Source organism: Kitasatospora xanthocidica (assembly GCF_014656195.1).
GTDB classification, from domain to species: Bacteria; Actinomycetota; Actinomycetes; order Streptomycetales; family Streptomycetaceae; genus Kitasatospora; species Kitasatospora xanthocidica.
In genome coordinates, this window is sequence record NZ_BNBY01000001.1 from 230,687 (window position 1) to 285,561 (window position 54,875).

Here is a 54,875-nt window from a genome sequence, read left to right on the forward strand (position 1 = left end):
GATCCGGGCGCCGCCGCCGAGGATGACCGCGACCAGGGCGATCTGCTGGCCCAGGTTGATGACGGGCACCATCAGGGCCTCCATCGCGGAGGCGCGGGTCGCGAATCCGGCGACCCGCTCGGCCCGGGTGGCGAGTTCGGCCGAGACGACGCGCTCGGCGCGGTAGGCCTTGATCACCGTGAGCGCCTGGATCGCGGCGACGAAGTGCTCGGTGAGCGAGCCGACCTCGTTCTGGATCGCGATGTACCGGCGCCTCAGCGAGACGACGACCCCGCCGACCACGGCCAGCGCGGCGAGGAACGCCCCGAGCGTGATGAGCAGCAGGACCCAGTCCAGGATGCCCATGATCACCATGGTTCCGACCAGGGTGACCAGCGACATCGGCAGTTGGATCGGCCCGATGTCGACGATGCTCTTGATCGCCGAGGCGTCCACGGTGAGCCGCGCCGCGAGGTTCCCGGTGCCCTCCTTGCGGGCGGTCGCCAGGTTCAGGCCGATGGAGTGGCGCATGCTCCGCACCCGCAGCCGGCCGACCAGCTGGTGGCCCATCCGGGAGAGCAGGTAGGTGGCGAGGGCGTTGGCGGCGGCGGACCCGAGGCCGACCACCGCCATCACCGTGGTCCACCGGGCCAGGCCCTCGCTCGCCTGGATCGCCTCCAGCAGCTTGCCCACCGTCCAGGGCAGGGCCAGTGTCGCCGCCGTGGAGGCCAGGGCCAGGGCCAGGACGCCCGCGACCTGAAGGCGCTTGCCCCGGAAGATCTCCCGCAGGATGTGCAGCCGCTCGGACGGCGCGTCCGCGGTACTGCCCGCCGTACTCATCATCGTGCTCCCCTCGAGCTCATCGGCACTCCCTTCGAGCCCATCGGCGCTCGCTAGAGCCCATCGGTGCTCCCCTCGAGCCCATCGGCGCTCGCTAGAGCGAGAACTCGATCAACGACCTGACCGGGGTCACCGGTCCTTCCCAGCCGACCCGCAGCCCCGCCCGCTCCGCGAGCCGCTTCAGGTCCGCCACGCTCCGCACCGGGGTCGGCATCATGGCGCGCAGCCACAGCTCCATCCGGGGCCCCTCCGGGCCCCGCATCACCACGTCCAGGCTGACGTCGGCGAGCAGCACCTTTCCGGACGGGCCGGCGGCCTCGGCGCAGCGGCGCAGGATCGCGACCGCGTCCTCGTCGTTCCAGTCGCCCAGGATCGCCGACAGCAGGTAGACGTCCCGGCCCTTCGGCAGCGGGTCGAAGAAGCTGCCCGGTGCGGCGTCGCTGCGCTCGGCGAGGCCGGCGGCGGCGAGGTTGCGCTCCGCGACGCGCGCGGTGCTCGGCAGGTCGACCAGGGTGCCGCGCAGGTGCGGGTGGCGCCGCAGCAGGCTGATCAGGATCGTGCCGGTGTTGCCGCCGACGTCGACCACGCTGCGCACGCCCGACCAGTCGTAGCCGTCGAGGATGAGCTGGGCGTCGAACACCAGCTGCCCGGAGGAGGCGCGGGCGATGGCCTCCGCGGCGGAGCCGCCCTCGTTGACGCTCTCCCAGTAGCCGCGGCCGAACAGGCCCACGTGGGCGGGCTCCCCGGTGCGCACGGTGTGGACGAGGTCCACCAGCGCCAGGTCCGACCGGCCGGTGACACCGTCCGACCGCAGCAACTCGCGGACGGAGAACGGGTGGTCCTCCCGCAGCGGACCGGCCGCCTCGGTCAGCGCGTAGCGGCCGTCCGCGTCGCGGTCCAGCAGCTCCAGGGTGACCAGGTAGCGCAGCAGGGCGTCGAGCGCGTCGGCGCGGGCGCCGGTCAGCCGGGCCAGCGCCTCGGTGGAGTCCGCCCCCGCGGCGATGTGGTCGGCGACACCGAGGGTCGCCGCCGCCCGGATCGCGGACGGTCGCAGCAGGTCGGCAAGCTCCACGAGCCGCTCGGCGCGAGTCGTGTCCTCCATGGCAAGTGCCCCCAGGTGGTTGGTGGTGCTCGTGCGGTACGGGGCCCGGGTGGGGCCGTCGGCCGGCAGCCGACGACCCGCACCCGGGTCCTCACCGGGGCGGTCGGGAACCCGTCACCCCGGAAGGGGCGGGTCAGCAGCCGCCGTTGATGGTCCGGGCGGAGAAGATGCTGGCCATCCAGGAGGCACCGGCGCTCGCGCAGAAGAGCGTCGTCGCCGGGGCGTCGGCGGCCGCCTCGAACTGCAGCTCCTCGGTGTCGGCGTAGGCCTCGTAGCCCGCGACGAGCTCCATGATCGCGGTGGACTTCATGTGTTCACCTCCTCTCGTTCGTCGGTCGGTCGGGGGATGACGCCTCGATACGGGTCGTCAGCAGGTGATCTCGTAGGTCGCACCGCTGGCGGCGCTGATCGAGGCACCCGCCCAGCTGGCACAGCGGGCCGAGCTGGCGCGGGACGCGATGGAGACACAGACCCAGGTGGTGGCGGGGGCGCCTGCGGCGGCGCTGACGGTCAGCTCCTCCGCCTCGGTGTAGGCGCTGTAGCCGGCGACGAGGTCGGTGATGACCGCGCTCTTGTTCTCCATGATTGACCCTCCATCGGATCCGAGTTGAAACCAGAGGACGCGGGCACGCCCCCTGGAACCCACCTCGGCACCGATGGCTCGGGGTGCCCGGGGTGCCCGGGGTGCCCGGGGTGGTCGAGGTCTCCGCCGGGGCTTCGGCCGGCACGCGCATCCGGTGCCGGCCGAAGCCCTGCTCGTCCGTCCGTCCGTCCCGGAGCCTGGCCTAGCGGCTCCGGGCCGTCGGCCCACCGGGGCGGATCAGCAGCCGCCCTTGAAGGTCTTCGCGGAGACGGCGCTGGCCAGCCAGGAGGCGCCCGCGCTCGCGCAGAAGATCGTCGTCGCCGGAGCGTCGGCGGCCGCGTCCACCTGCAGCTCCTCGGTGGCGGCGTAGGCCTCGTAACCCGCGACGAGCTCCATGATCGCGGTGGTCTTCATGTGTTCACCTCCTCTCGTTCCTCGACCGGTCGGGGGATGACGCCTCGGTACGGACCGTCAGCAGGTGATCTCGTAGGTCGCACCGCTGGCGGCGCTGATCGAGGCACCCGCCCAGCTGGCGCACTTGGCCGAGCTGACGCGGGACACGGAGACGGAAACACAGACCCAGGTGGTGGCCGGGGCGCCGGCGGCGGCGCTGACGGTCAGCTCCTCCGCCTCGGTGTAGGCGCTGTAGCCGGCAACCAGGTCGGTGATAACCGCGCTCTTGTTCTCCATGACTGACCCTCCGTCGAATCTGAGCTGAAACCAGGGGACGCGGACACGCCCCCTGGAACCCACCTCAGCTCCGGGTCGGCTCAGCCCTGGACCGGCTCGGCCGCACGGGGGCCGGAGACGTCGAGGGAGTCCAGGTTGCGGTAGGGGTCCGCCGGGTCGACGTTGGCGGCGACCAGGTGGCCGTGCAGCACCCGGACGAAGGTGTCGGGCGCGTCCGCGGTGTCCACCAGGGCCTTGGCGAGCACGCTGGCCCGGTGCTGGCCGAAGCTCAGCCCGTCCATCCCCGGCGCGGGATCGCGCGGCTCCCAGGCCGTGGACACGCCGGGGCGGATCCGCCGGGTGAACACCGAGGTGTCCGACCCGAGGCCGGGCAACTCCCCCACGGCCTCGGCGAGTCCGTGGACGGCCTCGCGGTCCTGCTGGTCCAGGTAGACCACCAGGGCGTCCCGGCGCGGGTACAGCAGCTTGGAGGAGACGATCTTCGAGCGGTACGTCACCCGGTTCGCCTCCAGGTGGGTCAGCGCGGCGTGCCAGACCGGGCGTGCCGCCTGCCAGGACTCGACGTGGACGTAGACCCGCAGCACCTCCCGCGAGCGGTGCGGACGCGTTCCCTCGACCATGAAGAACCCGGGGGACAGCGCCGGCCGCAGCGAGGTGTTGCGCACGCCCACCACCGCACCGCCCACCACCGCACCGGCCGCCACCGCACCGCCCGCCACCGCACCGGCCGCCACCGCACCGGCCGCCGGTTCGCCCTCGACGAGGACCCGTTCGGCCGGAACCCGGACGGTCACCCCGCCGAACTCGACCCGGTGGGTGTCCTCCCCGACCTCCCGCAGCACTCCGCGCAGCGTGGTCTCCCGGTGCGGTACGGCCTTGGCGAGCTCCGCCTCGAACTCCGGGTCCCGGAGCCGGAACGGGAGCGAGCCGCCCTCCACGTCGAGTCCCGCGTGCAGCTCGTGGTAGAGCGCGTCCGACAGGAGCCGGCGCAGTTCCCTGGGGGTCTCGGCCTCCAGTTGCCGCTTCCCCACGGTGGCGCCGGTGCGGTCCGGCAGCACGCTGACGCGCTCGGCGGCCGCGAGCAGCGCGGGGGAGACAGGGGTGTCGCTCATGGCGTGTCCTCGAATCCGAGCAGGGCGGCGAAGCGGTGCGGGGTGATCAGGGCGCCGCGGCCGACCCCGGCGGCGGCCCGCTCGATGCCGGACAGCCGCTGGCTCTGCGCCGCGCCGGCGATCAGCCGGTCCAGCAGGTGCCAGCCGGCGAAGGCGGTGGCGCGCACGGCGAACCCGGGGTCGGGCTCGGTACGGGTCCGGTATCCGCGCCAGAAGTGGTGCACCAGCGGCAGCAGCCGCTCCATCTTCTCCGCGCCGCGGGCCAGGATCTGTTCGTGGGTCAACTCGGTGTCCGGGAAAGGGACGTCGCCGTCCCCCCGGTTGGTGACGATGTCCAGGACCGAGCGGTACAGCCATTCCCCGGCGAACGCTCCCACGTCCCGGGCCGGGTCCGCGAGGCGGAACTCCTCCCAGTCCGCGATGACCGGGACGTCGCCGTCCTTGATCAGCAGCTGGTCCACCCGGAAGTCGGTGTGCGAGGGGACGCGCGGCGCGTCCTTCTCCCAGCGCCGCAGGTTCTCCAGCGCCGACCGCAGCGCCTCGTCCCGCTGCATGAGCCGCCACGCCTCCAGTTCGGCGAAGCTCAGCTCGTTGAACATGGCCAGCGGCAGCCCGCGCAGCAGCGCCGGCTCCGGCATGACGGGCTCGGTGGTGTCCACGTCGCCCACAGGGACGGCGGAGTGCAGGACACCGATCTTCTGCCCCACCACGAAGGCCAGTTCGCCGTCGAAGTCCTCGTCGACCATCAGCTCGGCGCCGGTCCTGGCCTCGACGTGCTCGAAGACCACCAGCCCGGCCGCCCGGTCGGAGCCGAGCAGCACCGGCACGTGCGCCGCCAGCTCGTCCACGGCCTCGACGAAGTCCTCGAAGGACTGGATGCGCGCCATCCGCTCCCGCACGTCGGCTTCCCCGCCGACCAGCCGCTTGACGAAGACCCGCCGGCCGCTCGCGGTGTCCCCGGACCAGGCGTGGTTGCGGCCGACCGGAGCGGTGACGGAATCACGGACGAAAGCGCCGACGCCGAGCTTCTCCAGCAGGGCGTCCACCTCCGGGAAAGCGTCCAGATCGGCCGGCCGGAATGCCGGACGGGAATTCCCGTCCGCCTTTTCCGGCGCCCCGGCCGGGTGCTCCTCGGCGGGCTTCGCTCCGGAACCTGCCAGCGTGGTTCCCGGCACGGCCACCTCCATTCCTCGCTGCCCAGTCGGAACTCGTGTCCCTCGAACTGAGGAAATCCTCGCGCTTCCGGCGGGACCGCCGGAAGCCGCCGATCGTCGGTAGCCGCCAGCCGACCGGCTGCCGTTGCGCCGGATCCGCAGCCGATCGGCTGCCCGGCGGGAGCGGGGCGCCGGGCCCGGGCATCGGACACGGAAAAGCGGGCTCCGGATGGCGGAGGCCACCCGGAACCCGCCACGGGGTTTCGGAAACGAGTTTTCGGGACCGTGCCCGAGAAATACGCTCTCAGGAATTCAACGGGAACCCGAAGGGAATCGACGGGGGAATCGGCCGGGTCAGGCGGCCCTGGTCGGCAGCGGGGCGCGGCCGGTCCGCTGGGCCCGGTGGGCGATCACCGCCGCCTGGACGCGGTTGGCCACGCCGAGCTTGGCGAAGATGTCGCTGACGCAGTCCTTCACCGTCCCCGTGCCGATCACCAGCCGGCGCCCGATGTCGGCGTTGGACAGGCCCTCGGCCACCATGGCGAGCACCTCCTCCTCCCGCACGCTCAGCAGGGCGGTCAGCCGTCTGGCCGCCAGCGTGGCGTCGGTGTGCCGGACGTCGTCCGCCACCTCCGACAGCAGCCGGGAGGCGGCCATGGTGGACAGCACGGTGCTGCCGACCGCCAGGGCCCGCACCGAGGCCAGCAGCTGGTCCGGACCGGTGTCCCGGAGCAGGAAGCCCGCGGCCCCCATGCGCAGCGCCCTGAGCACCCCCTCGTCCATGACGGGCGGGGCCAGCACGGCGACCCGGGGGGATCCGGGCAGGTCCAGCAGGTCCTTCAGGACGCCGAAGCCGTCGGCGCCGCTCACCTGCATGTCCAGCAGGACGACGTCCGGCCGGCAGCGCCGGGCCTCGGCGACCGCTTCGGCACCGCCCGCGACCCGGGCCCTGAGGTCCTCGGCGGACTCGATGATCATCTGCAGGCCGGCGCGCAGCAGGGGCTGGTCGTCGACGATGAGGGTGAGGGTCACGATCGGTTCCTGCCTGCTCGGATGCTCATCGCCACCTGTGCCAGGAAGACCCCGGCGATGACGGTCAGGGAAACCCAGACGGCGTGGTCGGTGATCGTCTCGGCGAGGTCGACGGCGGGCTGTCCGATCGTGTAGCCGAGCGTGGTGAAGAGCCCTGCCCAGGCGGCCACGCCGATCAGGGCGAGCAGGAGGAAGAGCGGGAGGCCCATCCCGACCCAGCCGGCCGAGGCGAACGCGAGCGTGGCCGGGATCAGGGGCAGCGGGGAGAGCACGACGGCTCCGGCGATGATCCGCCGGCTCGCGGGCGTCTCCCGCGCCAGGATGCTGCGGGAGCGCCGGACGGCGCCCTCGGGCGGGGTCCCCGCGAGGAGCCGCACCACGTTCCCGCCCCACAGCCGCCCGGCGAGCCAGAACACCCAGACGAACTTCAGCTTCCCGATGACGCCCGCGATCAGCACGGTCACGATCGAGGCCTCGCCGACGCGGGCGAACGCCCCCGCGACGGTCATCGAACTCGGCGTGCCGGTCAGCGCCGCGAGCAGCACCGGATCCGTGCCGATCAGCCAGGGTTTGAGCGGCCACATCGCGAACGAGTAGGCGAACACCAGCCACACCGCGTACCAGCAGAAAAGGTCCCTCGACGTGGGGGCGCCGCCCCAGGGCAGCCACGGTTTGTCGAGCGGCCGTTTCCGGCTTTTCGGTTCGGTTTCGGACGTGGTGGTCAAGAGGGACCTCCAGTGCGTTCTGTAGGTACCCGGAAGCCGCCCCCGGAAAATATCGGCGGACCTCCGCGGGCAGGGAAGACCCCGGAATCAGAGCCGTGCATCTCGTGAAACGACCGCGGCCATATCCGGCCGCTCTGCGGACTATGCGGAATTCACACGCACGAACCGGTCGGGGAGCAGGGAATCCGCCTGCGGAGGCCGCGGACCGGGATCGACACCGGTCGGCCGGGCAGGCCTCAGAAGTCCACCGTCAACAACAAAAAACCTGCGCATGAAGACCCCCCGTCCTGCGCAAATTCCCGATTGGGCCAGGACCGCCGATGCCGGGCATCGGCGCGATGATCGTCTCATAGCCGAAGCGGGGCTTCAACCTTTACCAGCACATTACAGACCCGCCGATCGACTGGAGTTCGCAGCCGATCGGCGGGGCTTTTGCCGCCCTCCGGCGGGGGTCGCGCGAGAGCCCGCCGGGGCCCCGCACCGCCCGGGTACGGGCCGCACGGCACCCGGGGCGCAAGGCGCGCGACACCCGGGGACGCCCGGCCGCCGCCGAACTACTTGCCAAGGCAGACAGTAGTATGCCTATGGTTTCCACCATGGAAAGCACTTCGCGCAACTCCGGCCCGTCCGACCCCCGTTCCGTCCGTGCCGCCCTGGACTCCGTCGCCGACGCCCGCTCCCGGGCGGCCGACCGGGTCCGCACCCCGTGGTGGTACCACGCCGGGCTGGGCGCGGCGCTCGCCGCCTGGTTCGTCTCGATGAGCCTGCGGGCCGCCACCTGGAGCGGCGCGGTGTTCGTCCTCGTGGTGCTGGGCCTCGGGTGGGCGCTCCGGCAGTCGACCGGGGTCTCCTTCGCCGCCCTCACCGCCACCCCCGCGACCCGCAGGCTGTACGCCGGCTACCTGCTCGCCCTGGTCGTGTTGGCCGCGGCCGGGATGACCCTGGAGTGGGGAGCGGACGTCCGGTGGGCCATCGCCGGGGCCGGCCTCGTGATCGGGGCGCTCACCGTCGTGGTGGGGTACCGCGCCGACGCCGCGGCCCGCCGGGACATCCGGGCGGGGCGATGACCGGGCCGGTCTTCGACGAGCTGATCCACGCGCCGAACCGACTGCAGATCTGCACCATGCTCGCCGCCGTCGACGCGATGGAGTTCTCGGTGGTCCGTCAGTCCCTCGACGTCAGCGACTCGGTGCTGAGCAAGCACGTCAAGGCCCTGCAGGCCGCCGAGTACGTCAGCGTCACCAAGGTCCGGGGCGCGTCCTACCCCCGCACCTGGCTCGCGCTGACCCCCCGCGGCCGCAAGGCCTTCGACGGCCACATCGCCGAACTCCGCCGCCTCCTGGACCTCGCCGAGGGCAGGCAGTAACCCCGGCCTCGCGCCGCACAGCCGAAGCCGCAGCCGTCGAGCCCCCGGCGGCAGGCCCCCGTCCGCCCGGATCCTCAGCCGGTACCGGTGTTGTCGACCCAGAAGAGGAGGGCCCCCAGCACCGCGCCCGGAGCACCGGCGCCGAAGGCCAGCACCATGGCCTGGCCCACCGCGACATCGGTGGGGTCGACGCCGTGGGACCAGGCCACCCGGGCACCGAGGCCCGGAATCGAGCGGCCCGGGGAGTACGAGCGCAGGCCGCCGCGCGCCTCCGCGATCAGCACCCCGTTGCGCCGCAGTTCCGCCCGGCGCAGCGAGACCGGGCGCAGCTCGTACGTGCGGTCGCCCAGGAGGGCGGTCCGGGTGCGCGCCTTCCGCCGGGGGTCCCAGCCGCTCGCGCGCTCCTTCGCGGGCACGTGGTGCCCGTTGAGGGTCATGGCGCCGTGCTCGCGGCCCGGAACCACCGTGACGACCGGGATCCCCGCCCCGTGGAGGCGGGCGACCACCGACGGCCAGCGGTCGTAGTCGATCTGTATCGGCCCGAAAGGGCTTTCGGCCGTCTGGTGTTGCGACAGTCGCACCTTGCGGCGCTGGGTGGGCGAAGACATCCCCGTTCGGCTCCTGGACATCGAGAGTCGGCCCGGCCTCGTCATCGTGGACCGGGAAAGGCTGATGAGCCTACCGATCAAGCCCGGTCGCGGTCCCGATCCCGGATGATGGAGGAACAAGCCAACACGAGGGGCGGCGCAGTGACTGACAGCGGATCCAACGGGCCGGGGTCGGACCTCCGGCCGTCCGGCGCGGCGCCGGGGAGCGTCGCGGCCGACCCGCGTCCCGGTACCGGGGCCACAGCCGGGGAGCCTGTTGACGCCGGGACTCCGGACGGGAGCCGGGGACGGCGGCGGTCCCGGACCCTGCGGCGGACGGCCGTGGTCGTCCTCGTCCTCGTGGTCCTGTGCCTCCCGCCGTGGTGGACGCTCTTCGCCTCCGGCACCGACCGGCCGCTCCCGGTCTTCCTGGCCGGCACGGCCGTCTGCGCCGCCTGGCTGGTCTCCTTCCCCTTCCTGATGTTCGCGGGCCACGGGCCGCGGCAGTCCGACCGGGCCGCCCGCGTCGCGGACACCAGCCTCGGGGTGGTCTGGGTGCTGTTCACCTGGTCGGTGGCGGGCGGCCTGGTGGACCTCGTCCTGGGCGGGCTCGACGTCGGCGGCACCGACCGGGCCAGGACCGTGGCCGTGGCCGTGGCGGCCGTCTCGGCCGGGCTGCTGGGCTGGGGGCACCACGAGGCGATGCGCGTACCCCGGGTGAAGCGGCTGGACGTCCACCTCCCGCGCCTCGGCGACGGCCTGGACGGGACCCGGGTCGTGCTCCTGGCCGACACCCACTACGGACCGATCGACCGGGCGGCCTGGTCGGCCCGGGTCACCGAGGCGGTCAACGCGCTCGACGCCGACATCGTGGTCCACGCCGGCGACATCGCCGACGGCAGCCCCGGCCGGCGCCGGGAGCAGTCCGCACCGCTCGGGGCGATCCGGTCCCGGCTGGCCAGGGTCTACGTCACCGGGAACCACGAGTACGGCAGCGAGGCCCAGGGCTGGCTGGACCGCATGGCGGAGCTGGGCTGGGAGCCGCTGCACAACCGCCACGTCGTGGTGGAGCGCGGCGGGGACGCCCTCGTGGTCGCCGGCGTGGACGACGTGACCGCGGAGTCCTCCGGCCTGGCCGGACACCGCGCGAACCTGTCCGACGCCCTGGCCGGGGCGGACCCGGACCGACCGGTCCTGCTCGTCGCCCACCAGCCCAAGTTCGTCCCCCGGGCCGCTGCCGCCGGCATCGACCTCCAGGTCTCCGGGCACACCCACGGCGGCCAGATCTGGCCGTTCAACTTCCTCGTCCGGATCGACCAGCCGGTGGTCCACGGCCTGAGCCGGCACGGCGAACGGACCCTGCTCTACACCAGCCGGGGCGCCGGCTTCTGGGGCCCGCCCTTCCGGGTCTTCGCCCCGAGCGAGATCACCCTGCTCACCCTGCGCTCGGGCACCGCCCCGGCCGCCGGGTAGCGCGACGGGGGCGGCCGCCGGAGGCGCTTCCCGGGCGGAGGCGCTTCCGGCCGGGCGGAGGGGCTTCCCGGCCGGGCGGAGGCGTCCGATTCGTTCAAGACCCGGTGGGTGCGGGCTGCCTAGCGTGGTGGCCATGAACAGCACACCAGCACCGCGGTTCGCCTTCGTCGGGCTCGCCGTCTCCGATGTGGCCGCCTCCGTCGCGTTCTACCGGCGGCTCGGCCTCGCGTTCCCCGAGGGGGCCGAGCAGGAGCCGCACGTCGAGGCCGAGTTGCCCGGCGGGCTGCTCCTGGTGCTCGACGCCGAGTCCACCATCCGTTCGTTCCACCCGTCCTGGCGGCCGCCGACCGGGGGCGGGCGCACCTCGCTGGCGTTCCGGTGCGAGGGCCCCGCGCAGGTGGACGCCCTGTACGAGGAGCTGACCGGCGCCGGGTACCACGGGGAGTTGAAGCCCTGGGACGCCTTCTGGGGCCAGCGGTACGCCGTCGTCCACGACCCGGACGGCAACGGGGTGGACCTGCTCGCGCCGCTGCCCTGAACAGCTGCCGACGGGCCCTAGCGGCTCAGCAGGGAGGTCACCGGCAGCCCCGCCAACTCCCTTACGTCGCGGGCCAGATGGGCCTGGTCGGCGTAGCCCGTCCGGGCCGCCGTCTCGGCGAGCGGGACGCCGGAGCGGGCCAGCGCCAGGGCGCGCTGCATGCGCAGGATGCGGGCGAGCGTCTTGGGCCCGTAGCCGAAGGCGGTGAGCGAGCGGCGGTGCAGTTGCCGCTCGCCGAGGCCGACCGCCTCGGCCGTCGCCGCGACGCTCCGGCCGGCGGCGAGCGCGGCGACCACCGCCCGCAGCAGCGGGTCCTCGGGCCGCGCCTCGGCCGCCAGGCGCAGCGCCAGGTCCTCCAGGGCGGCGGCCGGGTCGGGCGCGGCGTCGATCCGTTCGGTGAGGCGCCGCACCTCGGCGCCGGGCCTGAGGTCGGCCAGGTCGGTCCGGCGGTCGCGCAGCTCGTGCGCGGGGACGCCGAGCAGCGCGGGTGCGGCACCGGGGCGGAACCGCACCCCGGCCCACGGGCCCCGCAGTCCTGGGCCGGGGCGGAAGGCCCGGGTGTCGGGGCCGGCGACGAGCAGCCGGCCCTCGGTCCACAGCAGGTCCATGCAGCCGTCGGGCAGCACCAGCCCGGCGGGCCCGGCCTCGCCGTCGCCCGTGCCCGCGCCGGTACGCGCGACGGCGCCCTTCGTCCACACGACCGCACCGGGCAGCCGGGACGCGCGCTCCACGTACTCGGAGGCCATGGGGCGAAGGCTACGCGCCCGCACCGGGGAACGCCCGGGGTGCCCGGGGACGCCGGCGGCCCCGGCCGCACGAGGCGACCGGGGCCGTACGTCTCGGGACCGCCGTACGGCCGGACGGCGGTTCAGCCCGCCGTCTCCAGCGACCCCGCCGACCCCGCCGACCCCGCCGACCCCGCCGACTCCCCGGCGTCCGCGGCCTTCGCCGAGCCGTCGCCGTCGCCGTCGCCGCCGCCGCCGCGCATCAGCACCAGGGTGAGCCCCGCGGCCGCCACGACCGCGATGCCGCCCACCGTGAAGGTCGTGGAGGTGGCGGTGTTGAACGCCTCGCGGGCGGCCGCGACCAGCCCGCCGTCCCCCGTGGAGCCCGCGACGGCGAGCGCGCCGGTGATGTCGTGGCGCGCGGCGGCCGGGGCGCCGTCGGGCATCGCGCCGGTGTAGGTACCGGACAGCACGGTGCCGAGGACGGCCACGCCGAGCGCGGCGCCGGACTGCTGGATGGTGTCGTTGAGCGCGGAGCCGACGCCCGCGTGCTCGCCGGGGATCGCGCCCATCAGCGCGTTGGCGGCGGCCGGCATGCCGAGGCCGGAACCGACGCCGAGGACCAGCATGGCCAGGGCGACCTTGGTGAAGCCGTCACCGACCGAGAGGGTGGCCAGCAGCCCGAACCCGCCCGCGATGACCAGCATGCCGACGGCGGTCAGCACCCGTGCCGGGACCTTCTTGCCGAGCGCGGCGCCCACCCCGTTGAAGAGCAGCGAGGCGACGGCGAGCGGGATGAAGGCCAGCCCGGTGTCGGTGGGCGAGAACTCCAGCACGAACTGCAGGTGCTGGGTGAGCACCAGCATCAGTCCGCCGGTGGCGAAGGTCAGCAGGACGAGCGAGAAGCTGGCCCCGGTGAACACCCGGTTGCGGAACAGCTTGAGCGGGACCATCGGCGCGTCGGTGCGGACCTGCCGTACGGCGAACCCGGTGAGCGCCGCCACCGCGAGGGCCATCGCGCCGAGGGTGCCGGCGCTGGTGAAGCCGTCGCGGGGCAGCACGATGATCGACCACACCAGCGCCGCCATACCGACCATCGACAGCGCCATGCCCGGCAGGTCGGGCCGGCGCCACGGGCCCTTGGACTCCGGCATCAGCAGCACCGCCGCGAGGATCGCGACCGCCGCGACCGGCACGTTGAGCAGGAAGACGGCACCCCACCAGAAGTGCGCGATCAGCGCGCCACCGAGCACCGGCCCGCCGACCAGTCCGATCATGGCCACCGCGGTCCAGGCGGCGATCGCCTTCGGCCGCTCCTCGTCGTCGAAGACGGTGATCAGGATGGAGAGCGTGCTCGGCATGACCAGCGCGCCGCCGACGCCCATCAGGACGCGCCCGGCGATCAGTTGACCCGGGCTGTCGGCGAAGGCCGCGACCAGCGAGGCGGCGCCGAACAGCACCAGTCCGACGATCATCACCTTCCGCCGCCCGAAGCGGTCGGAGAGGCTGCCCGAGGTGAGCAGCAGCCCGGCGAAGACCAGGATGTACGAGTCGATGATCCACTGGATGTCCTGCGCCCCGGCCCCGAGGTCCTCCGCGATCGGCGGGATGGACACCGTGAGCACCATGTTGTCGACCACCAGCACCAGGCTGCTGAGGCAGAGCACGACCAGGATCAGCCAGCGTCGCGGATTCCGTTCCACCGCGTTCCCCCTTGGGATGTCCAGGATGCCCCGGACGTCGAGATCGGTGCACGGCCGTGGCCGCGCGAGCATTCGTCCGCCCCCGGCGGGAGCCGTGCGGGAGGTCGTCCGCCGCGGCGGGAGCCGTGCGGGAAGTCGGTGCGGGCACACCGCCCTCCGTCCCCACGGGTACGGTGTGCGCCGCGCCGAACACTGTACGGCGACCGCACAGTGTTCGCAACGCCGTACAGTGTGCGGTCCGACTTATGCTGAACCCGACGACGCCCGGACGGACAACGGCCGGCCACGACCCGCCGGCCCCGGCGGTGGGCGATCACAAGAGACGAAGGAGGGCCGGATGACGGCCAAGTCGGAGGACGGTACGTCGGGCATCCCCTCGCTGTGGACCCGCCCGCAGCGACCGCGCCGGGACCAGCCGGCCCTCAGCCGCGAGCAGATCGTGACCGAGGCCCTCGCACTCCTGGACAGCGACGGCATCGACGCGCTGAGCATGCGCAAGCTCGGCGCCCGCCTCAACGCCGGCGCCACCTCGCTGTACACCCACGTCACCAACAAGGAGGAACTGCTCGCGCTCGCCGTCGACCAGGTCTTCTCCGAACTCCCGCTGCCGGAGGCGACCGGCACCACGGGCGACCCCGAGGTCTGGCGCGCGGCCATCGAGGAGTGCGCCGAGGGCGTGCGCGCGCTCATCCTGCGCCACCCGTGGATGGTCTCGGTGCTCGGCGACGTCGGGATGGTCTACTTCGGCCCCAGCTGGATGCGGCTGTCCGAGGCCTTCCTGACCCTGCTGGAGACCTCCGGACTCGACCTGGCGACCGCCAACGAGGCGATGGGCGTCGTCATGGGCTACACCATCGGGGCGGCCACCGTGGAGGCCGCCTGGCTGAGCGCGCTCGCCAAGCGCGGCCGGCAGGAGCAGGAGTGGATGGACCAGCTCCTGCCCTCCGTCGTCGAGGCCACCAAGGGCCACCCCCGGCTGCACCGGCTGTACACCACCCAGGTGGGCCGGGAGGTCGAACCCGACCGGAACTCCCACTTCCTCAGCGGCGTCCGGGTGATCCTGGACGGCATCGAGGCCTCCTGGGCCGCCCGGACCTCGGACCGCACCGGCTGAGCAGCCCAGAGGGCCCTTACATCCTGGACTCCCGCCGGATCAGCGCTCGTTGAAGGCCTGCACCTCCGCGTACCCCGGCACCGGCCCGACCGGCTCACCCGCGGCCACGGCGGCCGCCGTGGCCACCGCCGCCGCCAGCGCCGAGCGGTACAGCAGCGAGCCGAGGCTGACCCGGGCCACACCGAGCGCGGCCAGCTCGGCGAGGCCCGGGCCGGCCGGCGTCCAGAGGATGTTGAGCGGCACGGAGACGGCGGCGACCACCCGGGCGATGGCCGCCGGTTCGGCCAGACCGGGCACGAACACGCCATCCGCGCCCGCCCGCTGGTAGGCCGCCAGCCGGCGGTGGGTCTCCGGCTCGGGGTCGTCCAGCCCGCACCAGCAGGTGTCGGTACGGGCGTTCACGAACAGCTCCGGCACGGCCGCCTTCACCGCCGCGACCTTCGCCGCGTGGACCTCCACCGGCGCCAACGTGCCGTCCGCCCGGCCGTCCTCCAGGTTGATGCCGACCGCCCCCGCCTTCGCCAACTCCACCGCCAGCTCGGCGACTTCGTCCGGGTCGTCGCTGAAGCCGGACTCGGCGTCGACGCTGAGCAGGAAGTCGCCGCGCCCGAGCCGCCGCGCCAGCCGTACGGTCTCCGCCCGGGTGGCCGCCGCGCCGTCGGGCAGCCCGGCGGCGGCCGCCACGCCCAGACTGGTGGTGCCGATCGCGGCGTGGCCCGCGGCCGCGAGGGCCACGGCCGAGGCGTGGTCCCAGGCGTTGGGGAGCAGCAGCGGCCGGCCGGGGCGGTGGTGCAGGGCGGCGAAGGGGGTCATGGCGGGGCCTGCGGGGTTCATGGGCGACTCTCCGGGATTCTCACGCTCGTACGGGGGTTCATGCAGGGGTTCATGCGGGTGGGGGCAGGTTCATGCGGGGCCCAGGTCCCCGACGGAGTCCGCGTAGTACCCGGACCCCGCGACGTGACCGACGATCCGCCGGAAGCTCCAGCCCGTACCCGGCGAGTCGTCCAGGACCGCGTCCGGCAGTGCGGCCACCCGGCGGGACCAGATCGCGGCCAGCCGGGTGAGCCGGCTGCGGGCCTCGTCCAGGTCGGCGGCGGTGAACGGGGCCAGGTCCGCCGGGGTGGTGGCGCCGGAGGCGTGCCAGTGGTCGGGCTCGGTCGGCTCGCCGGCCAGCCGGGCGTCCAACTCTGCCAGGTGGTCGAGGAGATGGTCGGCGACCCGGCGAACCGCCTTGTGCGGCGTGTAGGTTCGACCGTCCGCGTTGACGATCGGCCGGCCGTCCCAGGCCGTCCAGGTGGCGGCCAGGGTGAGCACATGGTCGACCGTCTCCGGTACCAGCGCGGCGAGTTCGTCCTTTCCGAGACCGCACGCGAGCGGGACGTCATCGGATCCACCGTCGCCGTCCACGTCGTCGCCCTTGTCGTCGACCGCCGCCGGATCGGAGGCCCCGAGCAGGATGCCCTCCGCGATGGCCAGGGCGTGCGAGCGGCCCGGGCAGATCCGGGGCCGGGCGCCGAAGGTGAGCGCCACACCGTCCGGCGCCTCCGTCTGGGCGGCCGCGACGTCCAGCACCACCTGCGCCCCGGCCGGTACGGCGACCCCGCCGACCTCGGTCGCCCGGGCGGCGAGACGGCGCATCACCGGCACCGGCGGGTCCTCGCGCAGCGCGCCGGCCAGTCCGTCCCGGTGCCGGCGGGCGCGGTCGACCAGTGCGGCGGTCGCGTCGCAGGCCTGGACGAGCAGACCGATCCGGTTGGCCGCCTCCTCCTCGTCCATCTCCCCGTACGGCTCCTCGCCCGGCTGCTCACCGATCGCCCGCCCCGCCCCGGCGGACATCGCGGGCAGCAGCCGGGCCACCGCCGCGTCCGCCTCCGGGTCGTCCGGCGCGTCCGCGAAGTACGCGCGGGCGACCGTCGCGACGTCCCGGGCCACGGCCTCCGGGTCGGCCAGGCCGAGCGCCGACGCGAGTACCCGGACCACCCGCAGCCGGACGTCGGGGTCGAACCCGGCCGCGGCGGCCACCCGCAGTGCGGCCGGGTCCAGGCCCGACAGGTCGGCCAGCACCAGCGCCCGGCGCCGGGCGTGCGGTTCGCCGGAGCTGAACCGGGCGACGGCGGCCCGCAGCCGGGCCACCCCGGCGGGCGCGCCCGGGGCGACGGGCGCCGCGGGCAGCGGGACCAGCGCCGGGTCGGCCAGGGCCGCGGTGACGTCGTCGTAGCGGGAGAAGGTCATGGAGAAGGTCGTGGAGAAGGTCGTGGTGTCGGGGCCGGAGATCACCGTCGGTTGGCTCATGCCGTCATCGTGGACCCGGTTCGTTTCGGCCCCCGCCGAACTGTGCCGGAGCGACCATGGAGCCATGCCCTCGCGACCGCGTCCCGCCCGTCCGCTGCTTCCCTCCCCCGCCGCCTCGGCCGTCCCCACCCCGACCGCCCCCGCCTCGGCCGTCCCCACCCGGCCGGTCCGGCACTCCGACCACGGCGGTACGGCGCTCGCCGCCCTCGCCGCCCTGATCGCCGACCCCACCCGCGCCGCCTTCTGCTCCGCCCTGCTCGACGGCCGCGCCTGGACGTCCGGCGAGCTGGCCCGGCACGCGCGCGTCGCGCCGTCCACGGCGAGCGAGCACCTGTCCCGGCTGATCGCGGGCGGGCTGCTGGCCGAGGAGCGGCAGGGCCGGCACCGCTACGTCCGGCTGGCCTCGCCAGCCGTGGCCACCCTGCTGGAGGACCTGACCTCCTTCGCGGAGGCCGGCGGCAGCGGCGCGGCCGCACCCCGCTCCCTGGCCGAGGCCGGCCGGTTGAGCGCCGAGGCCCGCGCCCGGACCTGCTACGACCACCTGGCCGGTCGCCTCGGTGTGGCCGTCGCCGACGCGCTGCTCGCCCGCGGCCTGGTCGCCGACGAGTCCGGGCTCGCCGTCACCGAGCGCGGCCGGGACTGGCTGGCCGCGCAGGCGATCGAGCTCCCGCCGCGCGCGGGCCGCCGCGGCGGCCGCCCGGTGGTGCGCGGCTGCCTGGACTGGACGGAACGCCGCAGCCACCTCGGCGGGGCGCTGGGCGCGGCGCTCTGCCGGACCGCCCTGGACCGCGTCTGGGTGGAGCCGATCGGCTCCGGCCGGGCCCTGCGGGTCACCCCGGACGGCGGCCGGGCGCTGCGCGAACTCCTCGGCGTGGAAGCACCCTGAGCAACGCCTGGGCAGCGCTTGGGCAGCGCCCCGAGCCGGCTCCGCCCGCCCTCACCCCATCGACTTCGCCCCGTCCAACGACTCCCGGATGATGTCCGCGTGCCCGGCGTGCTGCGAGGTCTCGGCGATCATGTGCAGCAGCACCCGCCGGACCGACCAGGTCGCACCCGGCTCGAACCACGGCGCCGGCGGCAGCGCGTGGGCGAGGTCGAGGTCGGGCAGGGTCCGGACCAGCTCGTCCGTCCCGCGCGCCACCCGCTCGTACTCGGCCAGCAGCCCGGCGAGGGTCTCGCCCTCCACCATCCGGAACTGGGCCGCCCACGCCGCGGCGCCACCGTCCCCACCGCCGTCCCCGTCCCCGTCCGGGTCCCCGTCCCCGCCGCGCATCGCCTCCGCGCCGCCGGTCATGAACCGCGCCCAGCGCGCCTCGACCGCCGCCACGTGCTTGATCAGGCCGCCCAGGCACAGCTCGCTGACCGTGGTCCGCTCGGCCGCCTGCGCGTCGGTGAGGTCGCGGACGGTGCGCCGCAGCAGCCCGCGGTGCGTGTCGAGGGTCTGGACGAGATCATCGCGCTCGCTCATCGGACGCCTCCCGCCCGGCCTGCGCCCTCCGGCCTGGCCGCCACCGGACGACCACCGTGCTCCGCCGCCATCAGACGTCCACCGTGCCCGGCTGCTCGCCGACCGTCCGGCCCAGGTCGATCAGCCCGAAGGCCGCGCCCTGCGGGTCGCCGACCGCCGCGAACCGTCCGAACGGGCTGTCCATCGGCCCGAAGTACACCTTGCCGCCGCGCGCCGTCAGCCGCTCGATCGCGGCGTCGGTGTCGTCCACGGCGAAGTAGACGCTGATGTACGAGGGCGCCTCGGGCGGCAGGAAGTCGCCCTCCGCCCCCATCCGGCCCAGCACCGGCCGGTCGGCGACCTGGAACATCCGGTAGTCGAACTCCTCGGAGTCCATCTTCTTCACGCCGTACGGGAAGACCGCGGGGAAGAAGGCGTCGGCCTTCGCCGGCTCGCGGGTCACCAGTTCGGCCCAGCTGTACGCGCCGGGTTCGCCCTGCTTCTCGAAGCCCTCGTGGCGCTCGGCCTGCCAGACGCCGAACACGACGCCGCCCGGGTCCTTGGCGATCACCATCGTGCCGAAGTCACCGACCCGCATCGGCCCCATGACCACCTCACCGCCGTTGGCGCGGATCCGCGCGGCGGTGGCGGCGGCGTCCGGCGAGGCGAGGTACAGGCACCAGGCGGACTGGGCCTCCGTACCGGGCATCGGCGGGACGACCGCGGCGACCGCCTTGCCGCCGGAGTACGCCTGCGTGTAGTCGCCGAACTCCGACGAACTCTCGCCGAAGGTCCAGCCCAGCACATCAGCGTAGAAGGCCTTCGCGCCCTCCAGGTCGGTGAACATCGCGTCGGCCCAACAGGGCGTGCCCTCAGGTAGCGCAGCCATCTCTCTGCCCTCGTGTGCGGCGAAGTGCGCGCACCGGGCGGCGCACGCCGGCCCCCGACTCGTCAGCCTAACCACGACGCGGCGCACCCGCGCGGGATGGCCCGCGCGGGTGCGCCGGAGGTCCGGCCCCGTACCGCTCGGCTCAGCGCGTCGTCGGCGCCGCCCCGCTCAGCGGCGGCCGCAGCGAGGCCGTGCCCAGGCCGGTCGGCCCGAGCGGCACCGCGAAAGCCCCGGAAGCCCCGGCGGCCCCGGAAGCCCCGGAGGTGCTCGGCACCGACACCCCGGCCGCCCGCCGGGCCGCCGTCGCCGCCACCAGGTTCCGCTCGGCCCCGAAGTGCCGCTCCAGGTCCGCCTCGCCGTACCGGCGGCAGTCCTCGTGCCAGTTCAGGATGCCGGCGAGCCAGTTCTCCAGCTCCTTCACGTACCCGTCGAGCATCTCCCGCGCCGCCTGGTCCAGCCCGAAGTCCTGGTACATGACCGGGAATTCGTTCCGCGCCACGTGCTGGAACTGGGCCAGCCGCGAGTGCATCAGGTCGTCGACGATCCGGACCGCCGACGGGTAGTCGCAGTTGAAGAAGGACTGCACCACCAGGACGACGTTGTGCAGCTCGCCCTCGTACTCGACCTCCTTCTGGTACGAGAAGAGGTCGTTCATCATGCACGCGTAGTCCATCGCCGAGTTCTCCAGCGCGCGCATCGAGCCGTGGTCGTACACCGCCTCCGGCACGGTCTTCCCGTGGCCGATCCGGCACAGGCTGGTGGTGAGCTCGGAGCCGAAGGTGGAGCGGCGCATCTCCAGGTAGTCCACCGGGTCCGGGATCCGGTGCTGGATCGCGTTGCTCAGCTCCCAGATCCAGGCCGCCAGCATGACCTCGACCGCCGTACGGAACCGTTCCCGGCTCTCGACGTCCATCGGGGCGGCGGTGCGCCCCCAGATGTCGGCGAGGCCGCGCTCCAGCGCGTTCGCGGGCTCGGGGCCGGGGCCGCCGTCCACCGGCATGAAGAGCGACAGCCGCGCGGTGGCGGCCTTCGCCCCGGCCAGGTCGCGGGTGCGCCCGAAGACCGCCGGGTAGTAGTCGTCCGCCCAGGTGCCCCAGGCCAACCAGGCCGAGCCGATGTCGAGTTGCTCGGCGGTGGCGTCCGGGTGGAGGCCGGCCGCGCAGAGCGGGAGGTCGTAGTCGCGCATCGACTCGGCGTCCCAGACGCCGGATCCGGGGACGGCCGGATCCGCCTCCAGCATGCCCATCCGCTCGGCCCACTCGACCACCCGCTCCCGGGCGCCGTCCAGGTGCGGGCTCAGCGAGAGGGTGAACGGCAGCTCGAACTCCGGGAGCAGGGACGGCCCGACCGGCTGGAACGGCACGTGCCGGTACGAGCGCGCCCGCCGCTCGGCCGGCCGGACCCCGCCCTTCGCCGCACCGACCGCAGCCCCGACCGCGGCACCGACCGCCGCCGGGGCCGCCACCCCGGCCGCACCGACGGCCCCGCTGCGCAGGATGTCCAGCGCCGAGGTGCCGATCCCGCCGATCGCGTACTGGTCCCACCAGTTCCCGGCCCCCGGCGACCCCGGCAGCCCGGGCAGCCCCGGCAGCGCACCGCCCGCCCCGGGCGCCACCTCACCACCCGAACTCCCGGACTCCCCGGCGCCGTTCATGTACCGGCTGGAGCGCATGTGCCACTCGTGCCCGCCCGCCTGCCAGTCCTGCAGGCCCTTGACGTAGGCCATGACCCGGGCTCGGCCCTCCGCGTCCAGCCCGGTCTCCGCGAACAGCACCGGCAGTTCGGTGAACACGGTGTTCTCGAACTGCTGGAGCCGCGAGGTGAGCAGGTCGTTGACCGCCTCGGCGGCCTCCTGGGTGCCGCACTCCAGGAACCGCTCCAGCACCAGGATGCCGTTGCTCAGCTCGCCCTCGTCCTCGACCTCCCGCTGGTACGAGAAGATGTCGTTGCGCAGGTGCACGCCGTCGGAGAAGGCGTCCATCAGCACCCGCAGCGCGCGCGATCCCGACACCTCCTTCGGCACCTCGGCCCCGGCGGCGTACTCGACCAGCTGGGCGGACCACGGCGCGCCGCCGACCTTGCGGCGCATCTCGATGTACTCGACCGGGTTGGCCACCCGGCCCGCGTCGATGTTGGCGAGTTCCCAGAGCGACTCGTTCAGCAGGTTGCGGGTGCTCTCGGCGAACCGGATCCGCCAGTCCTCGCCCATCACCGGCACGGTGCGCCGCCAGAGGTCGGCCAGCCCGGCCTCGACCGGGTTCTCCGGCTCGGGCATCGGCGTGGCCGGGTCGGCCGGCATGAACAGCGGCAGCCGGTCCAGGTGCGCCTTGCCCGCCTCCCGGTCGTTGGTGCGCTTGAACATGTCGAGGAAGTGGTCGTCGAAGAAGAACACCCAGACGTACCAGTCGGTGACCAGCGCCAGCGCCTCGGCGGAGGCGTCCGGGTGCGTGTAGGCGCACAGCAGGCCGTAGTCGTGGGCCTCCAGATCCGCCTGGTCCCAGACGCCTGAGCCCTCCAGCATGCCCATCTCCCGGGCCCAGCCGGTGGAATGGGCCCGGGCCCCGTCCAGATGGGGATTGAGTCGCGCCGGGTGCGGCACGTAGAAGGACGGCAGTTCGAACGGCTGGGTCACGGCGGGCGAGCCTTTCTGGACGCGTCGATTGGACCAAGGATGGCCCGCCACCCGGACCCCGTACCAACACATCCAAAACAGTCATATGAAATGACCCATCCACCCGAAATCCCGCTCGAACTCTGCTAAGAACCCGCCCGAAGCCCGGCGCCGCAGGGGGTGGACCGGATTCGGTCCACCCCCTGCGGTGCCGGGTCCCGAGGGCCATCCCCCCTCAGGCCATCAGGCCATCAGGCCCAGGACCAGCGAGGCGGCCGCCGGGGCGGCGTAGACGAGCGGGAAGGGGACGTGGGCGTAGGCGCCGGCGCGGAGGACGGTGAGGACGGCGCCGAGGAAGTAGAGGACCACGCCGACGGCGGCCGCGTAGCCGATGGCCGGGACGGCGAGGCCGACCAGGAGGCCGAGGGCGCCGGCCGCCTTGGCGACGCCGAGCCAGGTCCACCAGGCGCGCGGGACGCCGTAGTCGGCGAGGGGCTTCACGACGTACTCGGCGCCGGCGAAGACCGAGTAGGCCGAGAAGCCGACCATGAGGGCGCCGAGGACGGTGACGACGATGTGGGCGACGTTCATTGAAGTGCTCCTCTTTCGAAGGCTGTTCGGTTCGACACCCCTCTGACCCGGCGCCCTCGACGGATGTGACAGGCGCGGGCAAAAAATATTCCGCACCGCCACCCGGGTGCCCCCAACAACCGCTCCGCCAACGAACAAAGCAGGCATGGCAAGGCTTGGAACACCAAGACTTCCCACGATACGGGCGTGTTGACCGCCTCCGCCCACCCCGCGTCCACCAGACTGGGCGCCGACCCGACGTCAACTCCGAGGAGGGCAAGCCCATGAACGTCACCGTTCGGCTCGCACAGCAGCCCGAGGCAGACGAACTGCTCGGACGGAGTGCGCTCGCCGCGCTCGTCGGCATGCTGCTGGACCAACAGGTGCCGATGGAGTGGGCGTTCACCGGCCCGCTGACCATCGCCCAGCGCCTCGGCCGGGAAGACCTGGACGCCCACGAGATCGCCACCTACAACCCGGAGGAGTTCGTCGCGCTCCTCTCCGCGAAGCCGGCCGTCCACCGCTATCCCGCCGCGATGGCCAAACGGGTGCAGCAGCTGTGCCAGTTCCTCGTCGCGCAGTACGACGGCGAGGCCGCCGCGCTGTGGAAGAACGTCCGCACCGGCAAGGAGCTGCTGAGCCGCCTCAACGCCCTGCCCGGCTTCGGCAAGCAGAAGTCGCAGATCTTCCTCGCCCTGCTCGGCAAGCAGTACGGCGTCCGGCCCGAGGGCTGGCGCGAGGCCGCCGGCGCGTACGGCGAGGAGGGCGCGCACCGTTCGGTCGCCGACATCACCGGCCCCGAATCCCTCACCCTGGTACGGGAGTTCAAGCAGGAGGTGAAGCGCGCCGCGAAGGAGGCCAAGGCCGCGGCCAAGCCCCGCACCACCACCCGTACGATCACCGCGGCCCCGAGCGGCGTGCGCTGAAAACCGGTTGCCCCGCTCCGGCCCACCGGGCGACGCTCCCGGCATGACCGGAACCACCACCCCGACCCCGCCGAGCGTGTCCGCCCTCTTCGCCCCCGACGGGCGCCTGATCACCGTGCCCCGCAAGGCAGCCCGCCGGGAGCAGCTGCTGGCCCACCTCGCCGGAACCCTCTTCGAGCCCGGCCGCGGCTACACCGAGGCCGAGGTCAACGCCGTGCTGCGCACCGTGCACGACGACGCCCCCGCCCTGCGCCGCTACCTGGTCGAGGCCGGCCACCTCGCCCGCCCCCGGGACGGCAGCAGCTACCGGCTGGCCCCGGAGCGCCGGTAGGCGTAGCGGCCGCGGATCCGCCGGACGAAGTACCGCCCGTGGCTCTCCGCGGCCAGCAGCTCCCGGTGCACCCGGGCCGGCACGTCCGCGTACTCGTACACCCGGCCGCCGGTGAACTCCAGCTCCAGGAGCCGCGCCACCGGGTCGTAGCCGACCGAGCGCAGCACCGAGGAGTCCACCGCCGTACGGTCCATCGCCCTCCAGTGTGCGACGAGGGCCCCGGTCGCGCAGTGCGACCGGGGCCCTCGTGCCGACAGCGTCCCGTCAGACCAGGGCGGCTTCCCGCTCCACCGCGGTCTCCTCCACGGCACCGGCCGTCTTGCGGCGCCTCGGCAGCGCGAACATCAGCAGGAACACCGCGAGCAGCACCCCGGCGACCCACCACAGCGCGTGCGTGAAGGCCCCGCCGAACGCCGTCCCGACCGCCTCCGGCGCGACCACGTCGTCCATCGCCCCGAAGAAGGCCACCGACACCAGCCCGAGCCCGAGCGCGTTGCCCACCTGCTGCACGGTGTTGATCAGCCCGGAGGCCGAGCCGGCGTGCTCGCGCGGCACCTCCGCCAGCACCGCGTCCGTGATCGGCGCGACGATCAGCCCCATGCCGAGGCCCATCACCACCAGCGGCAGCGCCATCTGCCAGGGCGTGATCGACGTCCCGTACCGGTCCGCCTCCCAGATGTAGGTGAGCACGCCCGCCGCCATCACCAGCGCGCCCGACTGCAGCACCTTGCGCCCGAACCGCGGCACCAGCTTCTGCACCGACATCCCGGCCGCCACGGAGACGGCGATGGAGAACGGGATGCCGGTCGCGCCGGCCTTGAGCGGGCTCCAGCCCAGGCCGATCTGCATGTAGAGCGTCCAGACCAGGAAGAAGATGCCGAGCGCCACGCCGAAGGCCAGCTGCACGCAGATACCCGCGGCGAAGGACTTCACCCGGAACAGCGCCAGCTCCACCAGCGGCGAGCCGTCCCGGCGCGTCTTGACCTTCTCGTACACGACGAACAGGGCGAACACCGGCAGGCTGCCGGCCATCGACAGGTACCCCCAGAGCGGCCAGCCGGCCTCCCGCCCGTGCGTCAGCGGGTAGATCAGCATCAGCAGGCCCAGGCTGGCGAGCAGCACGCCCACCAGGTCGAGCTTGAGGGCCTGGTCGGCCTTGGACTCGTCGATGAAGCGGCGTCCGAGCAGCAGGCCGGCGATGCCGACCGGCAGGTTGATCAGGAAGATCGGCCGCCAGGCCAGCCCGAAGAGGTCCCACTCGGTGAGCAGCGCACCGATCATCGGACCGGAGACGGCGCCCAGGCCGACCACCGCGCCGAACATGCCGAACACCTTGCCGCGCTCCTCCGCCGGGAAGGTCGCGTGGATGATCGACAGCACCTGCGGCACCATCAGCGCCGCCGTCCCGCCCTGCAGCAGCCGGGTCGCGACCAGCATCTCCGGCCCGGTGGCCAGTCCGCAGAGCGCGGAGGCCGCGGTGAAGCCGCCGATCCCGATCAGGAACAGCCGCTTGCGGCCGTGGATGTCGCCCAGCCGCCCGCCGGTGATCAGCCCGATCGCGAAGGCCAGCGCGTACCCGCCGGTGACCCACTGCACGGCGCTGAACGAGGCGCCGGTGTCCGCCTGGATGCTGGGGATGGCGATGTTGACGATGGTGACGTCCACCAGGTCCATGAAGGAGGCCACCATCACGATCGCCAGCGCGATCCACCTCCGCCGGTCGGCTGTCGCCGCACTCATTCCGTACTCCTCGACTCGACTTCTCGCTCTGACCGCTTCTTCTCGACGTCCACGACACTAACGGCCATGTAGGTCAGGTCCTGTCCCAGTTGATCCGGCATCCTGGGGTGCATGAGCGATACGCCGGCCCGGCTGCTGAACCTGCTGTCCCTGCTCCAGACCCCGCGCGAGTGGCCCGGCAGCGAGCTCGCCGAGCGGCTCGGCGTCAGCCCCCGCACCATCCGGCGCGACATCGACCGGCTGCGCGAACTCGGCTACCCGGTGCAGGCCACCATGGGCGCGGTCGGCGGCTACCGGCTGGTCGCGGGCACGGCGATGCCGCCGCTGCTGCTGGACGACGAGGAGGCGGTGGCCATCGCGGTCGGCCTGCGGGCGGGCGCCGGGCACGCGGTGGTCGGCATCGAGGAGGCCTCGGTACGGGCCCTCGGCAAGCTGCTCCAGGTGCTGCCGGCCCGGCTGCGGCACCGGGTCGGGACGCTCAACAACGCGACCGTGCCGCTGCTCTCCGGCGACGGCCCGACCGTCGACCCGGACGACCTCACGCTGATCGCCGGCGCCGTCACCAACCACGAACGCCTGCGCTTCGCCTACCGCGCCTACGACGGCACCGGCACCAAGCGGCTGGTCGAGCCCGAACGGCTGGTCTCGGTCGGCCGCCGCTGGTACCTGGTCGGCTACGACCTGGACCGCGCGGACTGGCGGCTGTTCCGGGTCGACCGGCTGAGCGAGCCCTTCGCCACCGGCGCCCGCTTCACCCCGCGCCCGCTGCCCGCCGAGGACGCCGCCGCGTACGTGGCGGGCAAACTGCACCGCCCGTCCCCGAGCGGCACCGTGGTCGCCACCGTGCACGCCCCGGCCGAACTGGTCCGGCAGCGCTTCAGGCCCGGCGACTCCGAGATCGAGCCGATCGACGGGCACAGCTGCCGGCTGCGCTCCCGCTCCGACTCCCTGGAGTGGACGGCGATGCGGCTGCTGTCACTGGACCGCCCCTTCGAGGTGCACGAGCCGCCGCAGCTGCGCGAACACCTGCGCAAGCTGGCGACCCGCGCCGCCCACGCGGCGGGAGGGGCGGGTTAGGCCTCGACCCGGTACCAGCCGTTGCCGCAGCGGAACCAGAGCACGCCGTCCCGGCCGTGGGCGCGTCCCGGTTCGACCGGGCCGGGCAGTCGCAGCTTCTGCGTGCCGGTCCGCTTCCACTCCTTGCCGACCAACAGGTGCCGGGTCAGCTCGCCGCCGCCGGAGAGGAAGACGCCTTCGCGGCCGCGGACCGCGAACCCGGCCGGCTGCCGGACCGGGCAGGGCACCGTCGTGGACGAGCCGTCGACCGGGTCGATCCGGGTGAGGTAGCTGCCCGAGGGGCTCGGGTACCAGGCCAGCCAGGCGTACCGGCCCTCGGTGGCGCCGGCCAGGCCCTCCAGCGGGTAGCCCGGCAGCCGGTCCTGGGGACGGTCCCGGGGGCTCCACACCGACCGGCCCGTGCCGTCGACGGCCCGCAGCCCGGGGACCGCCATCGGGTGGTCGCCGTAGATGCCCTCGTCCCCATACGCCATCCAGATCCGGCCGTCCCGGTCGCTCACCAGCACGCCGATGTCGTCGCCGAGCAGGAGCTCCCGGCCCGGCGTCCCGTCGGCGCCGTGGACGACACCGTTGGGCAGCCACTCCTCGCCGTCCTGGTCGGCCCGCGCCTCGGCCAGCAGGATCCGGTGGCCCGGCAGCAGCGCCAGGTGGTCCGGCGAGCCCTCGACGCCGGTGAGCGGCACCCGCCACTCGCCGTGCCGGCCGTGCACCACCACCTCGCCGTCGAACGGCGGCTTGACGGACGGCCAGGCCCCGGGCGGCGCCGCGTACCGCTCCGGCACCAGCAGGACGGCGAGCTCACCGTCCGGTCCGACCGTCCAGGTCAGGGCCCGGCGACCGGCCAAGCGGTCCTCCTCGGGCAGCCGCCAGACCTCGACCGGACGATCGGGGGCCGACACCGGCCTCAGACCCCGAACTCGGCGGTCAGCAGCGCCCGGCCGAGGGTGTGGAAGGTGAGGTGGAAGCCGATCTGGGCGGCCGGGGTGTCGGCGGTGACGTCCAGCTTCTCCACGTCCAGGGCGTGCACGGCGAAGACGTAGCGGTGCGGGGCACCGGGCGGCGGGGCGGCACCGTCGTACTTGTTCGCCGGGAAGTCGTTGCGGCCGTGGAAGGAGGCCTCGCCCGGCAGGCCGTCGTCCGAGGAACCGGCGCCGCGCGGCAGTTCGACGGTGTCGGCGGGCAGGCCGAGGGCGAGCCAGTGCCACCAGCCGGAGCCCGTGGGGGCGTCCGGGTCGTAGCAGGTGACGGCGATGCTCCGGGTGCCCTCCGGCAGACCCGACCAGGCCAGCTGCGGCGAGAGGTTGCCGCCGGCGTGGATGAACTCCCGGTCCAGGGTGCCGCCTTCGGTGATGTCCTGGCTGCTCAGCGGGAACGACGGCACCTGCGGCAGGAACTCGTAGGGCAGCGGCGGGCGCTTGCTCATGGGGTGGTCACCTCTCGCGATCGGAATGACACCGTCACTGTAATGGGGTGCACCTCCGATCCGGCGGCCCCTACAGTCGGGGCATGGCCTCGAACGACCGCAGCCACGCGGCGACCACGCTCGACCCCGTCCGGATGATCGCCGACGCCCGCCGGGCGCTCTTCACCATGGTCGGTGTGCTGGCGGCGATCTGGCTGATCCAGCTCGTGAACTGGATGGACGACTACGACCTCGGCCGGCGGTTCGGCGTCATCCCGCAGGATCCGAGCCGGCTGCCGAACATCGTCACCGCGCCGTTCCTGCACTGGAACTGGGCCCACCTGGAAGCCAACTCGGGCCCGCTGTTCGTCTTCGGCTTCCTGGCGGCCTACCGCGGCGTGAAGAAGTTCCTCGGCCTCACCCTGCTGGTCGCGCTGACCAGCGAGCTGACCGCCTGGGTCTTCGACCCCCCGCACTCGGTCGGCGCCGGGGCCAGCGGCGTGGTGTTCGGCTACTTCGGCTACGTGGTGCTGCGCGGGCTCTTCGACCGCAACCTGGTCGACACCCTGATCGGCGTCGTCCTCGGCGCCTCCTTCGCCTACATGGTGACCAGCGCCCTGCCCGGCGTCGCCCCGGGCATCAGCTGGTCCGCCCACCTCGGCGGTCTGGTCGGCGGCCTGGCCGGCGCCTGGATCTTCCGCGACCGCGCCCCGCGCCCGGCCGCCGCGCCCGGTGCCACGCCCGGCAGCACGTCCGGCGCCGCGTCCGGATCCGCCTCCAAGGCCGTCACCAAGCCGGCCGCCACCACCGACCCCGGCAGCCCCAACGCCGCACTGCTCAAGGAACTCGACGACCTGGGCCTCTGACCCGGCCGGCCCGACCACCCGCCCGGCCCAACCAGGTCTAGACCAGATCCACCCCCGCGGCTAGCGTGAAGGGCGCACCCGCCCCCACCTCCGGAGCCGCACCGTGGAGTCGTCCGTCCTCGCCTTCGCCACCGACCTGCTCGACGAGGGCGCCGACACCTTCTTCGGCAACCTCGCCGACCGGGCCGGGGTCGGCGGCGTCACCCTCGCCTCGGTCTACCACGGGGCCCGCGACGTCTTCCCGCACAACCCCCGCCGGGTGATCCGCTACCTGGAGCCGGGCGCGGCGTACTTCCGCCCCGACCCGGCCGCCTGGCGGGGCCTCCGGCTGGCCCCCGCTCCGTCCACCGCCATCGGCGAGCGCGACCCCTTCGCCGAGGCCGCCGCCGAGGCCGGCCGCCGCGGCCTGAAGCTGCACGCCTGGACGGTCTTCTGCCACAACGACCGGCTCGGCTTCGCCCACCCCGACTGTGCCCCGGCCAACGCCTTCGGCGACCGCCACCTCACCGAGCTCTGCCCGGCGAACCCGGAGGTCCGCGCGTACGCGCTGACCCTGGTCGCCGAGCTGTCCCGGTACGGCGTGGACGCGGTCCGCGCCGAGTCGCTGCACTTCCACGGGCTGCGCCACGGCTACCACCACGAGCGCTACTTCGAGGAGCTGGGCCCGACCGCCGAGGCTCTGCTCGGAGTCTGCTTCTGCCCGCACTGCCGCGCCGCCGCCACCGCGGCCGGCGTCCCGGCGGAGGAGGTGGCCGGGGCGGTCCGCGCCGAGCTGCGCCTTCGGCTGGCCGACGAGTCCGCCGCCGCCGAGCCCGCCGACCTCAGCGCCCTGGCCGACGGCGCCTTCGCCGCGTACGTGGACGCCTCCGCCGCCACCGTCACCGCGCTGGCCGCCGACCTGTCCCAGCAGGCCCGCCGGCACGGCATGCGGCTGAGCTTCATGGACGGCGGCGGCCCGGGCAAGGGCTGGCTCGCCGGGATCGACCTGCCCGCCCTCGCGAAGGCCGCCGACGGGATCGAGACGCTCGGCTACGCCAGGACGCCGGAGGCCGTCCGGGAGAAGATCGCCGCCTTCGCCCTGCACGGCGTCCGCCCGCGGGACCTGGCGGTGATCCTGCGCCCGATGGCCGCCGACTGCGACGGCCCGGAGAACCTCGCCGCCAAGATCGCCGTTCTGCGTGAACTCGGCGTCCCCGAGGTCGAGTTCTACCATTACGGCCTGATGCGCCTGTCCTCCCTCGACCGGATCGGCGCCGCCCTGTCCGGCTGAGGCACCCGCCCCGGCCGGGGCCTCACCGCCGCCGCTTGGACGTCCCGAACAGGCTGCGCGAGATCTCCTGCCCGAGCTGCCGCCCGGCCGAGCGCGCGAAGGACTTCACCGTCGGATTGCTCAGCAGCGACCCGAGCAGCCCGCCCACCCCCTCCTTCCGCTCCTCCCGCGACCCCCGCCGCTCCGAGGACGACTCCGGCGCCGGCTCCTGGCCCGGCTGATCGGCGCACTGATCGGCGGCCCCCGTCGGCGCCGCCTCCGGCCGGGGCGCCCGCGCCGCCAGCTTCTCGTACGCCGACTCCCGGTCGACCGCGTCCCGGTAGCGCGCCGTCAGCGGCGAGGCGTCCACGGCCGCCTGCAGCGCCCCGGCCTCGATCGGCCCCATCAGCGACTGCGGCGCCCGCAGCCTGGTCGCCGCGACGGGCGTCGGCGCGCCCTTCTCGGACAGCACCGTCACCACCGCCTCGCCGGTGCCGAGCGAGGTCAGCACCTCGCCGAGGTCGTAGGAGGAGCGCGGGAAGGTCGAGACGGTGGCCTTGAGCGCCTTGGCGTCGTCCGGGGTGAAGGCGCGCAGCGCGTGCTGCACCCGGTTGCCCAGCTGCGCCAGCACGTCGGACGGGACGTCCCGCGGGGTCTGGGTCACGAAGAAGATGCCGATGCCCTTGGACCGGATCAGCCGCACGGTCTGGGTGATCGCCTCCAGGAAGGCCTTGGAGGCGCCCTTGAACAGCAGGTGCGCCTCGTCGAAGAAGAACACCAGCTTGGGCCGGTCGAGGTCGCCGACCTCGGGCAGCTCCTGGTAGAGGTCGGCGAGCAGCCACATCAGGAAGGTGGAGAACAGCCGCGGCCGGTCCTGCACCGCGGGCAGTTCCAGCACCGAAACCACGCCCCGGCCCTCCGGCGTGGTCCGCAGCAGCTCGGCGGTGTCGAACTCGGGCTCGCCGAAGAACGCCCCGGCGCCCTCGTTCTCCAGCACCGTGAGCGCGCGCAGGATCACCCCGGCGGTGGCCGCCGAGAGGCCGCCGATGAGCTTCAGCTCCTCCTTGCCCTCGGGCGAGGCGAGGAAGGCGATCACCGCGGTCAGGTCCTTGAGGTCGTAGAGCTCCAGGCCCTTGCTGTCGGCGTAGTGGAAGACCAGGCTGAGCGAGGACTCCTGGGTCTCGTTCAGGTCGAGCACCTTGGCCAGCAGCAGCGGGCCGAAGCTGGTGACGGTGGCCCGGACCGGGATGCCCGCGCCGAGCCCGCCGAGCGAGTAGAACTCGGCGGGGCAGCCCTGCGCCGTCCACTGCTGCCCGACCTCGGCGGCCCGGGCGCTGGTGCGCTCGCTCGGCGTGCCGGGCGCGGAGACGCCGGAGACGTCCCCCTTGACGTCGGCCAGGAACACCGGCACGCCCTGTCCGGAGAGCTGCTCGGCGATCAGCTGGAGGGTCTTGGTCTTGCCGGTGCCGGTGGCCCCGGCGACCAGCCCGTGCCGGTTGAGCACGCCCAGCGGGATGCGCACCGGTGCGTCCGGGTAGGCGGTGCCGTCCAGCAGCACCGCGCCGAGGTCGAGGGCGGGCCCGGTGAAGGCGTACCCGTCGGCGATCTCCCGGACGGCCTGCGGGGTGGGGACGGAGGACATTCGGTGCACACTCCTGGGCGGATCGGAACGCGTCGACACGCGTCGGCATCGGGACCGACCGGGACCGGAACCCGGTCACCACTGGGCGATGTTCGCGACATTTCCCATCAAACAACCGCATTCGTCCATCCGCAGTTCACACCGGCGCGCGTGGCGGCGCCGCGGCTGCTGCGCCATTCGCCGCCCAAACGGTAGGCTTTCCGTGTGATCTTCAAGCGCATCGGCAATGGGCGGCCGTACCCGGATCACGGCCGGACGAGCACCCGACAGTGGGCTGACGTCGCCCCGCGTCCGGTGCGGCTCGACCAGCTGGTGACCACCAAGGGCCAACTCGACCTCGAAACCCTGCTGGCCGAGGACTCGACCTTCTACGGGGACCTCTTCGCCCACGTGGTGAAGTGGCACGGCGACCTCTACCTGGAGGACGGGCTGCACCGGGCCGTACGGGCCGCGCTGCAGCAGCGCCAGGTGCTGCACGCCCGTGTCCTCGAAATGGAGTGACGGGCCGCCGGCACCGGGTTCGTCGCACCGACCACAGGCTTCCGGACCGCCCCCTCGCCACCCGGCGGAGGGCGGTCCGCGCGTACCCCGGTACCCCCTTTCGGGTACCGGGGTACTCCAGATGATGATCGTTTAGTACCTTCACCGCTGTACGGCACTACGCTGCTGACTACGGCCGCGACCAGGGGATCCGCCCGCACCGGGGGATGCCCCTACCCGGCCGACCCGTCATCCCGACCCCGCCCCGGTACGAGGGGGAGACAAACCATGAGCATGTTGACTCCCCAAGGCCTCAAGGGGAAGCAGTACCGCGTCACCGGCAACTCCTACCCGAGGCTGGGCCGCCCCCCGAAGAAGAGCCGCAAGGTGATCGCCGCCCTCGTCGGCCTGCTGACCCTGGCCCTGATCGCCCTCGGCGGCGTGCAGCTGTACGACATCTTCACGGGCCGGAACAAGGGCTCCTCCGCCCAGGCCTGCGCGACCCCGTCCGGCAAGCCGCTGGCCGCCCCGACACCGGGCGCCACCCCGGGCGCGCCGGGAGCCCCCGCCGCCTCCGGCGCGCCCGCCGCCGCCCAGGGCGACCCGCACGCCGTCCCGCAGCCCGCCACGGTCACCGTGAACATCTACAACGCCACCACCAAGGCCGGCCTGGCCGGGCGGACGGCCGAGGAGTTCAAGAAGCGCGGCTTCACCATCGGCAAGGTCGGCAACGCCCCGGCCGAGCTGGACAAGAAGGTGCCCGGCACCGCCCAGGTGATCGCCGGCCCGACCGGCGCCGGGGCCGGCACCCTGGTCGGCTCGCAGATCGCCGGGGCCACCGTCACCGCCGACGCCCGCACCGACACCAGCGTGGACTTCGTGATCGGCGACAGCTACAACGCCCTGCTGGACGAGACCCAGGCGGCCGCCGCCCTCGCCCTGGCCACCAAGCCCTCCCCCACCCCGACCGCCACCGGCAGCTGCTGACGCCCGGTACGGAACGGACACGGAACCAACGACGAGGGCCCTCCGGCGCGCTGCCGGAGGGCCCTCGTCGTTCTCTGCGGCCGGGACTCAGCCCGCGGTGCCGTACAGCCGGTCGCCCGCGTCGCCGAGGCCCGGGACGATGTAGCCGTTCTCGTTGAGCCGCTCGTCCAGGGCGGCGGTGACCACGGTGACCGGCAGGTCCGCCAGCTCCCGCTTCATCACCTCGACGCCCTCGGGGGCGGCCAGCAGCACCACGGCGGTGACGTCGGTGGCGCCGCGCTCGATCAGCATCTTGATCGCGGCGACCAGGGTGCCGCCGGTGGCCAGCATCGGGTCGAGCACGTAGACCTGGCGGCCGGAGAGGTCGTCCGGCATCCGGGTCGCGTAGGTGGAGGCCTCCAGGGTCTCCTCGTTGCGGACCATGCCGAGGAAGCCCACCTCGGCGGTCGGCAGCAGCCGGGTCATGCCGTCCAGCATGCCGAGACCGGCCCGCAGGATCGGCACCACCAGCGGGCGCGGGTAGCTGAGCCGGGTACCGAGCGTGACCGCCACGGGCGTGGTGATCTCCACCTCGTCGGTGCGGACGTCCCGGGTGGCCTCGTAGGCGAGGAGGGTCACCAGCTCGTCGGTCAGGCGACGGAAGGTCGGCGAGTCGGTGCGCTCGTCGCGCAGGGTGGAGAGCTTGTGGGCCACCAGGGGGTGGTCGACGACGTGGAGACGCATGTACCGAGGTTAGCCCGGGTCTGGACGCCTGTACGACACGCCGGGCCCGATCCGGCCGCCGGACCGGGTGACTTCCCGGTGACACGCCGTGACCTGGGGTGAATGTCCGGACGGATGCGTCTCCTGTGGTATCAACCGGGCCGTTCTGGGAATGTCACGTCTTATGACGAGCAACCCGAAGGCCGGGGGCGGCTCGGCGGACGAGCCCGTCGTCGGCGCGGGCCCGCCGGGCGACCCTCCGGAGTCCGAGGCGGAGCGCCGCAGGCGGCGGGCCGTCTTCCTGCGCGAGCTCACCGAGGCACGCGAACTGCGGGAGCGGGTCCAGCCCCGGCGGACCAAGGAACGGCGGATGCGCGAGGCGATGCGGATGCGAACCTTCCGGATCTGACGGGCCTCCGACGGGCTTCCGACCGGCCTCCGCCGGAGGCTCCGGCGGGACCTCCGACAGGGCCTCCGCCGTGGGCCCCGGCGGCCCCGGCGGGCGTTCGGAGCAAATTTCGACCGGCTTCGGACCGTCCCGTCCCGGCTCCGCCCTCCGCCGCCCGGCCCTTCCGACACGACCTGCAAAGACGCGCTGCAGAACACCCCCCGCGCGGGCCGGCTTTCTGTCACGATTCCGATGGGACGGTCCGAACGGCGGACCGCCTCTGGCGCGGGGGCGGCCAGATTTCCGCGTTGCCCGAGCGCGCCGACGCCGAGACCGATCATCTTGGGAGTGTCCCTGGTGGCGTACTTCGCTGCAGTGCTTGCTCGCACCGAGGACGGGTGGGATGTGAGCGAGACGGAACTCGACAACGTCGAAACCCTGGCCGATCTGGCCGATCTGGCCCGCGGCTCGTCGCAGGACGACGACAGCGTCCTGATCTTCATCGAACAGGAGGACTCCTGGTTCGCCATCGTCCGCGTGGACGGCGAGGACGACCCCAGGATCTTCGTGTCGGACGGCGCCGCCGCCGCCCGCAGCTCCTACGGCTCCGTCCTCACCGACGAGCTGGTCGACCAGGCCGGCGAGAGCGAGTTCGGCGACCTGGACCACCTGCTGGACGAAGAGGCGCAGGCCCAGGACCAGGAGGACGAGGACGCCGAGCCGCACGGCGGCGTCCCGGTCGGCCCGCTCGGCGACTCCCACCTGCTCACCGAGTTCGGCCTGGCCTCCGACGCGCTGCTCGGGCTGAGCGGCGAGGGCGCGGTGCCGGGCGACGCCCTGGAGGAGATCGCCGAGGCCCTGGGCTGCGGCGAGGTCCTGGAGGCCGTCCGGTAGTCGCCGGATGCCCGACACTGGATGCCATGCAGCCCGCATCCACCGCGCAGACCGTCCCGTACGTCCCCCCGCTGCCCGCCCCCGTCCGCCCCGACCCGGTCCGCGACCGCTGGGCGGCGCCGATGCGCCTCGCCATGGCCGAGGCCGCCCTGGCGCCGGCCACCGGGGACGTCCCGGTCGGGGCGCTCGTCCTGGGCCCTGACGGCGAGGTGATCGGGCGCGGCCACAACGAGCGCGAGGCGGTCGGCGACCCGACCGCGCACGCCGAGGTGGTCGCGATCCGGCAGGCGGCCGAGGCGGTCGGGGAATGGCGGCTGAGCGGCTGCACGCTGGTCGTCACCCTGGAGCCGTGCACGATGTGCGCCGGCGCCATCGTGCTCTCCAGGATCGACCGGGTGGTCTACGGCGCCCTCGACGAGAAGGCCGGCGCGGCCGGATCGCTCTTCGACGTGATGCGCGACCGCCGGCTCAACCATCGCCCCGAGGTGATCTGGGGCGTCCTCGCCGAGGAGTGCGGCGAGCAGTTGCGGGCCTTCTTCGACACCCACCGCTGACCCCTCGCCGGGCTCCCGCCGATACGGATTTCGTGACCGCGCCACCCGTCCGGTAGAGTTCCCCTCGGTAGCGTGTCCGAGCGGCCAAAGGAGCACGCCTCGAAAGCGTGTGTGGGGGCAACTCCACCGTGGGTTCGAATCCCACCGCTACCGCCAGAAAGCCCGAGGGCCCGTCCGATCCGGACGGGCCCTCGGCGTTTCCGCGCGACTACGGACGCGGAAAGGGCTCCGTACGCCGGGCCGATGACCACCGGTGCCCGGCCCGTACGGAGCCTGGAGGGGGGAGCGGCTCGGGGGACTGACCGCTCCCCCGGCGGAGTCCCACAACCGGCACCGCGTCGGGGGGAAGCCGCGGCGACCGGTCCCACAGCGGGGAGCTCCGGATCCATGTACCGGGGATTCCTGCCAGATCCTCGGTACGTCGTCCATCCTGCCGCCCGGCCCTCGACCGGGCACCCGGAGAAAGGCCCCACTCGCGGGGACCTTCGTCCCCCCGGCCGAACGCGTCGCACACTTGATAGCCCGTCCGGGTGGATAAGCTGCCCCCTGCAGGCCGCTCGGGGACCGGGATGACGGCGGCCCACGGCTGGGAGGTCACCGATGGCGCAGGCGAAGAAGATCGGCATGGTCCTCCTGCTCGTCTTCGTGCTCTACTCGATCATCACGTCGCCGGCCCGCTCCGCCCAGCTCGTCCAGCTGGGCTTCGAGGGGATCTCGAACGCGGCCAAGGCGGTCGGCACCTTCATGACCGGGCTGATCAAGTAGCCGGCCGGGCCGCCCGCGCCCGGGTGGCGGACGGCCGTCCACCCGCCCGGCCGCACCGGCTACGGTGGGCGGGACCCTCCACCCCCGTCCGCGAGGAGCGGCAATCGTGATCCGGCACCTGGTCCTGTTCAAGCTCAACGAAGGCGTCAGCAAGGACGACGAGCGCGCGCTCGCCGGCGCCAAGGCGTTCGCCGAGCTCGGTTCGGTCATCCCCGAGCTGCGCGAGTGGGAGTGCGGCTGGAACACCACCGAGCGGGACATCGCGTACGACTACGCGATCAACAGCCTGGTCGAGGACCGCGAGGCCCTGCAGGCCTACCTGACCCACCCGGCCCATCAGGCCGCGGCGGGCCAGTGGCGCGAGTTCGCCACCTGGGTGATCGCCGACGTCGAGGTCTGACCCGCCGTCCGACCCCCATCCCGTCCAGGGGCCGCGCGCGGCCCTTCCCCCGGACGGCCCGCGGCGCCCCGTCCGAATCCCGGACGGGGCGCCGTGCTCCGTCCCGGAACGATCCCCGCCGCGCCCCGCCGTCGGACCCGGTGAAGGCCGGGCACCCCACCAACACACCTCCACCGGGTGCTTGCCCGACCAGCGCCCGCCTTGTGATGCTATGACCGGTTTTGCCGGACATCGCGAGGTGGTGAATCAGCCGCGACACCCGATCCGCAGGGCCCGCCGTTGTCAACTTTGGGAGGGGTGACGTGTCCGTGGACGAAGTGCTGGCTGCGATCATCAGCCCGGCCGGCGAACTCCGCCCGGACGGGCTGCGCGGCCCCGGTGGCAGGCCCGTCGTGGACGTCCGGACGCTGACCCGGGTGCTGTTCGAGCGGCTCGCCGAGCTGCCCGCCGACGCCCCCGAACGGGAACGGGTCCGGGCCGCCCTGATCGAGGTGAACATCCCACTGGTCCGCTACGCGGCCACCCGCTTCCGCAGCCGCAGCGAGCCGATGGAGGACGTCGTCCAGGTCGGCACCATCGGCCTGATCAACGCGATCGACCGCTTCGACCCCACCCGCGGCGTCCAGTTCCCCACCTACGCGCTGCCGACCATCCTGGGCGAGATCAAGCGCTACTTCCGGGACAACGTCCGCACCATGCACGTCCCGCGACGGCTCCAGGAGCTGTGGGTCCAGGTCAGCGGCGCCATGGAGGAGCTGACGGTGCTGCACGGGCGGGCGCCCAAGGTGCCCGAGATCGCCGCCAGCCTGCGGATCCCCGAGGAGGACGTCCGGGCCTGCCTGGACGCCGGGCGGGCCTACAACGCGGCCTCCCTGGAGGCCGCGCAGGAGCACGAGGGCGGGCTCGCCCTGCTCGACCGGCTCGGCTACGAGGACTCCGCGCTGGCCGAGGTCGAGCACCGCGACATGGTCCGCCACCTGCTGGTCCAGCTCCCCGAGCGGGAGCGCCGGATCGTGATGCTGCGGTTCTTCGCCAACCTCACCCAGTCCCAGATCAGCACCGAGCTGGGGATGTCCCAGATGCACGTCTCGCGGCTGCTGTCCCGGATCCTGACCCGGCTTCGGACCGGCAACTCATGGGAAGAGTGAGATTGCAGCGCGTTACCCCCACGTGACATCTTGCGACGTTCGGGTTTGCCGTGCACCGTGTTCCGGTATGGAGGGGGAGGGCCCCGCCGGGAACCTCGGCGCGACGGTCCCCGTTCAACTGTCAGTCACGAGGGGGTGGGTGCATGTCCGGAGAGCTGGGCACTGCGGAGATCCACGCTGGTCAGGCCCGCGGCACGGCCGTCGCCGAGGCCCTGGTCCCGCGGCAGCGGGTCGAGTCGGTCGAACCGCCCGGCCCCGAGGCGGCACCCGGGACGCCCCCCGACACCGCGTCCGGGCCGACCGGGCCGGCCACCTCCGGGCCGTCCGCCTCCGGGCCGTCCGGGTCGTCCGCCTCCGGACTGGACACCCGGACGCTCTCCCGCTCGCTGTTCCTGCGGCTGGCCGCCCTGGAGCCCGGCAGCGAGGAGCACACCTACGTCCGCGACACCCTGATCGAGCTCAACCTGCCGCTGGTCCGGTACGCCTCCGCGCGCTTCCGCAGCCGCAACGAGCCGATGGAGGACATCGTCCAGGTCGGCACCATCGGCCTGATCAAGGCGATCGACCGCTTCGACCCCGAGCGGGGGGTGGAGTTCCCCACCTTCGCGATGCCCACCGTGGTCGGCGAGATCAAGCGCTTCTTCCGGGACACCAGCTGGTCGGTCCGGGTGCCCCGGCGGCTCCAGGAGCTGCGGCTGGCCCTCACCAAGGCCGGTGACGAGCTGTCCCAGCGTCTCGACCGCTCCCCCACCGTCGCCGAGCTGGCCACCTGCCTGGGCGTCAGCGAGGAGGACGTGGTCGAGGGCCTCGCGGTCGGCAACGCGTACACCGCCAGCTCGCTCGACTCCGGCTCCGGCGAGGAGGACAGCGACGGGCCGCTGGCCGACCGGCTCGGCTACGAGGACCTCGCGCTGGAGGGCGTCGAGTACCGGGAGTCGCTCAAGCCGCTGCTGGCCAAGCTGCCGCCCCGCGAGCGCCGGATCATCATGCTGCGGTTCTTCGGCAACCTCACCCAGTCGCAGATCGGCGAGGAGATCGGGATCTCGCAGATGCACGTCTCCCGGCTGCTCACCCGGACGCTCACCCAGCTCCGCGAGGGCCTGATCAGCGAGGGCTGAGCCGCCACCGCACCGGCCACTACCGCGTCAGTCACCCCACCGGCCGCCACCGCGTCAGTCGCCGCACCGGCCGCCACCGGCCGGTGCGGCCGCCCGCGCCGGGTCCGCGGCCGGCGGGGCGTCAGCTGCCGTCCAGCAGGTTGGCGCGCAGTCCGGCCAGCACGTCGTCGTCCAGCCCCAGGCCGTCCCGCCAGAACGGGCCGAAGCCGCCCCAGCCGACCTCGACCTCGGCGAAGGCCGCGTCCAGGTAGTCCGGGTCCGCCCGGAAGACCGGCAGCAGCAGCTCGGGCTCGCTCATCAGGCCGCGGGCGGCGAGGTCGGCCAGCACCCGGTCGACGACCGGGGCGGAGCGCTCGTTGGTGAGCAGGTAGTCGGCGAGGACGGTCTCGCGGTCCACTCCGAGGGCGGTCAGCAGGAGCGCGGCCGCCCAGCCGGTGCGGTCCTTGCCGGCCGTGCAGTGGAACAGCAGCGGCGGCCCCTCCGGGGCGGCCAGCAGCCGCAGCAGGCCGGCGAAGCGCTCGCGCGCCGACGGGTCCGTCACGAACCAGCGGTAGAGGCCGGTCATCATGGCGGCGGCCCGGCCCTCGCCGAGCAGGGCGCGCTGCCGCTGCGCGCTGCGGTCGGACAGGGTGTCCCTGATCATCAGGTAGATGTCGAAGTCCGTTGCCAGCAGCGGGAGGTGATGCCAGGCGACGCCCTCGGGCAGCCGGTCGGGGCCGGTGTCCCTGACCTCGTCCGCACTGCGCAGGTCCACCACCCGGCGCAGGCCCAACTCGCCCAGCGGACCGAGGTCTTCGGCGGTGACGTGGTTCAGGCCGTCGCTGCGCAGGGCCACTCCGGGCCGCAACAACCGTCCGTCGGCGGCCCGGTAACCGCCGAGATCGCGGGCATTGACCGCGCCGCGCAGACCGAGACTCCGCCCGACCCGCTCGGCCCCGACCGACTCCGCCCCACCCGGTTCCGGCGCCCTATTTCGTACGCCCCCGATTCTCCCGGACTCCGTCTGCTGATCGGCCACGTGGGCGCCTCCATTGCATATTCGGACTGTCACATGGCACAGCGGTGCCCGATATTGCATGAACCTGCCCAATGGACCGGCGAGATGTGCGAGAGTGTCACGCGCAACGACGACAGTGTAGGTGTCCCACCCGCCCCGCTGGGCCCCACCGTCGGTAACCATCTGTAGCGCTCAGCGTCCGGTTTTTCATTTTCAATTCATTATTTGCGCCGCCGGTACAGTTCCGGTCACAATCAGCGCCTTCATGGCATCGCCATGAACGTTGGTAACAGGTTCGCTGCACTCTCGCCCAATTGGTCCCTCGCACCGCCGACGCTCGACCAGGATGGGCCCCGGGCAGCCTGCTGCCCGCGAGAACAGCTACACGGGCAGGCGAGCGCCGAGCAGCGCGGCGCCTGGCCCAAGGGGAGGATCAACCATGGGTCGAGCGACCCGAAGAGTCGCCGCGTGCGCGGCGGCAGTCCTGCTGGCCAGCGGCCTGCAGACCACCCTTGCCTTTGGCGACACCACGCCGCCCAGGATCGACCTCACCATCCTGGTCGTCGACGACGGCGGTCCCTCGGTCGCGGCCATCACCGCCGAACTGAAGAGCCAGGGCACGCCGTACAAGGTCGTCAGCCTCAATGACCCCAACCGGCCTGTGATCAACTCGGCTTTCCTGAGCGACACGGTCAACGGTCAGCCCCGGGGGAAGTTCCAGGGCATCGTGCTGCCCAACGAAAACCCCTTCCCCAACAGCGCCGCCGAGATGACGGCCATCGCGAGCTACGAAGCCGCTTTCAACGTCCGCCAGATCGACGCGTACACGTGGGCCAGTCCCGCGGTGGGTCTGAACTACGCCCAGAATCCCGGTTTCGTCGGCACCCTCGACGGATTCCAGGGCGCCACCACCGCGGCCGGAACTTCGGGCCCGTTCGGGTACCTCAAGGGCAGCGTCCCCTTCGAGGACAACGACCACAGCGTCAGCGAGAGCTACGGCTACCTGGCGACGCCGCTCGCCACCCTCCCGGCCGGCGCCTCCTTCGTCCCGCTGGTCGACGCCCCGATACCCAGCACGACCTCCCGCGGGTCCCTGGTCGGCGAGTACACCCACGACGGCCGCAAGGAGCTGGTCGTCACCTTCGTCTACAACCAGTACCAGCAGCAGTACCGCCTGCTGGCCCGCGGCATGGTCGACTGGATCACCCAGGGCGTCCACCTCGGCTACGACCGCAACTACTTCGCGGCCCACGTGGACGACGTCTTCCTGGCCGACGACCGCTGGGACACCACCCTCAAGTGCACCCCCGGCGACGTCACCTGCCCGCCCGGCACCCCGGACACCGCCAACCCGATCCGGATGACCCAGGCCGACGCCCAGTACGCCAAGCAGTGGCAGGCCGCCAACAACTTCACCATGGACATGGTGTTCAACGGTGGCGGCAGCGAGGACTGGAAGGCCGACCACGCGACCACCGCGGACCCCACGGCGAGCCAGATGATCGCCGACCAGAACAGCTTCCGCTGGGTCAACCACACCTACACCCACCCGTACCTGGGCTGCGTCCAGGACGTCTCGGTGGTGCCGTGGGTCTGCTCCAAGAACGCCGCCGGCGGCACCGTCTGGGTCGACCAGAACACCATCTCCACCCAGATCAAGAACAACTTCGACTGGGCCAAGGCCAACGGCCTGACCGTCGACCCGCAGGTCCTGGTCACCGGCGAGCACTCCGGTCTGCTCACCGCCCCCCAGGAGACCAGCGACAACCCGTACCTGGCCCCGGCGCTGGCCGCCAACGGCATCAAGTACACCGGCAGCGACGCCTCCCGCGAGCCCGCCCAGCGCGCCGTCGGGTCGTCCACGCTGACCGTGCCGCGGTACCCGATGAACGTCTTCTACAACGCCGGCACGGCGAAGGAGGAGACCGACGAGTACAACTGGATCTACACCAGCAAGGCCAACGGCGGCAGCGGCGTCTGCGAGAACAACGCCAACTCGACCTGCCTGCCCGCGCCGCTGGACGTCAACACCGGCTACCAGTCGTACATCGTGCCGCTGGAGGCCCGGATCGACCTCGGCCACGTGCTGAGCAACGACCCGCGCCCGCACTTCATCCACCAGTCGAACCTGTCCGAGGACAAGATCCTCTACCCGGTGCTGGAGAAGATCCTCGGCACCTACCGGTCGCTGCACGCCGACAACACCCCGATCGTGAACCTCGGCGAGCGCGAGATCGGCCAGGAGTTCCAGAAGCGCGCGGCCTGGAACGCGGCCGTCGCCGCCGGTCAGGTCACCGCCTACCGGGTCGGCAACACCGTGACGGTCAGCGCGCCGGCCGGCGTTCAGGTCCAGGCCACCATGCCGACCGGAACTTCTCAGAAGCTGGTCATCGGATCGACCGCGTTCGGTTCGTCCTACGCCGGTACGCTCTCCGGCTGGGTGGCTCCGGGCGCCCTGCAGAGCGGCATCACCCTGCAGCTGCCGTCCGCGCCGGCCGCCCCGGCCGCCGTCGCGCCGAGCGTGGCGGCCAAGTCCGTCCCGGCCCCCGCGCCGGCCGACAAGAAGGTCGTCCCGCAGGGCGTCGCGACCCCGGTCCCGGTGGGCCCGAGCGACACCACCCGCAAGCCGGCCCCGTCGCTGGTGCCCGGGAGCGGTACCCCGGTGCCCGGCAAGGGCGTGACCGCTGATAACAACGGACACGGCGGCAAGGGACAGAACGGCCACGGCGACAAGGCCGCGGCGAAGACCGGCAAGGCCTCCGGGGGGACGGCCGCGCCGATCGGCACCACCGGACGGTAACCCGTACCACCCGCCGGCGGGGTCGGACCGGGCGACCGGCCCGGCCCCGCCACGGCTCCCGTTCCGGCCACCCAGGCCGGAACCGACGCAAGAACAGGAGGGGGGACAGGAGATGCGCGTCACCCTGCTCACCGAGGGGACGTACCCGCACCAGCACGGCGGCGTGAGCGTCTGGTGCGACCAGCTCGTTCAAGGCATGCCGGACGTCGACTTCGACGTCATCGCCGTCACCGGGACCGGCCACGAAGCACTGGCCTGGGAACTGCCCGCCAACGTCAAGTCGGTCACGACCGCTCCGCTGTGGGGCCCGGCCGCCGAGGCCGCCCCGCCCCGCGGCAAGGAGATGCGGCGCTTCCTCAACGCGTACGAGCGCTTCCTGCACTCCATCCTCGATCCCGTCTACACCACGCACTTCGGCACCGAGCTGTACGGCTTCGCCGACCTCGCCCGGCGCGGGCTGCTCAGCCCGGCGCTGCGCAGCGAGCGCGCGCTCCGCACCCTCCAGCACGTCTGGACCCGGGACTACCTGCCCACCGCCGTCTCCCGGCCGACCCTGCACGACGCCCTGAACGCGACCGACCTGCTGGAGCACGCCCTGCGGCCGCTCTCGGTCGAGCCGCCGAAGGACGGCGTCGCACACGCGGCCAGCGGCGGCCTCGCCACCCTGCCCGGGCTGATCGCCGCCCAGCAGTACGGCGTACCGTTTCTGCTCACCGAGCACGGCATCTACCTGCGCGAGCGCTACCTCGGCTACCGCACCGGCCCGTACCGCTGGCCGGTCAAGGCGCTGCTGCTCGGCTTCTACCGGATGCTCGCCGAGGAGAGCTACCGGGTGGCCGCGCTGGTCACCCCCGGCAACCGGTACAACCGGCGCTGGGAGGAGCGCGGCGGCACGCCGTCCGCGCACATCCGCACCGTCTACAACGGGGTGGACCCGGCGGCCTTCCCGCCGGCCGGCCCCGAGCCCGAGACCCCGACCCTCAGCTGGGCCGGCCGGGTCGACCCGATCAAGGACCTGGAGACACTGATCCGGGCCTTCGCCATCGTCCGGCGCGAGATCCCCGAGGCGCGGCTGCGGCTCTTCGGGGGCACGCCCAAGGGCGGCGAGGCGTACCGGGACGGCTGCATAGCCCTGGCCGCCGAGCTCGGCATAGCCGACTCGGTGGCCTTCGAGGGCCGCGTCGCCGACATCACCGACGCGTACGCGGCGGGCAACGTGGTCATGCTCTCCAGCATCAGCGAGGGCTTCCCGTTCACCCTGATCGAGGCGATGTCCTGCGGCCGCGCGACCGTCTCCACCGACGTCGGCGGCGTGCGCGAGGCCGTCGGCGACACCGGCCTGGTAGTCCCCCCGCGCGAGCCCGAGCCGATGGCGGCCGCCGCGATCGAGCTGCTGCGCGACGCCGAACGGCGCGCCCGGCTCGGCGAGGGCGCCCGGCTTCGGGTGATCGAGCAGTTCACCCTCCGCCAGAACATCGACGGGTTCCGCGGCATCTACACCGAACTCCTGGGCACCTCCCGCTGGATGCCCGGCGGCATGGTCTCCGTCACCGACCAGGCCCCCAGCCCCGACTGGGACCAGCAGCTCGCCACCGCCCGGCCCGAGCCGAGCGAGGTTGGAGCATGAGCGGTCCCCTGCGCCTGGTCGAGGACGAGGCCGGCGCCGAGCGGACGGTGCAGCTGCGCACGCTGCCGCTCAAGCGCCGCCGTCCCGCCCTGCCGGAGCCCGCACCCGGGCCCGGCCCCGAGGAGCAGCTCGACCTCTCCGCGGACCCGCTGGACGAGCTCGCCGAGCGGCTGCGGGACGTCTGCGCCGACGCCGTCCACCCGTACGAGATCGCGGCCTTCCTGGAGTCCGACGGCCTCTCGGACGAGCAGGCCGCGCTGCTGTACGGCCGCCCCGACGCGTTCACCGTCGCCGAGGAGCTGTTCGAGAAGGTCGAGCGCCGCTACCCCGGCCAGAGCTCCGAGTTCGCCAACCCCTGGCGGGCCGACCCCTGGCGCTGCGTCGTGCGCGGCCTGGTGTTCGCCCTGCCCGGGCTCGGCTACCTGCTCGGCGCCAACCTGTTCGCGACCACCCGGATGCGCTTCGGCCTGCCCTCGGGGATGCTCGCGCTGTCGATCGCCACGCTGGTCAGCTGGGGCTTCAACCAGGCCCTGGCGCACCGCTCGTACCGCTGGCTGGGCCGGCTGCGCCGCCGGGAGGCCGCGCTCTGCCTGGCCGTCGGCGCACCGCTCGGCGCGCTGATCGCGGGCGCCGCCGCGTACGTGGTGGGCGGGCCGCTCGGGGCGCTGTGCTTCGCCGCCGGGCAGTCCTGCTACCTGGGCGCGGCCACTGTGCTGCTGGTGCTGGGGCGGGAGAAGTTCCTGCTGGTGGCGCTGGCGCCGGCCTCGGTCGGCGCGGGTGTGGTGCTGGCGGCGGACGTCCCGCAGGTGGTCCGTACGGTGGTGCTGCTCGCCTCGCTGCTGCTGGCGGTCGGGCTGGCCGTCCGGGAGCTGCTGGTGTGCGTGCGCGGCGTCGAGCGGGAGCCGGTGGAGGTGAAGCTGCCGCTGCGCCAGGAGGTCCCGCACCTGCTGTTCGGCCTGGCCTGCGGCGCGCTCACGCTGATCGCCGGTCTGGGTACGACCATCCACCAGGCCGTGCAGACCGGTGGCCACGCCGCCCAGGGGGCGTCGACGACCCCGACCGGCCCGGCCATGATCGCGCTGACGCTCAGTCTCGGCCTCGCCGAGTGGCTGCTCTTCCGCTACCGGGCGATGGCGGTGGCCGCGCTCCGCACCAGCCACACCACCGGCCAGTTCACCCGTCGCACCGGCGGGATCCTGCTCGGCTGCCTGTTCATCTACCTCACCACCGTGGCCGCGCTGGACGCCGCCGCGACCGTGCTGTGGCCGGGCGCCCCCACCCTGGGCGTCCCGCAGCTCGGCGCGATGCTGCTCCTGGGCGGCTCGCTCTGGCTGGCGCTGCTGCTGAACGCCTTCGGGTTCAGCTGGAGCACCGCCCTCATCTGTCTGGCCGCCGCGGGTGCCGAGAGCGCCGGGCTGCTGACCGGTGCGGACCCGATCGTCCTGCAGCTGATCGGCTGCGGGGCGGCCGCCGCCGTCCTCACCGCCATCGCCGGGCCCGCGCTCGGCCGTACCACCCAGCACCGCTGAACCACCCGGAACCGCCTGTGAGCCACCTCCTGAACCACTTCTGATCCAGATCTGATCCACATCGAGATCCCGCACGCCGCCCGCGCGTGCACCGCCGTACCCGTTCCACCCGGAACGCCAACCAACCGGCGGCGGCCGACCACCACAGAGCGTCCGGCCGCACCGGCAGATCGAGAAAGCGAACCCCGCATGAGCAGCGTCGCGGTTACCGGAGCCGAGGGCTTCATCGGCTCCCACCTCGTCGAGACCCTGGTCGCCGACGGGCACCACGTCCGCGCGATGGTCCAGTACAACTCCTTCTCCTCCTTCGGGTGGCTGGAGACCCTGTCCGAGGAGGTGCTGGACTCGGTCGAGATCGTCCTCGGCGACGTCCGGGACCCGGGCTCCGTCAACGGCCTGGTCAAGGGCACCGAGGCGGTGTACCACCTGGCCGCCCTGATCGCGATCCCGTACTCCTACCGCGCGCCCCACTCGTACGTGGACACCAACGTCACCGGCACCCTGAACGTGCTGGAGGCGGTGCGCCACCTGGAGATCCCGCGCATGGTGCACACCTCCACCAGCGAGACCTACGGCACCGCGCAGACCGTGCCGATCACCGAGGACCACCCGATCAACACCCAGTCCCCGTACGCCGCCTCCAAGGCCGGCGGGGACCGGCTGGCCGACAGCTACCACGCCAGCTTCGAGACCCCGGTCGTCACCCTGCGCCCGTTCAACACCTTCGGCCCGCGCCAGTCGATGCGCGCCGTCATCCCGACCGTGATCGCCCAGGTCGCGGCGGGCCAGACCGAGATCACCCTCGGCGACCTGCGGCCGACCCGTGACTTCACGTTCGTCAAGGACACCGCCAACGCCTTCCGCACGGTGGGCACCGCGCCCGCCGAGACGGTGGTCGGCCGCACCTTCAACGCCGGCACCGGCGGCGAGATCTCGGTCGGCGACCTGGTCACCCTGGTCGGCAAGCTGATGGGCGTCGACCTGCTGGTGAAGGAGGACGAGCAGCGCATCCGTCCGACCAACTCCGAGGTCATGCGCCTGGTCGCGGACGCGACCCGGCTGCGCGAGGCCACCGGCTGGGCGCCGCTGTTCAGCCTGGAGCAGGGCCTGGAGCAGACGATCGAGTTCTTCCGCGACCCGGCCAACCTGGCTCGCTACAAGACCGACATCTACAACGTCTGACCGCCTTCGCGATCATGCCCGTCCTGGTAACCAAGGTTCGTGTCCTGCACATCCTTTCCGTGGGGGAAACACCATGCATGCAGTGATCCTGGCCGGCGGCAAGGGCGTCCGTCTCCGCCCGTACACCACCGCGCTTCCCAAGCCGCTCGTCCCGATCGGCGACCAGCACGCGATCCTGGAGATCGTGATGCGCCAGCTCGCCGCGGCGGGCTTCAAGACCGTCACCCTGGCCATCGGCCACCTCGGCCACATCATCCGCGCCTACGTCGGCAACGGCTCCCAGTGGGGCCTGCGGGTCGGCTACGCCGTCGAGGACAGCCCGCTCGGCACCATGGGCCCCCTGCTCACCATGCAGGACCGCCTGCCCGAGCACTTCCTGGTGATGAACGGCGACATCCTGACCGACCTGGACTTCGCCGGGGTGCTCAAGCACCACGAGTCGTCCGGTGCCCCGCTGACCATCGCCACCTACGCCCGCCAGGTCAAGATCGACTTCGGCGTGCTGACCACCGACTCCGGCAGCATCACCGGCTTCCAGGAGAAGCCCAGCATCGACTACCGCGTCTCGATGGGCGTGTACGGCGTCTCGCGCTCGGCGCTCGCCAAGTACACCCCCGGCCTGCCGCTGGGCTTCGACGAGCTGGTGCTGGACCTGCTGGCGGCCAAGACCCCGCCGGCCGCGTACGAGTTCGGCGGCTACTGGCTCGACATCGGCCGCCCGGACGACTACGACCGGGCGAACGCCGAGTTCTCGACCATCCGCCCGGTCCTGATGCCCTTCGAGCAGACCGGTGTCACACCGGGCGTCGCCGAGCTGCCGGTCCCGGCCGCCCGCACCGCCCCGGACGACGACGACACGGTCGGCGAGCCCGTCACCGCGGGCGCCGAGAGCGACGGACGGGCCGCGTGAGAATCCTGCTGCTCGGCGGCGACGGCTTCCTGGGCCGTCACGCCGCCGCCGTCCTGCGGTCACTGCCCGGCGCCACCGTGCTGACCGCGGGCCGGCGGCCCGCCCACGACCTCCGGCTGGACCTGGCCACCGCCCAGGCCCACCCGCTCGGCGAGGAGATCGCCGCGCTGGCTCCCGACGCCGTGGTCAACTTCGCCGGCGCGGTGGCCGGCAGCCGGGTCACGCTCGCCGAGGTGAACGCGCGTGGTCCGGCGGTGCTCTGCGAGGCGCTGCGGCTCGGCGCCCCGAAGGCCCGCCTGGTGCACATCGGTTCGGCCGGCGAGTACGGCGTCTGCGCGCAGGGCAGTTCGCTGTCCGAGGACGCCGACGCCCGCCCGGTCGGCGTGTACGGCGCGACCAAGCTGGCCGGCTCCCTCGCGGTGGCCGAGTCGGACCTGGACGCAGTGGTCCTGCGGGTGTTCAACCCGGTCGGCCCGGGCGCCCCGGCGGGCTCGCTGCCCGGCCGGCTGGCCGCCGAGCTGCGCCGGGTGGCGCCCGAGGGCGCCGACGGAGTGATCACGGTCGGGGACCTCTCCGCCTACCGCGACTTCGTCGACGCCCGGGACGTCGCCGAGGCGGTCGGTCTGGCCGTCACGGCCGACCGCCCGCTGCCCCGGGTGCTGAACCTCGCCTCCGGGCAGGCCAGGCAGGTCCGGGCGATCGCCGACGGACTGGTCGCGGCGGCCGGCTTCACCGGCCGGATCGACGAGAGCGGGGCGGGCTCCGAGCGCTCGGCCGCGGTCTCCTGGCAGCAGGCCGACGTGTCGGCCGCCGCCCGGGAGCTCGGCTGGCACCCGGCGACCGGCCTCGCCGACACCCTGCGTGACCTGTGGCTCAGCACCCCCGAGCCCACGCCCGCCCCGGTGGTCGCATGACCGCCGGGCACCCCGACGGCCGCCTGCTGGTGCCGCTGTACGTCCACCCCGCGGTGGACCCGGCGGCCTGGCGGGCGGTCGCCGCCGCCGACCCCGACCGGATCGCCGCCGTGGTGCTCAACCTCGCCGACGGTCCGGGCGAGGTCCCGGACCACGTCTTCGCCGAGGCCGCCGACGAACTCCGGTCCGCCGGGCTGCCGTTGGTCGGGTACGCCGACACCGACTACGGCCGCAGGCCGCACGCGGCCGTGGTCGCGGACATCCTGACGTACCGTCAGCGTCATGGCATCACCGGCGTCTACCTCGACCAAGTGACCACTCACCCGGGCGCGTTGGCGCACTACCGGCGGCTGGCCACGGCCGCCCGCGCGGCCGGCTGCGGCACCGTGATCTTCGGTCACGGCGAGCACCCGGACCCGGGCTACGCCGAGGTCGGCCTGGCCGACCTGCTGGTCACCTTCGAGGGCGACTGGGACACCTACCGCGCGATGACGCAACCGCTGTGGACCGCCCGGCACGCGGCCTCCCGCTTCTGCCACCTGGTCTACGACGTCCCGGCCGAGCACGCCCAGGACGCCGCCGCCCTGATCGCCGCCCGCCGGGCCGGTGTGGGCTGCGCCGTCCCCGGCGCCGGCGACAACCCCTGGCGCACCCTGCCGTACGGCCTGACCGCCGCTGAACTCACCTGACCCGATCCGGAGTCCGACTACCGTGAACCGCCGCAACCGGCACCTGCCGGCCGCCCTGGCCCTGGCCACCGCCACCGCCCTGCTGCTCACCTCCTGCAGCAGCTCCGGTTCGGAGGACGACGACGACTCGGCCGACGGCTCCCCGGGCGCGCCGCCCGCGGCCACCGCCCCGGGCACGCCGGGCACCACCGCCCCGGGCACCCCCGAGGGCACGCCCACCCCCGGCACGCCCAGCGACCCCGGCACGAGCACGGCCCCGGGCACCACCCCGCCCGGCACCACTCCCCCGGGCACTACCCCGCCCGGCAGCACCGCCCCGCCCCCGGCCGGCGCCCGCTGGCAGCCCGCCCCGGGCCTGGCCTGGCAGTGGCAGCTCGGCGGCGGCACCGTGGACCAGTCGGTGGACGTCCCGGTCTACGACATCGACGGCTTCGAGAACGACGCCTCGGTGGTGGCCGCGCTGCACGCCAAGGGCCGCAAGGTGATCTGCTACATCAACGCCGGCTCCTGGGAGAACTTCCGCCCCGACTCCGCCGCCTTCACCAAGGCGCTGCAGGGCTCGGACACCGGCTGGAAGGGCGAGAAGTGGTTCGACATCCGCAAGCTCGACCAGCTGAAGCCGCTGATGGCCGCCCGCTTCGACATGTGCAAGAGCAAGGGCTTCGACGCCATCGAGCCGGACACCATCGAGGCCTACAACCAGAACAGCGGCTTCCCGCTGACCCCGGACGACCAGATCAAGTACAACCGGATGCTGGCCCAGCTCGCGCACGAGCGCGGCCTGGCCATCGGCCTGAAGAACGATCTGGACCAGATCCCCGCGCTGCTGCCGGACTTCGACTTCGCGGTCAACGAGGAGTGCTCGCAGTTCAACGAGTGCGACCGGGTCGCACCCTTCGTCAAGGCGGGCAAGGCGGTCTTCCATGTCGAGTACAAGCTCGACACGGACCAGTTCTGCGCCAAGGCCAAGTCGCTGGGCTTCAGTTCGATGCAGAAGAAGCTCGAACTGAACGCCTGGCGCAAGCCCTGCTGAGAGGCGCACGCCTGCCGACAGGCGTGCTCCTGCCGGGACGCGCCGCTCCCGTCGCGCGGGTGACCCGGACGAGGGCCACCCGCGCGAGGGTCACTTGACCGCCAGCCAGATGACGGCACCCAGCACGACCAGCGTGACGACCGCGACCAGCGCGATCACGCCGGTACGGCTGCTGCCGCCACCGCTGCTGCGGCCGTAGGTGGAAACGTTGCCCGGCTCCTGGCGAGCCGGGGTCTCGTCGACGAACGCCCGGAACATCTGGGTGCTGCCGGCGGGGTCGTAGTCGTTGTCAGCCATGGCACGGACTCTAACGAATCGGCCCACCTCAGGCACAGCCCGGACCCCTCCTCCCGGCCGTCGCACCACCCCGGCGTGCGACGGTGGTGCGACGGACTCGTGAACACCGCGCCGAACGCGGAATGCCCCACCACGGGATCGGGTTGGCTTCGATCATGACCGGAACCCACAGCCGGGTGAGCCTCGGCACCTCCGACCTGTCCGTCTTCCCGCTCTCCCTCGGCGGCAACGTCTTCGGCTGGACGGCCGACGAGCAGCAGTCCTTCACCGTCCTGGACGCCTACGCGGCCGCCGGCGGCAACTTCGTCGACACCGCCGACGTCTACTCGGCCTGGGCCCCGGGCAACACCGGCGGCGAGTCCGAGACCGTGCTCGGCAACTGGCTGCGCAGCCGCGGCAACCGCGACGACGTGGTGATCGCCACCAAGGTCGGCATGCACCCCGAGGCCGGCGGCCTGGGCGCCGCCAACATCAAGGCCGCGGCCGAGGCCTCGCTGCGCCGCCTGGGCATCGAGCGGATCGACCTGTACTACACCCACCGGGACGACGACACCCCGGTCGAGGAGTTCGTCACCGCGCTGGACGAGCTGGTCCGCGAGGGCAAGGTCCGCGCGGTCGCCGCCTCCAACATCGGCGCCGAGCGGCTGTCCGAGGCGCTGGCCTTCGCCGAACGCGAGGGCCTGGCGAAGTACGTCGCCGTCCAGCCGCACTACAACCTGGTCTCGCGCGACACCTTCGAGGGCCCGCTGGCCGAGGTCGTGGCCGAGCACGGCCTGGCCACCGTCCCGTACTACGCGCTCGCCTCCGGCTTCCTGACCGGCAAGTACCGCCCGGGCGGCGCGGGCGTGGACAGCGCCCGGGCCGAGGGCGCCGCCCGCTACCTGGCCGAGCCGCGCGGCCCCAAGGTGCTGGAGGCACTGGACACCGTCGCCGCCGAGCACGGGGTCGAGCTCGCCTCCGTCGCCCTGGCCTGGCTCGCCGCCCGTCCGACGGTCGCCGCCCCGATCGCCAGCGCCCGTACCGTCGAGCAGCTCCCGCCGCTGCTGGCCGGCGCCGCCCTGAAGCTCACCCCGGAGCAGACCGCCCTGCTGGACGCCGCCTCCGAGGCCTGAGCACGACACCGGGCCCCGACAGCGCGCGGCTGTCGGGGCCCGGTGCGTTCCCAGCGCCGTTCCCGGTACTACGGCCGACCGAAGTGGGTCGGGTAGTAGCCCTGGTTGAGGGTCGAGACCCGGATGGTCCGGCCCGGCCGGGGCGCCTCCACGAACTTGCCGCCGCCCAGGTATATCCCCACGTGGTGGATCCCCGAGGCCCGGCCGCTGTCCGACCAGAACACCAGGTCACCGCGGCGCAGCTGCCCCGCGCTGATCGGCGTGGTCGCCGCGTACTGGTCGTCCGCCACCCGCGGCAGGCTTATCCCGGCGCGCCGGTAGGCCTGCTGCACCAGCCCCGAGCAGTCGTAGCCGGTCGGACCGTCGCCGCCCCAGACGTACGGCTTGCCCAGCTGGGCGAGCGCGTAGTCGAGGGCCGCCTCCTTGCTCCCGGAGGCCGGCGCGGCGTCCGAGGACGGACGGCTCACGGGCTGGGCGGGGGCCGAACCGCCGCCGGACTGCCCGGTGCGGTTCAGGTAGACGTCGCGGTGGCTGGTCCAGCGCCACTCGCCGCTGCCGTTCTTGAACCAGTACCTCGACCCGTCCCAGCCCTGGCGCGGCCCGGAGGAGGAGGCCGGACCGTTCGAGACGGCCTGGGCGCCCGAAGCGCCGGAGCCGCTGGAGCCGCCCGAGCCGGAGGAGCCGGAGGCGGGCCGCCCGGTGCGGCTCGCGTAGACCTCGTAGTGGCCGGTCCAGCGCCACTCGCCGACGGCGTTCTTGAACCAGTACCTCGACCCGTCCCAGCCCTGCTTCCCGGCCGCGGCGTGCGCGGACCCGGCACCGGCCGTCAGGCCGACCGCCCCGGCACCCGCCAGTACGGTGGTGGCCAGGCAGGTGCCCCGCACGGCCCGGTGTATTCGGCTGCCGCCGGCCGCCGCGGCGGAACGGGCGGTGCGCGGCCGGGGCGCGCAGTTCGGGCAGCCGCAGCCGGCGATCGCGGGGATGCTGCCGAGGCGCTCCTCGAAGCCGATCAGACCGGGGTCCTCGTCGAAGCCGATCGGTCCGGGACCAGGTTCGGCGTACGCGCCGGTGGCTATCCTCATGCGGGTCGTCCTTCCTTCCGCCCGGCACGGGCGGCCGGGGACGGTACCGAGGCGGCCACTCCGGCCGGGGCGACGAAGGCGACCAGCAGCTGCTCCATCAGCGCGCTGCGGGCGGCCTCGTCCAGTTCGTGCGCGGTCGCGCGCTCCAGGCGCCGGACGGCGAGCGCCGCCGCCTCCACCGCGTCGTCCACCAGCACCGTCCGCAGGCCCGCGTCGAGGTCGGCCAGCCGGCGGCGGCGCATCGACTCGGCGACCTCCGGCGCGTAGTCCAGCCCCAGCGGCTGCGCCGAGTAGACCTCCAGGCCCGCCGGGGCGACCTCGGCGGCCAGCGCCCTGGTCAGCTCGTCGGCGAACCACTGCCCGTCGCGCAGCGCCGGGCCGGGCGCCGCGTTGCTGTCGCAGGGCAGGATGGACGCGGTCCGGGTGAGCACCGCCTGGACCTGCTCGCGCAGGTAGCCCTCGTGGTCCGCGATGGCCAGCAGCGCCCGCGCGGTGTCCTTGACCCGCCAGACGATCAGCAGCCGGACCACGATCGGCGTGCCGGTCCGGTCGACCACCTTCACCGCCTCGCTGCGCCAGTGCCGCAGCCGCACGTCCACCCGGCGGCGGCGCAGCAGCGGGTTGACCCAGACCAGGCCGGTCCGGCGGACGGTGCCCCGGTAGCGGCCCCAGCGGGTCAGCACCCGGGTCTCGCCGCCCGCGTTGGCCAGCAGCCCGGCGAGCGCGAACACCACCAGCAGGCCGATCGCGCTGACCCCGGCGATCCACGCGGCGCCCGCCTCCGCCCGTCCGCTCGCCCGCGCGGCGGCACCGCGCAGATCGGGCAGGACGTCCCAGTGCGGGATGACGCCGGTGCGCAGCAGGATGAACAGCACCCCGGCCAGCCCGAGCAGCACGACCAGGAGGGCGGTCCAGCCGGGCAGCGCGGTGGCGGCGTGCTCGCGCAGCGCCTGGTCGGCGCGCGGCGGCCGCCGTGAGGTGGTGGCGGCGGGGGAGCCGACCGCGGTGGCCTCCAGGAGTTCGACGGTGTCCGGTCCGGCCGTCTCCAGCGGGTCGCGCAGGTCCGCGGGCCCGGCGGGCGACGGCGCGGGGACGACCGCCAACGGAGTGGTGGCCGGCCCGCTGTCGCCCGGGCCGCCCACCGGCTTGGCCACCTTGGCCGCGGTGACGGCCGTGGCTCTGGTCAGCGGGCTGGCGCCGGAGGCGGAACGTTCCGGCAGTGCCGGAGGGAGCGCCCTGGGCGGGTTGTCGGGTCGCTGCGAAGAGTCGCGGGTGACGTCCATGCACGGATCCTCTGGGTCGGTGTGTCGCGCAACGGGCGGCCCGGATCTGACGGGCAGTGCCAGGGTCAGGCTAAGTTCATACGTCATCAAATGCGACATTTGAGTCGAGGTGTGTCGACATTTACTGACGTATCGTCCAAAGCCGACCTGACGCGCAGGCACATGAACTGATGGTCGGGACGGTTAGACGCCGATCAGCGGCGTCGAGCACCGGGCCCA

At 73.3% G+C, this 54,875-nt stretch carries 58 protein-coding genes, 1 tRNA gene and 1 pseudogene (2 of these 60 running past the window's edge); 30 read left to right on the forward strand and 30 right to left on the reverse strand.

The genetic code is table 11. The features are described from left to right. From IE332_RS00955 to IE332_RS01000, 10 genes are all read right to left on the reverse strand, one after another. On the reverse strand, positions 1–822 hold the 5' end (the start) of the coding sequence (locus IE332_RS00955) for an ABC transporter ATP-binding protein (protein ID WP_189913109.1). The gene continues 1,071 nt to the left of window position 1, outside the view; 822 of the gene's 1,893 nt are visible here — the first part of the coding sequence; it begins with the start codon at positions 820–822; its stop codon lies beyond the left edge, outside the window. A 91-nt stretch (positions 823–913) separates the two neighbouring features. After that, positions 914–1,921, reverse strand: a complete 1,008-nt coding sequence (locus tag IE332_RS00960; protein ID WP_189913110.1) for a methyltransferase — start codon at positions 1,919–1,921, stop codon at positions 914–916. Between the two features lie 133 nt (positions 1,922–2,054). Next, positions 2,055–2,231: an LxmA leader domain family RiPP gene (locus IE332_RS00965; RefSeq protein ID WP_189913111.1), complete on the reverse strand. Its 177-nt coding sequence runs from the start codon at positions 2,229–2,231 to the stop codon at positions 2,055–2,057. A gap of 57 nt (positions 2,232–2,288) precedes the next feature. After that, positions 2,289–2,504: an LxmA leader domain family RiPP gene (locus tag IE332_RS00970; RefSeq protein ID WP_189913112.1), complete on the reverse strand. Its 216-nt coding sequence runs from the start codon at positions 2,502–2,504 to the stop codon at positions 2,289–2,291. A 237-nt stretch (positions 2,505–2,741) separates the two neighbouring features. After that, entirely contained in the window at positions 2,742–2,918 is a 177-nt protein-coding gene (locus tag IE332_RS00975; RefSeq protein ID WP_189913113.1) for an LxmA leader domain family RiPP, read from the reverse strand. A 57-nt stretch (positions 2,919–2,975) separates the two neighbouring features. Further along, positions 2,976–3,194 (reverse strand): LxmA leader domain family RiPP, encoded by a 219-nt coding sequence (locus tag IE332_RS00980; RefSeq protein WP_189913114.1) that lies wholly within the window; start codon positions 3,192–3,194, stop codon positions 2,976–2,978. 80 nt (positions 3,195–3,274) lie between these two features. Next, entirely contained in the window at positions 3,275–4,306 is a 1,032-nt protein-coding gene (locus IE332_RS00985; RefSeq protein ID WP_189913115.1) for a T3SS effector HopA1 family protein, read from the reverse strand. Continuing rightward, on the reverse strand, positions 4,303–5,481 hold the full coding sequence (gene lxmK / locus IE332_RS00990; protein WP_229928193.1) for a class V lanthionine synthetase subunit LxmK: 1,179 nt from the start codon (positions 5,479–5,481) through the stop codon (positions 4,303–4,305). Before lxmK ends, IE332_RS00985 begins: the two co-directional genes overlap by 4 nt. Before the next feature lie 333 nt (positions 5,482–5,814). After that, the gene (locus IE332_RS00995; RefSeq protein WP_229928194.1) at positions 5,815–6,492 is read right to left on the reverse strand and encodes a response regulator; all 678 of its coding nucleotides are present in this window, start codon (positions 6,490–6,492) and stop codon (positions 5,815–5,817) included. Next, positions 6,489–7,097: a DedA family protein gene (locus tag IE332_RS01000; RefSeq protein ID WP_189913117.1), complete on the reverse strand. Its 609-nt coding sequence runs from the start codon at positions 7,095–7,097 to the stop codon at positions 6,489–6,491. The genes IE332_RS00995 and IE332_RS01000 overlap by 4 nt, the downstream gene beginning before the upstream one ends. 716 nt (positions 7,098–7,813) lie before the next feature. On the opposite strand from IE332_RS01000, the gene IE332_RS01005 reads away from it, so the two are divergent. Both IE332_RS01005 and IE332_RS01010 read left to right on the forward strand, forming a co-directional pair. Beyond that, entirely contained in the window at positions 7,814–8,284 is a 471-nt protein-coding gene (locus IE332_RS01005) for a hypothetical protein (protein WP_229928195.1), read from the forward strand. Beyond that, positions 8,281–8,583 (forward strand): transcriptional regulator, encoded by a 303-nt coding sequence (locus IE332_RS01010; RefSeq protein ID WP_189913119.1) that lies wholly within the window; start codon positions 8,281–8,283, stop codon positions 8,581–8,583. The genes IE332_RS01005 and IE332_RS01010 overlap by 4 nt, the downstream gene beginning before the upstream one ends. Before the next feature lie 74 nt (positions 8,584–8,657). Here the strand turns inward: IE332_RS01010 and IE332_RS01015 are convergent, their stop codons facing one another. Then, complete coding sequence (locus tag IE332_RS01015) at positions 8,658–9,191, reverse strand: hypothetical protein (RefSeq protein ID WP_189913120.1); 534 nt, start codon at positions 9,189–9,191, stop codon at positions 8,658–8,660. A 321-nt stretch (positions 9,192–9,512) separates the two neighbouring features. Here IE332_RS01015 and IE332_RS01020 point away from each other — a divergent pair, with 321 nt between their 5' ends. Together IE332_RS01020 and IE332_RS01025 are read left to right on the forward strand one after the other, a co-directional pair. Then, positions 9,513–10,643, forward strand: a complete 1,131-nt coding sequence (locus tag IE332_RS01020) for a metallophosphoesterase (RefSeq protein WP_373313660.1) — start codon at positions 9,513–9,515, stop codon at positions 10,641–10,643. A gap of 133 nt (positions 10,644–10,776) precedes the next feature. Next, positions 10,777–11,181 (forward strand): VOC family protein, encoded by a 405-nt coding sequence (locus IE332_RS01025; RefSeq protein WP_189913121.1) that lies wholly within the window; start codon positions 10,777–10,779, stop codon positions 11,179–11,181. A gap of 17 nt (positions 11,182–11,198) precedes the next feature. Here IE332_RS01025 and IE332_RS01030 read toward each other — a convergent pair whose 3' ends face one another. Both IE332_RS01030 and IE332_RS01035 read right to left on the reverse strand, forming a co-directional pair. Then, positions 11,199–11,927 carry a helix-turn-helix domain-containing protein gene (locus tag IE332_RS01030; RefSeq protein ID WP_189913122.1) on the reverse strand — a complete coding sequence of 243 codons (729 nt, stop codon included), beginning with the start codon at positions 11,925–11,927 and terminating at the stop codon, positions 11,199–11,201. 122 nt (positions 11,928–12,049) lie between these two features. Beyond that, positions 12,050–13,609 (reverse strand): MFS transporter, encoded by a 1,560-nt coding sequence (locus IE332_RS01035; protein ID WP_229928196.1) that lies wholly within the window; start codon positions 13,607–13,609, stop codon positions 12,050–12,052. Between the two features lie 337 nt (positions 13,610–13,946). Between IE332_RS01035 and IE332_RS01040 the strand changes: the two genes are divergently transcribed. Continuing rightward, on the forward strand, positions 13,947–14,723 hold the full coding sequence (locus IE332_RS01040) for a TetR/AcrR family transcriptional regulator (RefSeq protein ID WP_189913124.1): 777 nt from the start codon (positions 13,947–13,949) through the stop codon (positions 14,721–14,723). A 39-nt stretch (positions 14,724–14,762) separates the two neighbouring features. On the opposite strand, the gene IE332_RS01045 is transcribed toward IE332_RS01040, so the two are convergent. Continuing rightward, positions 14,763–15,557 carry an isocitrate lyase/PEP mutase family protein gene (locus IE332_RS01045; protein WP_229928197.1) on the reverse strand — a complete coding sequence of 265 codons (795 nt, stop codon included), beginning with the start codon at positions 15,555–15,557 and terminating at the stop codon, positions 14,763–14,765. Between the two features lie 69 nt (positions 15,558–15,626). Next, entirely contained in the window at positions 15,627–17,015 is a 1,389-nt protein-coding gene (locus IE332_RS42155) for a cytochrome P450 family protein (protein ID WP_308437506.1), read from the reverse strand. Positions 17,016–17,079: 64 nt separating this feature from the next. Here IE332_RS42155 and IE332_RS01055 point away from each other — a divergent pair, with 64 nt between their 5' ends. Continuing rightward, positions 17,080–17,901: an ArsR/SmtB family transcription factor gene (locus IE332_RS01055; RefSeq protein ID WP_189913125.1), complete on the forward strand. Its 822-nt coding sequence runs from the start codon at positions 17,080–17,082 to the stop codon at positions 17,899–17,901. 51 nt (positions 17,902–17,952) lie between these two features. Here the strand turns inward: IE332_RS01055 and IE332_RS01060 are convergent, their stop codons facing one another. The 4 genes from IE332_RS01060 to IE332_RS01075 form a co-directional block, all read right to left on the reverse strand. Next, the gene (locus IE332_RS01060; RefSeq protein ID WP_189913126.1) at positions 17,953–18,483 is read right to left on the reverse strand and encodes a DinB family protein; all 531 of its coding nucleotides are present in this window, start codon (positions 18,481–18,483) and stop codon (positions 17,953–17,955) included. 70 nt (positions 18,484–18,553) lie between these two features. Next, positions 18,554–19,351 carry a VOC family protein gene (locus tag IE332_RS01065; protein WP_189913127.1) on the reverse strand — a complete coding sequence of 266 codons (798 nt, stop codon included), beginning with the start codon at positions 19,349–19,351 and terminating at the stop codon, positions 18,554–18,556. Between the two features lie 142 nt (positions 19,352–19,493). Next, positions 19,494–21,983: a terpene synthase family protein gene (locus IE332_RS01070; RefSeq protein ID WP_229928198.1), complete on the reverse strand. Its 2,490-nt coding sequence runs from the start codon at positions 21,981–21,983 to the stop codon at positions 19,494–19,496. 222 nt (positions 21,984–22,205) lie between these two features. Further along, positions 22,206–22,553 (reverse strand): DoxX family protein, encoded by a 348-nt coding sequence (locus tag IE332_RS01075; protein ID WP_189913128.1) that lies wholly within the window; start codon positions 22,551–22,553, stop codon positions 22,206–22,208. Positions 22,554–22,816: 263 nt separating this feature from the next. Here IE332_RS01075 and IE332_RS01080 point away from each other — a divergent pair, with 263 nt between their 5' ends. Both IE332_RS01080 and IE332_RS01085 read left to right on the forward strand, forming a co-directional pair. Further along, the gene (locus IE332_RS01080) at positions 22,817–23,458 is read left to right on the forward strand and encodes an HhH-GPD-type base excision DNA repair protein (protein WP_189913129.1); all 642 of its coding nucleotides are present in this window, start codon (positions 22,817–22,819) and stop codon (positions 23,456–23,458) included. A gap of 43 nt (positions 23,459–23,501) precedes the next feature. Further along, positions 23,502–23,789, forward strand: a complete 288-nt coding sequence (locus IE332_RS01085) for a DUF2087 domain-containing protein (protein WP_189913130.1) — start codon at positions 23,502–23,504, stop codon at positions 23,787–23,789. On the opposite strand, the gene IE332_RS01090 is transcribed toward IE332_RS01085, so the two are convergent. After that, positions 23,762–23,983 (reverse strand): KTSC domain-containing protein, encoded by a 222-nt coding sequence (locus IE332_RS01090; RefSeq protein ID WP_189913131.1) that lies wholly within the window; start codon positions 23,981–23,983, stop codon positions 23,762–23,764. The two genes, IE332_RS01085 and IE332_RS01090, sit on opposite strands and share 28 nt — an antisense overlap. A gap of 70 nt (positions 23,984–24,053) precedes the next feature. Beyond that, a complete protein-coding gene (locus IE332_RS01095) occupies positions 24,054–25,529 on the reverse strand; it encodes an MFS transporter (protein WP_189913132.1) in 1,476 nt (491 codons plus the stop codon). 111 nt (positions 25,530–25,640) lie between these two features. On the opposite strand from IE332_RS01095, the gene IE332_RS01100 reads away from it, so the two are divergent. Beyond that, positions 25,641–26,606, forward strand: coding sequence for a helix-turn-helix transcriptional regulator (locus IE332_RS01100; protein ID WP_189913133.1), 966 nt, complete (start codon positions 25,641–25,643; stop codon positions 26,604–26,606). Here the strand turns inward: IE332_RS01100 and IE332_RS01105 are convergent. Both IE332_RS01105 and IE332_RS01110 read right to left on the reverse strand, forming a co-directional pair. Next, a complete protein-coding gene (locus IE332_RS01105; RefSeq protein WP_189913134.1) occupies positions 26,603–27,451 on the reverse strand; it encodes a hypothetical protein in 849 nt (282 codons plus the stop codon). The genes IE332_RS01100 and IE332_RS01105 overlap by 4 nt on opposite strands. A gap of 59 nt (positions 27,452–27,510) precedes the next feature. Continuing rightward, complete coding sequence (locus IE332_RS01110; protein WP_189913135.1) at positions 27,511–28,029, reverse strand: YbhB/YbcL family Raf kinase inhibitor-like protein; 519 nt, start codon at positions 28,027–28,029, stop codon at positions 27,511–27,513. Between the two features lie 83 nt (positions 28,030–28,112). On the opposite strand from IE332_RS01110, the gene IE332_RS01115 reads away from it, so the two are divergent. Together IE332_RS01115 and IE332_RS01120 are read left to right on the forward strand one after the other, a co-directional pair. Continuing rightward, positions 28,113–28,874 carry a rhomboid family intramembrane serine protease gene (locus IE332_RS01115; RefSeq protein WP_189913136.1) on the forward strand — a complete coding sequence of 254 codons (762 nt, stop codon included), beginning with the start codon at positions 28,113–28,115 and terminating at the stop codon, positions 28,872–28,874. Between the two features lie 103 nt (positions 28,875–28,977). Then, positions 28,978–30,144, forward strand: coding sequence for a hypothetical protein (locus IE332_RS01120; RefSeq protein WP_189913137.1), 1,167 nt, complete (start codon positions 28,978–28,980; stop codon positions 30,142–30,144). 22 nt (positions 30,145–30,166) lie between these two features. Here the strand turns inward: IE332_RS01120 and IE332_RS01125 are convergent, their stop codons facing one another. After that, complete coding sequence (locus IE332_RS01125) at positions 30,167–31,765, reverse strand: helicase HerA-like domain-containing protein (protein ID WP_189913138.1); 1,599 nt, start codon at positions 31,763–31,765, stop codon at positions 30,167–30,169. A 204-nt stretch (positions 31,766–31,969) separates the two neighbouring features. On the opposite strand from IE332_RS01125, the gene IE332_RS01130 reads away from it, so the two are divergent. Together IE332_RS01130 and IE332_RS01135 are read left to right on the forward strand one after the other, a co-directional pair. Continuing rightward, complete coding sequence (locus IE332_RS01130; RefSeq protein WP_030061387.1) at positions 31,970–32,266, forward strand: type II toxin-antitoxin system VapB family antitoxin; 297 nt, start codon at positions 31,970–31,972, stop codon at positions 32,264–32,266. A gap of 267 nt (positions 32,267–32,533) precedes the next feature. Then, entirely contained in the window at positions 32,534–33,232 is a 699-nt protein-coding gene (locus tag IE332_RS01135; protein WP_189913139.1) for a LytR C-terminal domain-containing protein, read from the forward strand. 87 nt (positions 33,233–33,319) lie between these two features. Here the strand turns inward: IE332_RS01135 and upp are convergent, their stop codons facing one another. Next, on the reverse strand, positions 33,320–33,955 hold the full coding sequence (gene upp / locus IE332_RS01140) for a uracil phosphoribosyltransferase (RefSeq protein WP_189913140.1): 636 nt from the start codon (positions 33,953–33,955) through the stop codon (positions 33,320–33,322). 163 nt (positions 33,956–34,118) lie between these two features. Here upp and IE332_RS01145 point away from each other — a divergent pair, with 163 nt between their 5' ends. The 8 genes from IE332_RS01145 to IE332_RS01180 all read left to right on the forward strand — a co-directional run bounded on the left by IE332_RS01145 (position 34,119) and on the right by IE332_RS01180 (position 39,201). After that, complete coding sequence (locus IE332_RS01145) at positions 34,119–34,343, forward strand: hypothetical protein (protein WP_189913141.1); 225 nt, start codon at positions 34,119–34,121, stop codon at positions 34,341–34,343. A 336-nt stretch (positions 34,344–34,679) separates the two neighbouring features. Further along, on the forward strand, positions 34,680–35,216 hold the full coding sequence (locus IE332_RS01150) for a tRNA adenosine deaminase-associated protein (RefSeq protein ID WP_268256522.1): 537 nt from the start codon (positions 34,680–34,682) through the stop codon (positions 35,214–35,216). 26 nt (positions 35,217–35,242) lie between these two features. Continuing rightward, positions 35,243–35,770 (forward strand): tRNA adenosine(34) deaminase TadA, encoded by a 528-nt coding sequence (gene tadA / locus IE332_RS01155; RefSeq protein WP_189913143.1) that lies wholly within the window; start codon positions 35,243–35,245, stop codon positions 35,768–35,770. Positions 35,771–35,836: 66 nt separating this feature from the next. Next, positions 35,837–35,926 (forward strand) — tRNA-Ser (locus IE332_RS01160). Positions 35,927–36,370: 444 nt separating this feature from the next. After that, entirely contained in the window at positions 36,371–36,535 is a 165-nt protein-coding gene (locus IE332_RS01165; RefSeq protein ID WP_189913144.1) for a hypothetical protein, read from the forward strand. A gap of 106 nt (positions 36,536–36,641) precedes the next feature. Then, positions 36,642–36,935, forward strand: a complete 294-nt coding sequence (locus tag IE332_RS01170) for a Dabb family protein (RefSeq protein WP_189913145.1) — start codon at positions 36,642–36,644, stop codon at positions 36,933–36,935. Positions 36,936–37,300: 365 nt separating this feature from the next. Further along, positions 37,301–38,083 carry an RNA polymerase sigma factor SigF gene (locus tag IE332_RS01175; RefSeq protein WP_229928253.1) on the forward strand — a complete coding sequence of 261 codons (783 nt, stop codon included), beginning with the start codon at positions 37,301–37,303 and terminating at the stop codon, positions 38,081–38,083. A gap of 143 nt (positions 38,084–38,226) precedes the next feature. Continuing rightward, positions 38,227–39,201, forward strand: coding sequence for an RNA polymerase sigma factor SigF (locus IE332_RS01180; protein ID WP_229928200.1), 975 nt, complete (start codon positions 38,227–38,229; stop codon positions 39,199–39,201). A 121-nt stretch (positions 39,202–39,322) separates the two neighbouring features. On the opposite strand, the gene IE332_RS01185 is transcribed toward IE332_RS01180, so the two are convergent. Further along, a complete protein-coding gene (locus IE332_RS01185) occupies positions 39,323–40,381 on the reverse strand; it encodes a tyrosine-protein phosphatase (protein WP_308437507.1) in 1,059 nt (352 codons plus the stop codon). A gap of 256 nt (positions 40,382–40,637) precedes the next feature. On the opposite strand from IE332_RS01185, the gene IE332_RS01190 reads away from it, so the two are divergent. The 8 genes and pseudogenes from IE332_RS01190 to IE332_RS01225 all read left to right on the forward strand — a co-directional run bounded on the left by IE332_RS01190 (position 40,638) and on the right by IE332_RS01225 (position 50,882). Next, complete coding sequence (locus IE332_RS01190; protein ID WP_229928202.1) at positions 40,638–42,998, forward strand: hypothetical protein; 2,361 nt, start codon at positions 40,638–40,640, stop codon at positions 42,996–42,998. A gap of 112 nt (positions 42,999–43,110) precedes the next feature. Further along, complete coding sequence (gene pelF, locus IE332_RS01195) at positions 43,111–44,625, forward strand: GT4 family glycosyltransferase PelF (protein ID WP_189913147.1); 1,515 nt, start codon at positions 43,111–43,113, stop codon at positions 44,623–44,625. Continuing rightward, entirely contained in the window at positions 44,622–46,154 is a 1,533-nt protein-coding gene (locus IE332_RS01200; RefSeq protein ID WP_189913148.1) for a hypothetical protein, read from the forward strand. Before pelF ends, IE332_RS01200 begins: the two co-directional genes overlap by 4 nt. A 189-nt stretch (positions 46,155–46,343) precedes the next feature. Further along, entirely contained in the window at positions 46,344–47,336 is a 993-nt protein-coding gene (locus IE332_RS01205) for an SDR family NAD(P)-dependent oxidoreductase (RefSeq protein ID WP_189913149.1), read from the forward strand. A gap of 73 nt (positions 47,337–47,409) precedes the next feature. Beyond that, positions 47,410–48,111: pseudogene (locus IE332_RS01210) on the forward strand (nucleotidyltransferase family protein); the annotation flags it as partial. A 131-nt stretch (positions 48,112–48,242) separates the two neighbouring features. Beyond that, positions 48,243–49,160 (forward strand): NAD-dependent epimerase/dehydratase family protein, encoded by a 918-nt coding sequence (locus IE332_RS01215; protein ID WP_189913151.1) that lies wholly within the window; start codon positions 48,243–48,245, stop codon positions 49,158–49,160. Then, positions 49,157–49,849 (forward strand): spherulation-specific family 4 protein, encoded by a 693-nt coding sequence (locus IE332_RS01220; protein WP_189913152.1) that lies wholly within the window; start codon positions 49,157–49,159, stop codon positions 49,847–49,849. Before IE332_RS01215 ends, IE332_RS01220 begins: the two co-directional genes overlap by 4 nt. A gap of 22 nt (positions 49,850–49,871) precedes the next feature. After that, a complete protein-coding gene (locus IE332_RS01225) occupies positions 49,872–50,882 on the forward strand; it encodes an endo alpha-1,4 polygalactosaminidase (RefSeq protein ID WP_308437508.1) in 1,011 nt (336 codons plus the stop codon). A gap of 90 nt (positions 50,883–50,972) precedes the next feature. Here the strand turns inward: IE332_RS01225 and IE332_RS01230 are convergent, their stop codons facing one another. Further along, the gene (locus IE332_RS01230) at positions 50,973–51,179 is read right to left on the reverse strand and encodes a hypothetical protein (protein WP_189913153.1); all 207 of its coding nucleotides are present in this window, start codon (positions 51,177–51,179) and stop codon (positions 50,973–50,975) included. 155 nt (positions 51,180–51,334) lie between these two features. On the opposite strand from IE332_RS01230, the gene IE332_RS01235 reads away from it, so the two are divergent. Further along, positions 51,335–52,291, forward strand: a complete 957-nt coding sequence (locus IE332_RS01235; RefSeq protein ID WP_189913154.1) for an aldo/keto reductase — start codon at positions 51,335–51,337, stop codon at positions 52,289–52,291. 68 nt (positions 52,292–52,359) lie between these two features. On the opposite strand, the gene IE332_RS01240 is transcribed toward IE332_RS01235, so the two are convergent. From IE332_RS01240 to IE332_RS01250, 3 genes are all read right to left on the reverse strand, one after another. Beyond that, positions 52,360–53,373 carry a C40 family peptidase gene (locus IE332_RS01240; protein WP_189913155.1) on the reverse strand — a complete coding sequence of 338 codons (1,014 nt, stop codon included), beginning with the start codon at positions 53,371–53,373 and terminating at the stop codon, positions 52,360–52,362. Beyond that, positions 53,370–54,656 (reverse strand): SPFH domain-containing protein, encoded by a 1,287-nt coding sequence (locus IE332_RS01245; RefSeq protein ID WP_189913156.1) that lies wholly within the window; start codon positions 54,654–54,656, stop codon positions 53,370–53,372. Before IE332_RS01245 ends, IE332_RS01240 begins: the two co-directional genes overlap by 4 nt. 194 nt (positions 54,657–54,850) lie before the next feature. Then, positions 54,851–54,875, reverse strand: partial view of an Ig-like domain-containing protein gene (locus IE332_RS01250; protein WP_189913157.1) — the 3' end only. 3,071 nt of this gene lie beyond the right edge of the window; only the last 25 of its 3,096 coding nucleotides appear in the window; the start codon falls outside the window, past its right edge; the stop codon is at positions 54,851–54,853.

Bases quoted from the DNA above. Each gene is read 5' to 3' on its own strand.
- IE332_RS00960 (WP_189913110.1), bottom strand. From the start codon at position 1,921: ATGGAGGACACGACTCGCGCCGAGCGGCTCGTGGAGCTTGCCGACCTG.
- IE332_RS00965 (WP_189913111.1), bottom strand. From the start codon at position 2,231: ATGAAGTCCACCGCGATCATGGAGCTCGTCGCGGGCTACGAGGCCTAC.
- IE332_RS00970 (WP_189913112.1), bottom strand. From the start codon at position 2,504: ATGGAGAACAAGAGCGCGGTCATCACCGACCTCGTCGCCGGCTACAGC.
- IE332_RS00975 (WP_189913113.1), bottom strand. From the start codon at position 2,918: ATGAAGACCACCGCGATCATGGAGCTCGTCGCGGGTTACGAGGCCTAC.
- IE332_RS00980 (WP_189913114.1), bottom strand. From the start codon at position 3,194: ATGGAGAACAAGAGCGCGGTTATCACCGACCTGGTTGCCGGCTACAGC.
- IE332_RS00985 (WP_189913115.1), bottom strand. From the start codon at position 4,306: ATGAGCGACACCCCTGTCTCCCCCGCGCTGCTCGCGGCCGCCGAGCGC.
- IE332_RS01005 (WP_229928195.1), top strand. From the start codon at position 7,814: ATGGAAAGCACTTCGCGCAACTCCGGCCCGTCCGACCCCCGTTCCGTC.
- IE332_RS01010 (WP_189913119.1), top strand. From the start codon at position 8,281: ATGACCGGGCCGGTCTTCGACGAGCTGATCCACGCGCCGAACCGACTG.
- IE332_RS01015 (WP_189913120.1), bottom strand. From the start codon at position 9,191: ATGTCTTCGCCCACCCAGCGCCGCAAGGTGCGACTGTCGCAACACCAG.
- IE332_RS01025 (WP_189913121.1), top strand. From the start codon at position 10,777: ATGAACAGCACACCAGCACCGCGGTTCGCCTTCGTCGGGCTCGCCGTC.
- IE332_RS01030 (WP_189913122.1), bottom strand. From the start codon at position 11,927: ATGGCCTCCGAGTACGTGGAGCGCGCGTCCCGGCTGCCCGGTGCGGTC.
- IE332_RS01040 (WP_189913124.1), top strand. From the start codon at position 13,947: ATGACGGCCAAGTCGGAGGACGGTACGTCGGGCATCCCCTCGCTGTGG.
- IE332_RS01045 (WP_229928197.1), bottom strand. From the start codon at position 15,557: ATGAACCCCGCAGGCCCCGCCATGACCCCCTTCGCCGCCCTGCACCAC.
- IE332_RS42155 (WP_308437506.1), bottom strand. From the start codon at position 17,015: ATGAGCCAACCGACGGTGATCTCCGGCCCCGACACCACGACCTTCTCC.
- IE332_RS01055 (WP_189913125.1), top strand. From the start codon at position 17,080: ATGCCCTCGCGACCGCGTCCCGCCCGTCCGCTGCTTCCCTCCCCCGCC.
- IE332_RS01060 (WP_189913126.1), bottom strand. From the start codon at position 18,483: ATGAGCGAGCGCGATGATCTCGTCCAGACCCTCGACACGCACCGCGGG.
- IE332_RS01065 (WP_189913127.1), bottom strand. From the start codon at position 19,351: ATGGCTGCGCTACCTGAGGGCACGCCCTGTTGGGCCGACGCGATGTTC.
- IE332_RS01075 (WP_189913128.1), bottom strand. From the start codon at position 22,553: ATGAACGTCGCCCACATCGTCGTCACCGTCCTCGGCGCCCTCATGGTC.
- IE332_RS01080 (WP_189913129.1), top strand. From the start codon at position 22,817: ATGAACGTCACCGTTCGGCTCGCACAGCAGCCCGAGGCAGACGAACTG.
- IE332_RS01085 (WP_189913130.1), top strand. From the start codon at position 23,502: ATGACCGGAACCACCACCCCGACCCCGCCGAGCGTGTCCGCCCTCTTC.
- IE332_RS01090 (WP_189913131.1), bottom strand. From the start codon at position 23,983: ATGGACCGTACGGCGGTGGACTCCTCGGTGCTGCGCTCGGTCGGCTAC.
- IE332_RS01095 (WP_189913132.1), bottom strand. From the start codon at position 25,529: ATGAGTGCGGCGACAGCCGACCGGCGGAGGTGGATCGCGCTGGCGATC.
- IE332_RS01100 (WP_189913133.1), top strand. From the start codon at position 25,641: ATGAGCGATACGCCGGCCCGGCTGCTGAACCTGCTGTCCCTGCTCCAG.
- IE332_RS01110 (WP_189913135.1), bottom strand. From the start codon at position 28,029: ATGAGCAAGCGCCCGCCGCTGCCCTACGAGTTCCTGCCGCAGGTGCCG.
- IE332_RS01115 (WP_189913136.1), top strand. From the start codon at position 28,113: ATGGCCTCGAACGACCGCAGCCACGCGGCGACCACGCTCGACCCCGTC.
- IE332_RS01125 (WP_189913138.1), bottom strand. From the start codon at position 31,765: ATGTCCTCCGTCCCCACCCCGCAGGCCGTCCGGGAGATCGCCGACGGG.
- IE332_RS01135 (WP_189913139.1), top strand. From the start codon at position 32,534: ATGAGCATGTTGACTCCCCAAGGCCTCAAGGGGAAGCAGTACCGCGTC.
- upp (WP_189913140.1), bottom strand. From the start codon at position 33,955: ATGCGTCTCCACGTCGTCGACCACCCCCTGGTGGCCCACAAGCTCTCC.
- IE332_RS01145 (WP_189913141.1), top strand. From the start codon at position 34,119: ATGACGAGCAACCCGAAGGCCGGGGGCGGCTCGGCGGACGAGCCCGTC.
- tadA (WP_189913143.1), top strand. From the start codon at position 35,243: ATGCAGCCCGCATCCACCGCGCAGACCGTCCCGTACGTCCCCCCGCTG.
- IE332_RS01165 (WP_189913144.1), top strand. From the start codon at position 36,371: ATGGCGCAGGCGAAGAAGATCGGCATGGTCCTCCTGCTCGTCTTCGTG.
- IE332_RS01180 (WP_229928200.1), top strand. From the start codon at position 38,227: ATGTCCGGAGAGCTGGGCACTGCGGAGATCCACGCTGGTCAGGCCCGC.
- IE332_RS01185 (WP_308437507.1), bottom strand. From the start codon at position 40,381: ATGGTTACCGACGGTGGGGCCCAGCGGGGCGGGTGGGACACCTACACT.
- IE332_RS01190 (WP_229928202.1), top strand. From the start codon at position 40,638: ATGGGTCGAGCGACCCGAAGAGTCGCCGCGTGCGCGGCGGCAGTCCTG.
- pelF (WP_189913147.1), top strand. From the start codon at position 43,111: ATGCGCGTCACCCTGCTCACCGAGGGGACGTACCCGCACCAGCACGGC.
- IE332_RS01200 (WP_189913148.1), top strand. From the start codon at position 44,622: ATGAGCGGTCCCCTGCGCCTGGTCGAGGACGAGGCCGGCGCCGAGCGG.
- IE332_RS01205 (WP_189913149.1), top strand. From the start codon at position 46,344: ATGAGCAGCGTCGCGGTTACCGGAGCCGAGGGCTTCATCGGCTCCCAC.
- IE332_RS01220 (WP_189913152.1), top strand. From the start codon at position 49,157: ATGACCGCCGGGCACCCCGACGGCCGCCTGCTGGTGCCGCTGTACGTC.
- IE332_RS01230 (WP_189913153.1), bottom strand. From the start codon at position 51,179: ATGGCTGACAACGACTACGACCCCGCCGGCAGCACCCAGATGTTCCGG.
- IE332_RS01235 (WP_189913154.1), top strand. From the start codon at position 51,335: ATGACCGGAACCCACAGCCGGGTGAGCCTCGGCACCTCCGACCTGTCC.
- IE332_RS01240 (WP_189913155.1), bottom strand. From the start codon at position 53,373: ATGAGGATAGCCACCGGCGCGTACGCCGAACCTGGTCCCGGACCGATC.
- IE332_RS01245 (WP_189913156.1), bottom strand. From the start codon at position 54,656: ATGGACGTCACCCGCGACTCTTCGCAGCGACCCGACAACCCGCCCAGG.